Source organism: Cohnella sp. GCM10012308, from assembly GCF_042649185.1.
GTDB lineage: Bacteria > Bacillota > Bacilli > Paenibacillales > Paenibacillaceae > Cohnella.
In genome coordinates, this window is the sequence record NZ_JBHRYU010000021.1 from 1 (window position 1) to 57,671 (window position 57,671).

General features: G+C 57.1%; 46 protein-coding genes and 1 riboswitch (1 of these 47 running past the window's edge). Of the genes, 9 read left to right on the top strand and 37 right to left on the bottom strand.

The features are described from left to right. Positions 1 to 182 precede the first annotated feature (182 nt). Positions 183 to 383, bottom strand: coding sequence for a CsbD family protein (locus tag ACFOTD_RS20960; RefSeq protein WP_378121884.1), 201 nt, complete (start codon positions 381 to 383; stop codon positions 183 to 185). A 336-nt stretch (positions 384 to 719) separates the two neighbouring features. On the opposite strand from ACFOTD_RS20960, the gene ACFOTD_RS20965 reads away from it, so the two are divergent. Continuing rightward, complete coding sequence (locus ACFOTD_RS20965) at positions 720 to 1,010, top strand: hypothetical protein (protein ID WP_378121885.1); 291 nt, start codon at positions 720 to 722, stop codon at positions 1,008 to 1,010. Positions 1,011 to 1,261: 251 nt separating this feature from the next. Here ACFOTD_RS20965 and ACFOTD_RS20970 read toward each other — a convergent pair whose 3' ends face one another. Beyond that, positions 1,262 to 1,438, bottom strand: coding sequence for an H-type small acid-soluble spore protein (locus tag ACFOTD_RS20970; RefSeq protein WP_378121886.1), 177 nt, complete (start codon positions 1,436 to 1,438; stop codon positions 1,262 to 1,264). Beyond that, entirely contained in the window at positions 1,435 to 1,620 is a 186-nt protein-coding gene (locus tag ACFOTD_RS20975; protein ID WP_378121887.1) for a hypothetical protein, read from the bottom strand. Before ACFOTD_RS20975 ends, ACFOTD_RS20970 begins: the two co-directional genes overlap by 4 nt. 137 nt (positions 1,621 to 1,757) lie before the next feature. Here ACFOTD_RS20975 and ku point away from each other — a divergent pair, with 137 nt between their 5' ends. Together ku and ACFOTD_RS20985 are read left to right on the top strand one after the other, a co-directional pair. Next, positions 1,758 to 2,762, top strand: coding sequence for a non-homologous end joining protein Ku (gene ku, locus ACFOTD_RS20980; protein ID WP_378121888.1), 1,005 nt, complete (start codon positions 1,758 to 1,760; stop codon positions 2,760 to 2,762). A 562-nt stretch (positions 2,763 to 3,324) separates the two neighbouring features. Next, a riboswitch (cyclic di-AMP (ydaO/yuaA leader) is annotated at positions 3,325 to 3,452 on the top strand. Positions 3,453 to 3,462: 10 nt separating this feature from the next. Then, positions 3,463 to 4,260, top strand: coding sequence for a CAP domain-containing protein (locus ACFOTD_RS20985; RefSeq protein ID WP_378121889.1), 798 nt, complete (start codon positions 3,463 to 3,465; stop codon positions 4,258 to 4,260). 106 nt (positions 4,261 to 4,366) lie between these two features. Here the strand turns inward: ACFOTD_RS20985 and ACFOTD_RS20990 are convergent, their stop codons facing one another. Next, entirely contained in the window at positions 4,367 to 4,594 is a 228-nt protein-coding gene (locus ACFOTD_RS20990) for a hypothetical protein (protein WP_378121890.1), read from the bottom strand. Positions 4,595 to 4,832: 238 nt separating this feature from the next. Between ACFOTD_RS20990 and ligD the strand changes: the two genes are divergently transcribed. Next, positions 4,833 to 5,729 (top strand): non-homologous end-joining DNA ligase, encoded by an 897-nt coding sequence (gene ligD, locus ACFOTD_RS20995; RefSeq protein WP_378121891.1) that lies wholly within the window; start codon positions 4,833 to 4,835, stop codon positions 5,727 to 5,729. 22 nt (positions 5,730 to 5,751) lie between these two features. Here the strand turns inward: ligD and cls are convergent, their stop codons facing one another. The 4 genes from cls to ACFOTD_RS21015 all read right to left on the bottom strand — a co-directional run bounded on the left by cls (position 5,752) and on the right by ACFOTD_RS21015 (position 15,348). Further along, positions 5,752 to 7,182: a cardiolipin synthase gene (cls, locus tag ACFOTD_RS21000; RefSeq protein ID WP_378121892.1), complete on the bottom strand. Its 1,431-nt coding sequence runs from the start codon at positions 7,180 to 7,182 to the stop codon at positions 5,752 to 5,754. 158 nt (positions 7,183 to 7,340) lie between these two features. Continuing rightward, entirely contained in the window at positions 7,341 to 13,433 is a 6,093-nt protein-coding gene (locus tag ACFOTD_RS21005) for a choice-of-anchor I family protein (protein WP_378121893.1), read from the bottom strand. Between the two features lie 192 nt (positions 13,434 to 13,625). Next, a complete protein-coding gene (locus tag ACFOTD_RS21010; RefSeq protein WP_378121894.1) occupies positions 13,626 to 14,432 on the bottom strand; it encodes an ABC transporter permease in 807 nt (268 codons plus the stop codon). Continuing rightward, entirely contained in the window at positions 14,425 to 15,348 is a 924-nt protein-coding gene (locus ACFOTD_RS21015; RefSeq protein WP_378121895.1) for an ABC transporter ATP-binding protein, read from the bottom strand. The genes ACFOTD_RS21010 and ACFOTD_RS21015 overlap by 8 nt, the downstream gene beginning before the upstream one ends. A 113-nt stretch (positions 15,349 to 15,461) precedes the next feature. On the opposite strand from ACFOTD_RS21015, the gene ACFOTD_RS21020 reads away from it, so the two are divergent. Continuing rightward, positions 15,462 to 15,701 carry a hypothetical protein gene (locus ACFOTD_RS21020; protein WP_378121896.1) on the top strand — a complete coding sequence of 80 codons (240 nt, stop codon included), beginning with the start codon at positions 15,462 to 15,464 and terminating at the stop codon, positions 15,699 to 15,701. Here the strand turns inward: ACFOTD_RS21020 and ACFOTD_RS21025 are convergent. From ACFOTD_RS21025 to ACFOTD_RS21160, 28 genes are all read right to left on the bottom strand, one after another. Further along, positions 15,698 to 16,297, bottom strand: a complete 600-nt coding sequence (locus ACFOTD_RS21025; protein WP_378121897.1) for a P-loop nucleotide/nucleoside kinase family protein — start codon at positions 16,295 to 16,297, stop codon at positions 15,698 to 15,700. The genes ACFOTD_RS21020 and ACFOTD_RS21025 overlap by 4 nt on opposite strands. 104 nt (positions 16,298 to 16,401) lie before the next feature. Then, entirely contained in the window at positions 16,402 to 16,629 is a 228-nt protein-coding gene (locus ACFOTD_RS21030) for a hypothetical protein (protein ID WP_378121898.1), read from the bottom strand. Between the two features lie 183 nt (positions 16,630 to 16,812). Further along, entirely contained in the window at positions 16,813 to 17,289 is a 477-nt protein-coding gene (locus ACFOTD_RS21035) for a PilZ domain-containing protein (RefSeq protein WP_378121899.1), read from the bottom strand. Positions 17,290 to 17,370: 81 nt separating this feature from the next. Continuing rightward, positions 17,371 to 17,901 carry a VanZ family protein gene (locus tag ACFOTD_RS21040; protein ID WP_378121900.1) on the bottom strand — a complete coding sequence of 177 codons (531 nt, stop codon included), beginning with the start codon at positions 17,899 to 17,901 and terminating at the stop codon, positions 17,371 to 17,373. Between the two features lie 203 nt (positions 17,902 to 18,104). Then, complete coding sequence (locus ACFOTD_RS21045) at positions 18,105 to 19,478, bottom strand: sugar phosphate nucleotidyltransferase (RefSeq protein ID WP_378121901.1); 1,374 nt, start codon at positions 19,476 to 19,478, stop codon at positions 18,105 to 18,107. Then, on the bottom strand, positions 19,475 to 21,838 hold the full coding sequence (locus ACFOTD_RS21050; RefSeq protein WP_378121902.1) for a glycosyltransferase family 4 protein: 2,364 nt from the start codon (positions 21,836 to 21,838) through the stop codon (positions 19,475 to 19,477). The genes ACFOTD_RS21045 and ACFOTD_RS21050 overlap by 4 nt, the downstream gene beginning before the upstream one ends. Beyond that, a complete protein-coding gene (locus tag ACFOTD_RS21055) occupies positions 21,835 to 23,019 on the bottom strand; it encodes a glycosyltransferase family 4 protein (RefSeq protein ID WP_378121903.1) in 1,185 nt (394 codons plus the stop codon). The genes ACFOTD_RS21050 and ACFOTD_RS21055 overlap by 4 nt, the downstream gene beginning before the upstream one ends. Continuing rightward, a complete protein-coding gene (locus ACFOTD_RS21060) occupies positions 23,016 to 23,747 on the bottom strand; it encodes a CatB-related O-acetyltransferase (protein ID WP_378121904.1) in 732 nt (243 codons plus the stop codon). Before ACFOTD_RS21060 ends, ACFOTD_RS21055 begins: the two co-directional genes overlap by 4 nt. Next, positions 23,744 to 24,424, bottom strand: a complete 681-nt coding sequence (locus ACFOTD_RS21065) for a CatB-related O-acetyltransferase (protein ID WP_378121905.1) — start codon at positions 24,422 to 24,424, stop codon at positions 23,744 to 23,746. The genes ACFOTD_RS21060 and ACFOTD_RS21065 overlap by 4 nt, the downstream gene beginning before the upstream one ends. Before the next feature lie 6 nt (positions 24,425 to 24,430). Next, complete coding sequence (locus ACFOTD_RS21070) at positions 24,431 to 25,597, bottom strand: glycosyltransferase family 4 protein (protein ID WP_378121906.1); 1,167 nt, start codon at positions 25,595 to 25,597, stop codon at positions 24,431 to 24,433. Next, positions 25,594 to 26,778 carry a glycosyltransferase family 4 protein gene (locus ACFOTD_RS21075; protein WP_378121907.1) on the bottom strand — a complete coding sequence of 395 codons (1,185 nt, stop codon included), beginning with the start codon at positions 26,776 to 26,778 and terminating at the stop codon, positions 25,594 to 25,596. Before ACFOTD_RS21075 ends, ACFOTD_RS21070 begins: the two co-directional genes overlap by 4 nt. Next, positions 26,775 to 27,737, bottom strand: coding sequence for a glycosyltransferase family 2 protein (locus ACFOTD_RS21080; protein WP_378121908.1), 963 nt, complete (start codon positions 27,735 to 27,737; stop codon positions 26,775 to 26,777). Before ACFOTD_RS21080 ends, ACFOTD_RS21075 begins: the two co-directional genes overlap by 4 nt. 27 nt (positions 27,738 to 27,764) lie before the next feature. Continuing rightward, a complete protein-coding gene (locus ACFOTD_RS21085) occupies positions 27,765 to 29,075 on the bottom strand; it encodes a lipopolysaccharide biosynthesis protein (protein ID WP_378121909.1) in 1,311 nt (436 codons plus the stop codon). A gap of 23 nt (positions 29,076 to 29,098) precedes the next feature. Further along, the gene (locus tag ACFOTD_RS21090; RefSeq protein WP_378121910.1) at positions 29,099 to 30,214 is read right to left on the bottom strand and encodes a glycosyltransferase; all 1,116 of its coding nucleotides are present in this window, start codon (positions 30,212 to 30,214) and stop codon (positions 29,099 to 29,101) included. Then, on the bottom strand, positions 30,211 to 31,608 hold the full coding sequence (locus ACFOTD_RS21095; protein WP_378121911.1) for an O-antigen ligase family protein: 1,398 nt from the start codon (positions 31,606 to 31,608) through the stop codon (positions 30,211 to 30,213). Before ACFOTD_RS21095 ends, ACFOTD_RS21090 begins: the two co-directional genes overlap by 4 nt. Positions 31,609 to 31,703: 95 nt before the next feature. Continuing rightward, positions 31,704 to 32,774, bottom strand: coding sequence for a glycosyltransferase family 4 protein (locus ACFOTD_RS21100; protein WP_378121912.1), 1,071 nt, complete (start codon positions 32,772 to 32,774; stop codon positions 31,704 to 31,706). A gap of 40 nt (positions 32,775 to 32,814) precedes the next feature. Further along, complete coding sequence (locus tag ACFOTD_RS21105) at positions 32,815 to 34,182, bottom strand: UDP-glucose dehydrogenase family protein (RefSeq protein ID WP_378121913.1); 1,368 nt, start codon at positions 34,180 to 34,182, stop codon at positions 32,815 to 32,817. Between the two features lie 30 nt (positions 34,183 to 34,212). After that, a complete protein-coding gene (locus ACFOTD_RS21110) occupies positions 34,213 to 34,908 on the bottom strand; it encodes a sugar transferase (RefSeq protein ID WP_378121914.1) in 696 nt (231 codons plus the stop codon). 9 nt (positions 34,909 to 34,917) lie between these two features. Continuing rightward, positions 34,918 to 35,808 (bottom strand): UTP--glucose-1-phosphate uridylyltransferase GalU, encoded by an 891-nt coding sequence (gene galU / locus ACFOTD_RS21115; protein ID WP_378121915.1) that lies wholly within the window; start codon positions 35,806 to 35,808, stop codon positions 34,918 to 34,920. Positions 35,809 to 36,012: 204 nt separating this feature from the next. Beyond that, a complete protein-coding gene (locus ACFOTD_RS21120; RefSeq protein ID WP_378121916.1) occupies positions 36,013 to 36,663 on the bottom strand; it encodes a CpsD/CapB family tyrosine-protein kinase in 651 nt (216 codons plus the stop codon). Further along, a complete protein-coding gene (locus ACFOTD_RS21125) occupies positions 36,663 to 37,430 on the bottom strand; it encodes a YveK family protein (RefSeq protein WP_378121917.1) in 768 nt (255 codons plus the stop codon). Before ACFOTD_RS21125 ends, ACFOTD_RS21120 begins: the two co-directional genes overlap by 1 nt. Positions 37,431 to 37,796: 366 nt before the next feature. Next, positions 37,797 to 39,596, bottom strand: coding sequence for an ABC transporter ATP-binding protein (locus ACFOTD_RS21130; RefSeq protein ID WP_378121918.1), 1,800 nt, complete (start codon positions 39,594 to 39,596; stop codon positions 37,797 to 37,799). Further along, entirely contained in the window at positions 39,593 to 40,798 is a 1,206-nt protein-coding gene (locus tag ACFOTD_RS21135) for a nucleotidyltransferase domain-containing protein (protein WP_378121919.1), read from the bottom strand. Before ACFOTD_RS21135 ends, ACFOTD_RS21130 begins: the two co-directional genes overlap by 4 nt. After that, the gene (locus tag ACFOTD_RS21140) at positions 40,795 to 41,271 is read right to left on the bottom strand and encodes a lasso peptide biosynthesis B2 protein (RefSeq protein ID WP_378121920.1); all 477 of its coding nucleotides are present in this window, start codon (positions 41,269 to 41,271) and stop codon (positions 40,795 to 40,797) included. The genes ACFOTD_RS21135 and ACFOTD_RS21140 overlap by 4 nt, the downstream gene beginning before the upstream one ends. Continuing rightward, on the bottom strand, positions 41,258 to 41,575 hold the full coding sequence (locus ACFOTD_RS21145; RefSeq protein WP_378121921.1) for a lasso peptide biosynthesis PqqD family chaperone: 318 nt from the start codon (positions 41,573 to 41,575) through the stop codon (positions 41,258 to 41,260). The genes ACFOTD_RS21140 and ACFOTD_RS21145 overlap by 14 nt, the downstream gene beginning before the upstream one ends. After that, entirely contained in the window at positions 41,572 to 42,180 is a 609-nt protein-coding gene (locus ACFOTD_RS21150; RefSeq protein ID WP_378121922.1) for a hypothetical protein, read from the bottom strand. Before ACFOTD_RS21150 ends, ACFOTD_RS21145 begins: the two co-directional genes overlap by 4 nt. A 419-nt stretch (positions 42,181 to 42,599) precedes the next feature. Continuing rightward, positions 42,600 to 42,722 carry a paeninodin family lasso peptide gene (locus tag ACFOTD_RS21155; RefSeq protein WP_110468933.1) on the bottom strand — a complete coding sequence of 41 codons (123 nt, stop codon included), beginning with the start codon at positions 42,720 to 42,722 and terminating at the stop codon, positions 42,600 to 42,602. Continuing rightward, on the bottom strand, positions 42,682 to 44,667 hold the full coding sequence (locus ACFOTD_RS21160; protein ID WP_378121923.1) for an asparagine synthase-related protein: 1,986 nt from the start codon (positions 44,665 to 44,667) through the stop codon (positions 42,682 to 42,684). The genes ACFOTD_RS21155 and ACFOTD_RS21160 overlap by 41 nt, the downstream gene beginning before the upstream one ends. A gap of 207 nt (positions 44,668 to 44,874) precedes the next feature. On the opposite strand from ACFOTD_RS21160, the gene ACFOTD_RS21165 reads away from it, so the two are divergent. From ACFOTD_RS21165 to ACFOTD_RS21175, 3 genes are all read left to right on the top strand, one after another. After that, positions 44,875 to 47,766 carry a hypothetical protein gene (locus ACFOTD_RS21165; protein WP_378121924.1) on the top strand — a complete coding sequence of 964 codons (2,892 nt, stop codon included), beginning with the start codon at positions 44,875 to 44,877 and terminating at the stop codon, positions 47,764 to 47,766. 99 nt (positions 47,767 to 47,865) lie between these two features. Then, positions 47,866 to 50,532, top strand: a complete 2,667-nt coding sequence (locus ACFOTD_RS21170; protein ID WP_378121925.1) for a glycosyl hydrolase family 28-related protein — start codon at positions 47,866 to 47,868, stop codon at positions 50,530 to 50,532. 199 nt (positions 50,533 to 50,731) lie between these two features. Further along, positions 50,732 to 51,103 (top strand): helix-turn-helix domain-containing protein, encoded by a 372-nt coding sequence (locus tag ACFOTD_RS21175; RefSeq protein ID WP_090110849.1) that lies wholly within the window; start codon positions 50,732 to 50,734, stop codon positions 51,101 to 51,103. A gap of 702 nt (positions 51,104 to 51,805) precedes the next feature. Here ACFOTD_RS21175 and gltB read toward each other — a convergent pair. Beyond that, complete coding sequence (gene gltB, locus ACFOTD_RS21180) at positions 51,806 to 56,401, bottom strand: glutamate synthase large subunit (RefSeq protein WP_378121927.1); 4,596 nt, start codon at positions 56,399 to 56,401, stop codon at positions 51,806 to 51,808. Positions 56,402 to 56,756: 355 nt separating this feature from the next. Here gltB and ACFOTD_RS21185 point away from each other — a divergent pair, with 355 nt between their 5' ends. Continuing rightward, a protein-coding gene (locus ACFOTD_RS21185; protein ID WP_378121928.1) for an SGNH/GDSL hydrolase family protein crosses the window boundary here: on the top strand, positions 56,757 to 57,671 show its 5' portion. It continues 390 nt past the right edge of the window; 915 of the gene's 1,305 nt are visible here — the first part of the coding sequence; the start codon lies at positions 56,757 to 56,759; its stop codon lies off the right edge, out of view.

Consider the following 57,671-nt stretch of genomic DNA (forward strand, 5'->3'; position numbering starts at 1 on the left):
CAAAGAAACCGTTCCTTTCGTAAATGGTTGCTCGACACTTCCATTTTACCAAAGAACGGTTTCTTTTTGTTTTACAAAAACAGGACTGCCCCGCAGGTCATTTTCATGACCCTTTTGGGACAGCCCCCTTTGCGTCCCGCCGGCGCAAGCGCCCTGCAGAACCCTATATAAGGAGGAGCGCATCAGTGGTCGGTTCGCGACTTGGTGTTTTCCTTCCACTCGCCGATCTCCTCTTGGACCTTGCCCTTGGCTTTATCCCACTTGCCCCTTGCCTGGAGACCCGGATCGTCGGTGAGGTTGCCCCATTGGTCCTTGGCCTCGCCCTTCGCCTGGTTGACAGCACCTTTGATTTTGTCGCTCCAGCCTTCCGTATGCCGATCCATATGAATACTCTCCCTTCTCTTGCATGAGTTGGATATACGGAACTTTACCCGGGAGACAGCGTTTCCAAACATCGGACGGGTGCATAGCGGCGATTTTTTGATCGCCGCTAATCTCCTATCCGGCGTCTGCCCGCGCCCACTCCCGTCGCAAAGCGGCGTCGCCGATTCCGAGCTTGAGTCGTCGCGGCGAAGCGCATCCTCATACCTATTCCTTTCTTCCTTTACATATGCGGCCTATACGCGTTTTCAGCCGGGGATAAGCAACCTTTTGGAAACATGTCGCGTCTCACTTGCAAGCAATATCCAATTATGGATTTGTAAAAGGAGAAAAACGCGATGGTGCCTACTGAGCGAGTATTTCAGTGGTTTTCTCGGAGCTGCTTCATTGTCGCTGCACTGATACTTGCAATCATATCTACGGCATGCGCGAGAGCCGTCGACACCGATTGGTCGCGAGGCGCAGCACTGTCGCGGGGTGCCGTCGTCGAAGCGGACGGACGCATCCTCAACCCCGGGCCGCTTGCAGCGTTCGTGCAGTCGGTCGCGGAGCGGCGGTCCGCAGTCGTTCAAGTCGTGACCTATCCGGCGGAGTATGGCGCGGAGCTTCTAGTAGATCAGCTGACATAGGGGATTAGGAATTAGCGGCTTCTCGCCACCACACACGGCGAAGAGACGCTGTACAGCGTCTCTTGGAGGGACCTCGGCGCGACCGTGGCAAAGAGACGCCGTACAGCGTCAAATTGCGGGACTTCGCCGCCAATCGTGGCAAAGAGACGCCGCGCAGCGTCACATTGCGGGACTTTGCCGCTAACCATGGCGAAGAGACGCTGTACAGCGTCTCTTCGCGGGATCACGCCGCTATTTTAACCCAGCCCGCGCTACTCCGACAACCGGTCGACAGCGACCGTCTGGACGTCGGTAGGCTTTTGTCCGACTTGTACCGTCGCCATGCCGTTCGCTTCGTCCACCTCTTCGATCCAAACCGACTTTCCTTCCAGCTTGACGGCAATCGTGTCCTTCGAGTCGAAAATTTGCTTGGCCCGCTGCGTGTTCATGACGGATCGTCCCCCTCTTTTTCCCGCATCGTATCGGTCGTCGTCTCTTCGATAAGCCCGTTGTCAAAGGTTACCTGGCCGCCGCCGAGTCCCTCGTTGACCATCCGATCGATGTCCATGTCGTAGTTCAGGCGGCCTTCGTGGATGTGGTCCCGGCCGTCCGCTGCATTCTCTTCGCTCATGAACGCCGCTCCTTTCGCCCCAGGTTCTTCGTTTCGAAAATGAAAGATCGTCCGGTAAAGGATGCCCAGACGGTATGAACTCCATACAGCGATGGGAATCCTAAAGGTATAAGGGATTATGAGGAGGGCTAAACGTCATGCATACGGTATGGAAAGGCGCCATCAGCTTTGGGCTCGTGCACGTGCCGGTGAAGATGTTCACGGCAACGGAGGACAAGGACGTACATCTGCGGCAAATTCACAAAGCTTGCGGAACGCCGATCTCCTACGCCAAAAGCTGCCCGCATTGCGAACGAGCGGTGGAGTGGGAGGAAATCACCAAGGGCTACGAGTATGAAAAGGGACGGTTTGTCCTGTTCGACGAAGAGGAACTCGAAGCCATCAAGCCGGAAAATACGCGGACGATTCAAATTCTCGATTTTGTCGCGCTTGAAGAGATCGACCCGATGTTCTATCAAAAAACGTACTATTTATCGCCCGATCAGGCCGGCGCCGGCGCATACGGCCTGCTGCTCGAAGCGATGCGGCAATCCGGCCGAATCGGCATCGCGAAAATCGCGATCCGCAGCAAGAGCAGCCTCGCCGCCATTCGCTGCGTTGACAATTGCATCTGTATGGAGACGATGTTCTATCCGGACGAGATTCGCGCGATCTCCGGCGTGCCCGGCCTCCCGCAGATCCAGAACGTCAACGACCGCGAGCTGGACATGGCCAAGCTGCTGATCGAGCAGCTGTCCGCCCCGTTCGACGCGGCCAAATACACGGACGATTACCGGACGGCGATGCTGGACGCCATCAACCGCAAGGTCGCCGGGCAAGGCGTCGACGTGGTCACCGCGCCGGCGGCGGAGCGGACCAACGTCATCGACCTGATGTCCGCGCTGCAGGCCAGCCTTGCCGCCGTCAAGACCGGCGACGCGCCCGCCGCCGGCGCTGCGGTCAGCCGAAGCGCCAGTCGCAAGTCGGCGATTCGAGGCGATACGGGCGAAGCGGATGCGGCGCCTGCGGCCGACAAGCCGAAGCGCACGCGCGCAAAGCCGGCGGTGCCGGGGGCGGCCGCAGCCGGCGGCGAGGAAGCCGGCAGCGCAAGCCCCAAGGCTGCGCCCTCGCGCAGGCGCAAGGCCAGCGAGCCGCAGTCCTAATCCTCCGCTGCTTGCGCCTACGTTTAAGCAACGTATTAAAAGCGTTGACGGTGTTGCGACTACTGACAGTCGACACGCACCGCACCTAATGATGCACAAAAAGCAAACCGGACGAAGCAGAGTCAATTCCTGCTTCATCCCGGTTTGCTTTTTTTGTCGATGACTGTTTGCATGAGCAGATGTAGGCAAGGCAGAGCTAGAGACACATAGTCGAACTACAACCATCGATCGAGACAAAGAAGCTCCATGTAGAACTACATTGCCGATTCGCACCTTCTACCGTGACAAAGAAGCTCCATGTAGCGTTACATGCCCGAACCACGCCTCCTACCGAGCAAAAGAAGCTCCATGAAGAGCTTCTCCGTCTTGATAACACCATTGCGATGCTATCTTTATAGACCGCTCTAACTCGTTCGTTAAAACGATGAGAATATTCTAAGAAGCAACGGCCGGCCCTAACGAACTCCGCGCGGGACAAGGAGCGGCCGCATTCATAATTCCCAGCATATGGACCGTGGTAATATTTATGCCGTGAACTAGCGAGATTCCGCTGATAGAATGTGAGACATCCGAGCCGAAGCCCACCAGGGCACGGGGGAACCAAGTATACGGGGTGAAGCCGCAGCCGCGGCAGGGCGATCTCCGACCTAACCCGTCAGCTAACCTCGCAGGCTTACATTCTAAGGAGGAATTTTCATATATGAAGAACAATCGTATCGGTCAACTGGCTGTATCCGGCGCACTTCTGTTGTCGCTCGCCGTTCCGTTCGGCGCTTCCGCGAATGCCGCGACGACTGCGGGCTCCCAGACGACCAAGACTTACACATATAAGTTCGACGCATCGCAGCTTCAGCAATATCTCGGTTCGTTCGACTGGCAATCGTTGCTGTCGCAGCTGAACGGCGGCTCGCTTGGCGGTCTGACGCCATCGACGCCGGTGACGACGACCACGCCTGCCGCACCGGCCAAGCCGACGACGGCCCCTGCGGCTACGCCTGAGCCGACGACAACGCCGGCACCTACCGCAACACCCGCTCCTACCGCTACGCCGGCGCCGACGACAACGCCTTCCGTACCGGCAGGTTCCAACAACGGCAGCGGCTCCACGGGCTCCGGCACGAGCACTCAGAAATCCGGGTTCGCCGCTCAAGTCGTCGATCTGGTCAACCAGGAACGCGCCAAAGCCGGCCTGTCCGCGCTGAAAACCGACGCCAAGCTGACTACGGTCGCAGACGCGAAAGCGAAGGATATGTACAACAACAATTACTTCGACCATACGTCCCCGACGTACGGCTCGCCGTTCGATATGATGAAGCAATTCGGCGTGACTTACAGCTATGCCGGCGAAAATATCGCGATGGGCCAACAGTCGCCGACCGAGGTCATGAACGCGTGGATGAACAGCGCGGGCCACAAGGCGAACATCTTGAACGCGAACTTCAAGTCGATCGGCGTCGCCTACTATAACGGAGAATGGGTGCAAGAGTTCACGGGCTGATCCGTCTCCTATCCGTCTATAAAAAAAAGATGCCTGCCGCAGTCATGCAGTTGACTGCGGCAGGCATCCTTTTTTTTTGCTTGCGCAGCCAACTTCGGCAGCCAAGCTACATCAGCATCGGCAGCACCAGCAAGAGCAGGCCAGCCAAGCTCATCAAGCCGCCCTGCAGCCGTATTCGCCTTTCGGATGCCGGCCCCGGCTCCCCGGTCCGATGGTCGCGACCGCCGCGGGCCAGCGCGATTACGGTTCCGGGATGGAGTACGGCGAACAGCGAGGACCCCGTCCAAAACACCAAAACGAGCGATAGCAGCGCGCCGGCGTGCTGCAGCGGCATCTCCGTAGCGATCCCTCCCCAAGCGCTTTCTTTATTGTTGTATGAGGGTCCGGAGGCAAAAGTGCGGAAATCGCCCGAGTTGCCGCAACTTGGGCGCCGACGACCGCTGCCCCGGGAAATCGCGGCGCCAAGGCGCCTGTCGGAAGTTCGTCAAGGGAATGGGGCAACCGATTAGCGGCTACACTAGAAAGACAACGCCTCTCGTCGAAGAGGCGGCTTCAGAACGGAGGAACGCGCTATGGCACCGGCCACGATGTCCCCGGTCACGCTGCGGCTCGGCGACCGCGAGCTGCTCGTCTCTCATCCCGACAAACTGCTATGGCCCGACATGGGCATCGATAAGCTTCGCTATGTCCAAACGCTGGCCGAATTGGCTCCCTATCTGCTGCCGCACAGCGAAGGCCGCTATTTAACGACGATTCGTTTTCCCGAGGGCTATGCGGGCAAATCTTTTTATCAAAAAAACGCCCCGACGCCGATTCCCGAGTTTGTCAGAACCGAGACGGAAGGCGGCATCCGTTACGTCGTACTCGATTCCTTGCCGACATTGCTCTGGATGGGCAGCCTGTACGCGCTGGAGTATCACGTGTCCTGCGAGCGGATCGCCCAGCCGCTGCCGGACCGCTGGATGCTCGATATCGATCCGAGCCTCGAGGTCGAACCGAGGATTATGGAAGCCGCGGACAAGGTCGGCGATCTGCTGCATTCGCTCGGACTCGATGCGGTCCCCAAAACGTCGGGCGCGACGGGCATCCAGGTCGTCATGCGCATCGAGCCCGGTCCAACCTACGACGATCTCCGCCGGTTCGGCAAGTTTGTCTCCGAGTATTTGACCGCAAAAAATCCGCGGCTCTTTACCGTCGAACGGCTGAAGAAAAACCGCGGATCGCTCATCTACCTCGATTACCTGCAATTTTACCCCGGCCGCACGCTGGTCTCCGCCTACTCGCCGCGCGCCCGCGCAGGAGCGCCGGTATCGACGCCGCTCGATTGGAGCGAGGTGCGCGCCAACCCGAGCCCGACCGACTTCAACCTGTTGAACATCGCGTCGCGGCTGCAGAAGCGGGGCGATCTCATCGGCTCGATGAAGCCGCAGCGGCTCGGAGACGTACTGAAGCAGCTCAAGCCGAACTGAGTATCCATTTTTGCGAGAAGATCTAGAGCAGCGGGGAGAGCATGCGGCAGAGCGCCTCCGCGGCCTTGCGTCCGCCGGAGCGCTTGCGGAAAGACGACAGCTCCAGCTCCCTGCTATCCTTCAGATCCTGCCGGAAGTCGCGCTCCAGCGCGGAGATGGCATCCTGGTGGAACAGGAAAGCGTTCGTCTCGAAGTTGCTGAAGAAGCTGCGCAGATCCATGTTCGCCGTGCCGACCGATGCGATCAGGTCGTCGACGATGACGACTTTTGCATGAATGAAGCCGCGCTCGTACTGCCAAAAACGGATGCCGCAGCTCATCATTTCGTCCACATAGGACATCGTCGCCGCATGCACGAGCTTCGTATCGGGAATCAGCGGCACGATCATCCGCACGTCTACGCCGCTCATCGCTGCGGTCTTAAGCGCCATAACAACGCCTGCGCTCGGGATGAAGTAAGGCGTCGTAATCCAGATCCGCCGCTTCGCCATCGCGAGCACCGCGAACAACGTCTCGTGTATCGCATCCGCCCGTCTGTTGGGGCCGCCCGCAACGATTTGCACGACCTCGTTTCCCGTGCAAGCATGCTCCGGTAAAAAGCGGGGATCGCTCGGCCGCTGCTTGGTCGCGAGCTCCCAGTCCTTCAGGAACACCTCCTGCAGCCCGTATACCGCGTCCCCCTCCAGTTCCAGGTGCGTATCGCGCCAAAAGCCGAGCTTCTTGTGCCTGCCCAAATATTCCGCGCCGACGTTGATTCCGCCGACGAAGCCCTTCGTGCCGTCCACGACAAGGATCTTGCGGTGATTGCGGTAATTCATGCGTTTCTTCATAAAGGCCGGCCGGAGCGGGAAAAAGCAGGCGTATTCGGCACCGGCTTCCTCGAACGCGGCGAAAAAGGACTTGCTCAGCTTGACGCTGCCGATCCCGTCGTAGATGAGCCTGACTTGCACGCCCTCCTTCGCCTTCTCGATCATGACATCGCGGAACATACGGCCGATCTCGTCGTCGCGGTATATGTATGTAGCGAAATGAATGTGATGCCGGGCGCCGCGGATCGCTTCCATCATCGCGTCGTAGGTCATTTGTCCGTTAGTCAGCACCCTCGATTTGTTGCAGCCCGTAATCGGAGACGCGCCCGCCTTGCGCAGCGTCCGGAACAACCGCTCCTCGTCCGCGAACCGGCCGCCCGGTATTTCTTCCGGTTCGTTGATCAGATGGCTTTTCTTTAAAATCTCGCCTCGGCGCTGCTCGTCCAAGCCGCCTCTGCGACGGACCTTGCGGCGCCTGCCGTACTCTCTGGCAAGGAAGTAATAAAGAATGAAGCCGACGATCGGAAATAAAAACAAGATGAACAGCCACGCCATGGCGTTGGCCGGGCGGCGATACTCCAGCACGAGGATCGTGCCGGACTGGAATATGAAGATGAGCAGTGCCAGCAGGAGCCACGTCGTCACCCGTCAACCCTCCTTTTGATCGTTCGTATAATCTATTTTATTTTTACCCACAGTCGGGCCGGGCAATCCAAGGCGCATTAACCGGCATAACAAAAGGGATGAAGCGAGCATTCCCGCTTCATCCCTCGATTGTACGCGATCTTCGATTCTGCGTCGATTTACGCGTTACCTTCCATGCGCTGCATCAAGCCTGCCAGCATCTTGGCGATCTCCTCGCGGGTCGCCTTTTCCTTCGGCGCATAGTAAACGGTGCCGTCGCCGCGCGTCTTGCCGCTCACGATGCCAGCGCGCTGCACCGCCGATACCGCGGTCGCCGCATAGGCCGGGATGGCGTTCGCATCCGTGAACGCGACTGCATCCTGCTGCGAAGGCAGCGCGTAGTTCATCGCCGCCGCGTACTTGACGAGCATCACTGCGAGCTGATCGCGCGTCAGTTCGGCCCGCGGCTCGAATTTGCCGGCGGACGTGCCGGCGACGATGTTCTCGGAAGCGGCCCAAGCGACAGCGCTGCCGAAGTAATCGGCGCTGCGCACATCCCCGAAGCCTGCGTCGGCGGCGTTATACTTGCCCAGATCGACGCCAGCCATGCGGGCCAGCATCAGCGCGAGATCGCCGCGGGTGACGCTGCGCTTCGGCCCGAAGCTATCCGCGCCGATGCCGGCAATGATGCCGCGGGCCGCGAGATAGTTGATCGCGGTCTTGGCGAAGCTGTTCTGCGCATCGCCGAAGCTTTTCAGGCTGTAGCCGATGCCGTACATGGACAAGTGCGGCGTGCTGAAGCTCAGCGTGCCCGTAGCCGCATCGTAAACGCCGCCTGGCAGCGTCTCGATATGTCCGTCTTCCGCGATATAGTGTACGATCAGCGCTTCGGAGGTCTCGCCGGCCTTGATCGTATACGGAACCTCGATCTTAAGCTTGCCGCCGCCGAAGGCGGACAGCTTGCCGGCAGCGGTCGTCACGGTCAGGTCGAATACCGGGCGATCTCCGATCGCGTCCTTCACCGCCTGCTGCTGGCCAACCGGCAGCTTCGCTGCGGCCGAAGCGCCGTCAAGCCGCTCGATGCCAAGCTTCACTTCTCCGCCGCCCGCCGCCGCGGAGAGCGCCTTGATGGCTGCCGCGTCAAGCGTGAGCGAGCCTGTGCCGGTGTCGACCGTGAGCGAACGGAGCGAGCCGTCCGCGATCTTCGCGAGAGCCGCCGACGGAATCGAGAGCTCCGCCTTGGCGGAACCGTCCGTATGGCTGACCGTCGCCTTGAGCACGGCCTGGCTGCCGGTCGTCTCGAGCGTTACGTCGCCGAATTGTTCGACCTTCGTGCCAGGCGCCGCTGTCGGCGTCGGCGTGGCGCTTGGCGTCGGAGAAGGCGTCGCGCTCGGCGCCGGCGTGGACGTGGACGAGCCGCCGGACGCTACAACCGTCACCGCCGCTTCGGCGATCGCATAGCCGTCCGCCGCGATTGCCGTTACGGTCGCGGATCCCGCATTCAGCGGGGTAACCGTGCCATCGGCGCTTACAGTCGCGATGCCAGGGCTGGAGCTTTTCCATGTGACGGCGACCGTTTGGCCGTCAGGACCGACAGCCGTCGCCGCCAGCTTGCCGGCGGAACCGCCTGCGGTCAACGACAATGAGGAACGATCCAGCGACACCTTCGATACTTTCAGCTGCAGCACCGACACAGTGCCGCCCACTTCGTTGGCGACCAGCAGCAACGGATACCCCGTCGGGCTGTCGGACGCCTTGATGAACTCCAGTCCTTCCGGCCCGCTGTCGGTGTTCTCGCCTTTGCCCGCGCTGAAGTCGCGCGTATTCACATAATTCAGGAACTGCGGGCTTTCCGGATTCGTTACGTCATAGGTGATTACGCCGCCGATACGTTCGAACCCTGCAAACGCCAGGGTGTGCGTGCCGACGACGCCTGTCTTGACGTCCTCGGGCTCCGGTCCCTTCTTCGTGCTCCGCTCGTCGACGCCTGCCTTGCTGCTGGCGTGGCTTGCGTTGAAGTGCTCCGGCAGCCGCTGCGCCGTCACGCGCTCGAAGTCGCTGCCGCTGTCCCATACGAGAGCCAGCGTATCCGCATCGCGAATGGAGATCGAACGGCCGCCGTACATATAGAGGCTGTCCGTGCCCATATCGCTCATGACCTCGACGCTGTCATAGCGCGTCGTATTCTTGAGGAATTCGGCCGCGGCCGAGCCCTGGGTCAGGCTGCCTTTCATTTTCTTGACCGTGCTCGAATTGATCCGACCGTCCCACTCGGTCGCATCGCCTTCGTTGCCGGTGACGAGATACGTCTTGTCTCCGACGCGGAACGATGCAATGCCGTCCGGCATGTATACGCCGTAGAAAGGTACGTTTTCAAGCTGAATCAAGCCGTCCTTAACCAGATCGAGCTTGTTGTTCGGATCGTTCAGATCCTTCAGGCCAAGCCCCTTTACCGAAAGCACCTTGCCGGACGCGACATCGATCGCCGCTACCGCATTGTTTTCCTGAAGCGATACATAAGCCGTCTTCTCGTCGATCGAGAGCGCGATGTATTCAGGCTCCAGATCGCGCACCGCGTCCGCTTTAGTTCCGCTGCCCGTAATCTGCCCGGTCGCCACGTCGCTGGCGCCGCGGATGTGCACGTCGTCGCCGATCACCGTCGGATCGTCAAACTTCACATGCTTCACCGCATTCGTCGACGTATCGACGATCGTGATGCTGCCTTCCGGATCGAGGCCCTTCGTGCGCGGCTCGCCTTCGTCGGCCGTCAGAATGTATCTGCCGTCAGCCGTCGATTTGATCATATCCGGCTGTACGCCCGCCTCATATTCGCGGATCAGCTTGCCGTCGTAGTCCAGCGTCACAATTTTGCCGGCCTTCATCGCGTCCTTCTCCTGTACAGAGATCGCCACCCGCTTCGCCGCCGTATTGATATCGACGCTCGTCAGGTCGCCGTAAACGAAGCCGTCCTTTTCCACGAGATCCTTTACACGGACCGTTGCTACCAGTTCGGGAGAAGTTCCGTTGCCCAGCGCGACGATCTTGAGCGTCGGCGGATTTCCTGCGCCGTCTACCAGATAGAAGCGGCCGTTGTCTTTATTGTACTTCACGATCTCCGCGACGCCGCCGTCTTCATTCGGACTGTCGGCGATAAACGAGCCCAGCTTCTCAACGGCGATTTTGTCCGTCATCGTCGGCCCTGTCGTGGAGTCTGCCACGTTCACGACCTGCGTCACGGCGAACGTCACCGGCGTCATGTTGTCCGCAGTCACGGTTACCGTCGCCGTATACGTTCCGCCGATCAGCCCGTCCTTTGCTGTCACGTTAAATGAGGTCGTGGTTGCCGTATCATTAAGCGTCGTTAAAGTCGGCTGCGTAAGCGTGAAGCTGCCGGCGTTCGCGCCGCTCAACTGCGCTGCCAGGTTGGACAAATCACCCGTACCCGTCCGAGTCACGGTTACCGTCTTGGTCTCCTGCGAAGCTGTCACATAGCCCACCGTCAACGGCTTCAAGGTCAGATTGGACAATTCGCCGATCGTGTACGTCGGAATTTCTGGTTCTGCCGGCAGTTTGACTGCCAGCGAATACGTCATGGTCGAACCGTCTCTCGCCGTTACCTTCACTTCAACCGGGGACATGCCCGAGACGACATCTATCGTTTTCGATGCCGTGCCCGTTCCGCTAGTACCTGCTACATCCACGACGGCCTGGCTGTCCGCCGCCGCAGCTTGAACGGTAATTAAAGCGGCGCCTTCCGCAACGGATACGGAATAGCTGCGCACCGGAGCCGTATCGCCGTATGCGCCGCGGGCATCGAATGCGCTGAATGCCGGGGACAACGTTCCGCCGTTGACCGTTAGAGCTTGCAGATGCTTGACGTCTACCAGCGCCCCGCCGCTCATGTCGGTTTTTACCGAGCCGTAATCCGCAACGACTTGACGATAGTAGGTCTCTGCAGCATTCATCAGCGCTTGCATAAAGGCGCTCCAGGCCGCGTCATCCGCGAGCGTCGCCGCAAAGCTGCCGGCAAACCCCGTCGTGGCACGGGCATGTCCCAGAGCCAGCGCTTGTGCCGAATACTTCAGATAGTTATCCAGGTCGCCGCCCGAAGCGAATGCACCGCTCATGTCCGTATAGTCGCCCTTGCTGACCGCGATCGGACGTACGACGAACGAATTGCCGCCAAGCTGCATCCAGCCCGCAAACGGATCGGGATTTTGCGTCAGTTTCTTATAGGCTTCCGTCGCGCGTTTGCCGTGATCGTCGCCGAATGCCGATTGATAATCCGCAAGACCCAGACCTGTCGATTGCAGATAGGCCGGTATGGCTTCTTGTTTGACATCCATCAGAATGTCGTCGTCCGGACCGCTGCCCGGTCCTTCGATCACCGCATTGTAGCGGATCGAACCGATGCTCGCGTTCCCTTGATTAATACGGAATACAACGTCCTTTACCTTGAAATAATCCGGATTCTCTGCCAGCTTGTCAGCCGCAAAGCTTTGAATGCTGTACAAGTATTCCTGCCAGGAAGCCAGGAAAGCATTCTTCTCCGCTTCGGTCATCACCACATACTTGGCGTCGGATTTAAATGCGCGTTCTCCGTTACCGCCGGCCGGAGCGGCTTTGTCGAGCTGCTGTTTCCTGGTCGTGGCCGCCATTTTATCAAGCATCGTTTTCGTAAATCCGTCCAGATGCTCTGAAGTTAGCGTATACGTCGTATCGATGACGCCATTATTGATATCAAGCATCGTGTCGCGATACTCATTCAAGAAATCCGCCGCGATTTTGGCGATGTCATCGTCGGACAAGTTCCGTTCCGCCGCGCTTGCCCCTTGGTCGCGTTCCAGGTAAATGCTCGGAACCATCCGCAGCAGATCCAGGTAAAAAGGTCCGACATAGGAAGCATCGAAATCGTTCAGAGAAAATTGGGCAGCTCCGCCCACGTTTTCGAAGGTCCCGACGTTTTGCAGGTGGGTGTCGCCTTGAATCCACGTGTTCAGATTCCATTGCTTCCACGCATCCGGAACGGTAATCAAAGCATCCAGATCGTTGAAGAACAAGTTCGGATTGCCGCGATAAAAGTTAAAGCCGCTTCCCGCTTGCAGGACGTATTTGCCGGCTTTCATGGTCGGATCGTTGAAGTTTGTGTTGTTTGCTTGAATGGATTGCTTCAACAATGCCGCTCGTTCTGCGCCTGTCACTGCTGCAGGTGCAATCACGAGCGGCAGCGTCGCCGAGACCGAAGCCGCAGGCTGCGCGTTGTCCTGGACCGTCAGCGTTACCGATACCGTCCCTTCGCTTCCCGCTGCCGGCGTACCCGAGATGACCCCTGTAGAAGAATTCACCGTCAAACCGGACGGCAGTCCGTCCGCCGCGAACGTATAGGGCTTAACCCCGCCATAAGCCGCCAAGGATACCGAGTAAGGCGTACCTACCGCCGCAGTCGATAAAGAGGCGGTCGCGAGCCCGAGAGGCTCTACGCCCCAGACGCCGTCGCTGCCAGCGCGTGGACCTTTGGCCGCGCGTTCTTGCGCAGTGGCACTTTCGTAATCGATAATGCCAAAATCCTTGCTGGTGTCGTCAGTGTCGCTCAGACTGAGGCGAATAGCCGCCTTTTTCTTCGAAGTTCCCGTTGTATAGGTCAGGGACGTCGTCTCGTATCCGTCGATTTTCGAGCCGGAATCGTTGCCGACCGTGCCTACCATATCTACGTAGCCTTCCGGCTTCGTGACGAACGGATTTTTGTTGCTCTCCTCAAGCAGCGTCCGATTGCTCATCAGAACGACTTTTACGCCCTTGCTGTGAATGCTGCGGCTCCATACCTGGTCGCCCTTGTTGGTCAGATCGAGGTTGTAGGTCGTATCTCCGGTCGGGTTGGCCTTGACCAGGAAAGAAGAATGCGCCTTGATCGTTCCCTGGAGATCGAGCTTGTCCCACGCGCCGCTTGCCCCGGTCGTTTTGCAGACGTCCGTCGGCTTCGCGCAATCCGCGTACTGCAGCGACCAGCTGTCGAGGTTCACGTCGCTGCTCGTCGGATTGTAGAGCTCGATAAACCCATTCGAAACGAACGTGCCCGAAGCGCTCGCCAATCCGCTGCCGAATACCTGATTAATGATAACGTGAGGCACGGTTACGTCGTAGCTTCCGTCCGCCTTGTACGGCGTTCCCGCCGTTGCGGCCGCGAAGGCCGGCACGCCCGCAAACATTAAGCCAAACACCATTTCCACGACGATCAGCGCGGAAACGATTTTACTGAACGTTCTTTTGATCATATGTACACCTCAATTGGAGATAGTCGTATGCCCTTTCACATTATAGTTATTCTATTAACTAGATATTTTGGCCGCGTTATCATAGGGTTAATTATACGAATGCAACACAAAAAAGCGCGGCCTCTGCAGTAATCGCAGAGACCGCGCCTTCGCGCATCGAGATACCGTTGACGTCTTGCCGGACCGTTCTCGTCAGGCCGATACGTCGCGCTTGGTGAACACCGTCCAGGAGATGACGTTAAAAATAATAAAGTAAACCGCCAACACGCCCAGCGAGAACGCGTAGGTCGTCGGATGATTGGGTACCGGCGTGCCGCCGTTCAGATAGGTCGATAATCCCAGATGCGGGAAAAGCACGTATTTGACCCACACTTTGTCCGTCAGCGCCAGCAGTCCCGAGATCATGCTGCCGGAGAACAGCAGGAAAAGCGATAGTCCGATCGCCAGACCGCTGCTTCGGAATGCCGAGGATAGCATGAAGCCGAAGGTGACGACCACGATCAGGGTAATGAATTCATCCAGATAATAACGAAGCGCATATGCCCAGGGCGAGCTGCCCGCAAGCGGCGAATCGTCGGAGATCAGGTTGGCCGAATCCGCCGAATAACCGAATGCGATGACATTGGCCAGCCAGGTCACCGCAAAACTGACGACGGTGAACAGCAGCGCAAACAAGATGATCGAGATGAATTTGGACAGCAGAATCGACGAGCGGCTCCAAGGACGAATCAGCAGCAGCTTGATCGTGCCTCGGGAGAATTCGCCCGCGACGGTCTCCGAAGACTTGACGACTGCAAAGATCGTGATCAGAAGGAACAGGATCTGGGACTCCAGCATCATTACGCCCCAGTTGTTCGCATTTTCCTCATCCGCGAGCAGTGCGAATGCGACCGTGAACAAGAGCGGAATGATGACTGTGATGCCCAGCATGATCCAAGTGCTGACCCGGCGGTAAATTTTCATGTTTTCGTTTTGCACGAGATTCCAGAAGTTAGCCAACGGTCTCACCCCCGGTCATCTCAAGGAATTGATCCTCGAGCGACTTGATCTTGACGCGGATGCCATAGACCCGGATCCCCGCTTCGACCAGCCGGGCGTTCATGTCGGCGATCGTCTCGCGGTCGGCCGTCACGCTGAAGCCGCCTTCGGCGAAGCGCGCGGAGCCGCGGCCTTCCAATACGGTCACTGCCTCGTTCGGACGGTCGACCTCGAACAGCACTTCTTCCAGTCCTGCGACAGCTCCCGCCGATTCGGCGCGCAGCGACCGGATGTCGATAAGCTCGCCCTTCTGGATGATGGCGACTCGGTCGCACATGAGCTCCATCTCCGAGAGGAGGTGGCTCGATACGAACACGGCCGTACCTTCTTCTCTGGACAGCTTGCGCAAATAGTCGCGCAGCTCGCGGATACCGGCAGGGTCGAGGCCGTTGGTCGGCTCGTCCAGAATCAGCAGCGCAGGACGGTGGAGAATCGCTTGCGCGACGCCGAGCCGCTGACGCATGCCGAGCGAATACTTTTTGACTTTGTCATGAATGCGGTCCTGAAGGCCGACCAATGCGACCACCTCGTCGATGCGCGCCTTGGTAATGCCGGGATTCATGCGTCCGAAGTGAATCAGATTCTGATAACCCGTCAGGTATTTGTACATCTCCGGGTTCTCGACGATTGCGCCGACGCGGGCGATCGCTTGGGGAAAAGATGTCTTGACGCTATGGCCGGCGATCGAGATATCGCCGCCCGACATCGTGATCAAACCGACCATCATGCGGATGGTCGTCGTCTTGCCTGAACCGTTGGGGCCGAGGAATCCGAACACTTCGCCGGGATTCACTTCGAGCGTGAGACGATCGATGATCGTCCGGCCGCCAATGCGCTTCGATACGTTCTGCAGGCTGACGACGGGCGCTTGGGACATGATTTCTCCTCCGTATGTAGATTTGTAAATCTTCACCATTATAGCAAATGTCGACTGGTACGACCATGAAGGATATCGGAGCGCAGACAGGCGGGAGCTTGGCGCGGCGGAGAATGAGTCTTAAGGCGGGGATGCGAGGCTGGCCTGCGTATGGTTTAAAGCGATCGGCCGTCGGCCTGTCGAGAGAAGACGCATTGCCGCGAACGATCGCCGAGGATGGCGCAGTATCGAGAAATAAAGAGGATTTTGTAGAATCGGGCAAAAATGAGGATCGCGCACTATTGCGGAGAATGAAGAAAAATCGCAAATTCGGCGAAAGGGTTGCCACCCATTCAGCCAACGCCGCCTTTTAATCCAATGTCTCATTGCCGTAAATGAACCGTTCGATCTCGTCCGCGGCACGATCGGGAGATGCCGTCGAATTGTCGACGTACAAGACGGCATTCGACGGGAGCCGCCAGGCGACCGTCTTGCGACCCAGGCTTAAGCTGAATCGCTCCCAGTGCTCGAGCTTCCATCGGTCCAGCATGCCGCCTCTGCCCGCGATACGTTCTTTGTACCGCGACTCGTCCGACAGAAACACCGATACGACTTTGACCTGGACGGCATCCGGATTCAGGCCGGCACGGCCGAGCTCGCAGCGCAGCCAGTCCGGATCGTTCAATTCCCGGGAAAATGGACCGATCACGATCGCATCCGTGCCGAGCGCCACGTTCTCGAGCGCGGCATCCATCGTGATCCGATAGCCGAGATCCCGACATAACGACTTGTACGCTTCCGAATCCCTATCCGTCGGATCAAGTCCGGCTTGGGTCATAAGGGCCTCGGCCGCAGGGCGAAGCATCGTATCCATGTCGAAAAAGGGGACATGGCGACGAACCGCCACCCGCTTGGCCAATGTCGTCTTGCCGGCCCCAGCGCCGCCTACCACGAATACCAAGTTTGCCATCGCCTTCGATCCCCCGCCCGTTTCCGTTTCATTTCATTATCGGGCCGCGGCTGCGGAGGGTCAAGCGGAAGGACCGAAGGCCGAGGCTTCGCCGGTTACTGCGGCTAGATGGCGATCATGATGGAGGACGGCGAGCGCCACTCCTCGCTTTTCTGCAGCCTGAGCAGCTCCGCGGAATTTCCGGTCTCGCTTAGTCCGTGCTTGGCGCAACAGCTTCGGCAGCAGCCCAGCGGGTAAATAACCGTGTAATAGCCCGACTTAAAAAGCAATCTCGCTTCTTTCAATCCTATCAGCTCATTGCATGCCACGCAGTAGAATTGACCTTGATTCATCGCGAGCCGCCTCCTGTCCTATACTCAGGATCGTCTTCCATTACACACTCTGTAACATTTTGATACACATTGTATCTTATTACTTGATCTTACTTACCCACTTCTTGCTTGTCAAGCACAATTCGTTTTATTTCCATTTAATCTCTTTAATTGGTAACGCTTTCATATATCTAGAAAAGAAAACTACCGCCGCAACAGTTTATCCAGTTGCGAGCGGTAGAGACGGTGAATGCGGCTTTGGTGCGGGCAAGTTTTTAGAATCAGGGCATTGAGAAGGCGAACGAGCAGGATAGTCTCCACCGCGCCGGACGCAAACCTGACGCCGTACCGGAACCCGTATTCATCCTCGCGGCACCAGACAATCTGGCCTTTTATCTTCATGGTCATGCCTTCGAGCTGCCAATCCATCAGGTAAAACGCATCGTCTCTTAACGGAAACCGAAGCCCCGTTCGGAAGGAGCAGCCTCCCGGGCTCAAGTCGAGCATTTCGACCAGCGCGGGGGGCAGCGCCGGACGAACGTCGCCGATCCGGACGATATGAATGCGTGCCGAAGCCCGGCCGTTCAATCGCAAGCGAATCTGCCGGCGCTGCTCCCACTTGTTGTTCGGCAGCGTCGCTACGCGGCTCATTTTCTCCTGCTCGAATGAATCGAGTTGCATGATACGCCCTCCATCAATAGAAAATTGCGGCCATCGCCGCTCGCGCTCGATACGCCATCCCGTTGCGCCTTCCAAGCGGCCTCAACGGGGCGAAGATCTGTTCCGCAGGCGGGCCGCTTTGATCGAAACTGCGGCCGCCAGGCCTATCGCGGTCGCCAGCAGCCCGCCGGCAACGTCCAGCAGCACGTCGATCGGTTGACCGGTTCTGCCGGCGACGCGCGCCTGATTCCACTCGTCGACGCATGCGGCCGCCGCCAGAAATGCCGACGCCATCCCTAGCCGAAGAAAGACGCGCGGCGCGAGACGCGGAAGCGACTTCAGCGCAAAATACAGGCTGGCGCAAAGCATCGCGTACCAAAAGACGTGCGCGCCCTTGCGAAAAATAAACTCGATGAATTGATACGGAGCCTGCTTGGCCGAAACCAGCGAATGACCGTACCGGAACGAAACGTCGGGCAGCAGGCCCGACAAGCGGTACTCCGAGATATGGCGCCGCAGCAGCGGGATAATCGTCTGCTCGCCGTAACTTTGGGAAGAGAAAAAAAAGATCAGCGCCAGACAGGCGACAGCCGGCAGCGCCTGAGCGAACCGCGCGACTGTGGCGCGGCTCACGCTTCCCGCCCTCCTTCGCCGTTTTCCCGGTAAGAGGAAGATGCCCTCCGGCGGGTCCCCATCGGAACGACCGACAAGCCGTTGACGCAATAGCTTAGCCGATACAGCATGTCATGCGCTTTTTTCTTGCCGTAAATCGGGCAGTACGTACCGCCGTTATATTGCAAGCCCCATTTGACGAACTTGTTCTTGCCAATCGGATATCACTCCCCTCCGCCGATAGATGCCCGGTCCTTCCCGTCCCAGGCCGTCTCCCTGACATCGTCGGCGGACAGGTCCGCCCCGATCTGCACCTCGACCAGCGACATATCCGTCAACGCGAGTATGCCGTGCTTGACAGCCGCGGGGATATGTACGACATCGCCCGCCCGCATTTTACGCCAGATGCCGTCCATCAGCAGCTCGCCTTCGCCCGAGGCGACCGTCCATGTCTCGCTGCGAAGCCGATGCGCATGGTACGGCAGCTGCTTGCCGGCATGCATCTGGATCAAGCCGACCTTCGTGAGCTTGTCCGCCCCGGATACGCTGCAATCGAGCACCCGGTAGGAGCCCCACAAGCGTTCCTCGAACATCGGCTCGTCGTCCCTGCTCCCGACCATTTCTTTCACCTTGGGGCTTTTTTGCTTGTCGGCCACCAATATGCCGTCCGGACTGGCGGATACGATTACGTTCTGCAGCCCGAGCAGCACGATAGGCAGCCCCAGTTCGTTGACGATATGCGAGCCCGCCGATTCCTCGCACTTCGTCCCGTTGCCGATGACGCCCGTCTTGATCTCTTCTGTGAGCGTGTTCCATGTCCCGAGATCCTTCCAGTAGCCGTCGTACTCCGAGACCGCGATCGTGTCGGCTTGCTCGACGACCTCGTAATCGAAGCTGATCTTCGGCATCTTTTCGTAGCTGCGGACCAGCTCTTCGTAGTTGATGGGCAGCTGCTTTTCGATCAGCAGATCGATCAGCATGCCGAGGCGGAAGGCGAATACGCCGCAGTTCCACAGCGCCCCCTCCGCGATCAGCCGCTTGGCTTCTACCTCGGACGGCTTTTCCGTGAACCTCCCGACGAGCTGCCAGTCAGACGAAGCTCCGGCGTTCGCGGGCTTTGGAACGATGTAGCCGTATTTCTCGGACGGATGCAGCGGCTTCACGCCCATTAACGCGAGAGGCGCTCCGGACGCTTGGAGCACGCCGTCCAGCTCCGCGACGCGGTCAAAAAAGCGATCCTCGACGTACGGATCGACCGGAAGCACGGCGACCGTCTCCTGCAGCGAGACGCCTTCGATCGCGTACAGGTAAACGGCGGCCAGCGCGATCGCCGGAAACGTATCCCGGCGATTCGGCTCGAGCACCATCGGCACTTCTCCGAGCTGCGAGCGGATCATCTCGGCCTGGTTGCTGCCGGTCGCGATATAGGCGTCCCCAGCTAGACCCGAAGCGCCGAGCTGGCGCCATACGCGCTGAACCATCGATTCCATCGTGCCGTCCTCGCGCTCGAGCACCTTCAAAAACTGCTTGGACCGGGTCTCGTTGGAGAGCGGCCACAACCGCTTGCCCGATCCTCCAGACAGTAAAACCAGCTTCATACGACCGCTTCCTTTCTTTGTCCTGCCGGACTTGCCGCCGGCTGCTCTCTGGCGGACAACGCCGCGGAGACGGCAGCCCGGATCTCGCGCTCGAACCGTTCCTCGCCGAAGCCCGCCGCATAAGCGCGGATGCGCGCCGAGTCCCATGTCCAAGACTGGAATCCAAGCAGCGTCCTCGCGAGCGATTCGCGCGTCTGCTTATCGAAAAACAAGCCGTTCAGGCCCTGACGGATCGTGTCCTGCGCGCCGCCTTCCCTGTAGGCGATAACCGGCCTTCCGCATGCGTTAACCTCAAGCGGCGTAATGCCGAAATCCTCTACGCCCGGAAAAAGAAGCGCGCGGCAGCCCCGCATGAGGCGCTCGACTTCGCGGTCCGGCAGCCGTCCGCGGAAAGAGACGTTCGGTCCCGCCAGCCGCGCCAGCCGCTCGCGGTCCGGGCCGTCGCCGACGACGATCAGCCGCTCTCCGAGCAAGGAACAGGCCTCGACGGCCACGTCGATCCGCTTGTAGGAGACGAGCCGGGAGACGACGAGATAATAGTCGCCGGCCGCGCGCTCCTCCGCGCCTCCATGACCGAACCGCCCCGTGTCGACCGGCGGATGAATAATCGTCGCCGGCCTGCCGTAGTGCTCGCGAATCCGCTCCTGCACGATGCTCGAGTTGGCGATCAGTTCATCCACCCCGGCGGTGTTGGCCGCATCCCAGCGGCGCAGCGGGGCAATCATAAGACCCGACAGCTTCTTCACCGGCGCGGACAGCTCCATGTCCTTCACGTAATTCTCGAAGTCCCAGGCGAATCGCATCGGCGTATGGCAATAGCACAAGTGCACGGCGCCTTCGGGCACGCGCACCCCTTTGGCATAGGCGCTGCTCGAGCTGACGATCAGATCGTAGCCGCTCAGGTCCATCGACCGCACCGCGAGCGGATACAGCCAGAAAAACAGCTTGAAGCGCTTGTTGATGCCCGGTATGCGCTGCATCCACGTCGTCCGGATATCCGCCGCTCGCAGATCCGCGGGCAGCCTCGATCTGTCCGCGATCGTCGTAAAAACGGGGGCGTCCGGATACATGCGCAGCAGCGAGGAGACGACGCGTTCCGCGCCGCCCATCTGGTTCAGGTAGTCGTGAACGATCGCTACCCGCGGTCCGGGGCTCCGGACGGGCCGAAGCTCGCGATAGAGCGCCTCCACCTTGGCGACTGTGGAGGCGATGCCGAAGTTCTCCCGAATTCGGGCGAAGGCAGCACGTCCCATCCGGTGCCTGCGCGCCGTGTCGGTCGCGAGGGCGCCGATACCGTCGGCCAGCGCCGGAACGTCGCCGATATCGTAGAGCATCCCGGTCTCGCCTTCCGTCACGATCTCGAGAACGCCGCCCGCCCGCGTGCCCACGACCGGTATTCCTTCTCCCATCGCTTCGATCAGCACGCGGCCGAAGGGCTCGTTGTCCGAACATAAGACAAGGAGATCCGCCGCCCGGCAGATCTCCTTGATATCGCTTCTGAATCCGGTGAATACGACACGGCCCGCCAGGTCCGATGCGGCGGCCATCGTCTTCAGCCGTTCCGCGTACGCCAAGTTTTCCTCGCGGAACTTCGGCTCGCCGACGATCCATAGCTGGACGTTCAGGCCTCGCGCCAATAACAGCTTGATCGCTTCGATCGCGTCCTCCTGCCGTTTCCAAGGCGCGATCTGGCCGACGATCGTGACGACGACCGTCCCTGGCGATGCGCCGAGCTCGTGCCGGATCCGGACGCGGTCCGCGGCGCGTTCGGCGTCGTCCTCGCTATCAAGGGGGACGCCGTTGTGGATGACGGTTGTCAGTTCTCCCACTCTGGCCTCCACTCTGGCCTCCAATCCGTCCAGAATCACCGGCGTAAGATTGTCCGCCAGCTTGGCCGTCCCCTTCTTCACGGCTTCGGAGATACACACGAGCGAGCTCGCCTTGCGTGCCGCGACCGTCTTGACGAGCCTCCCGATCAGACCGCCCGGCATGTGATCCCGGATATGCCAAATGACCGGGACGCCCCGCAGGCGCGCGAACAGGGACACTGTCAGACCTCCGCGTATCGAATTCGCATGCACGATATCGATTCCTTGTTCCCGCACGATCCGGGCGATCTGCCGGCCTTCCGCTGCCATGCCCAGCAAGTGGCGGGCCAGTCTGAGCGGATTGCGGGTCATTCGAGCGCGGTACCCCGGCACTGCGACGTGTTGAAGCCCGGCGGCCCGCGCTCGGTCTGCCAGCTCGCCGGACGGGCAGAGCAGGAGTGGCTCCGCTTCGCGAAGGTGAGTTGCCATGGATAACAAACTGATCTCAGCGCCGCTCACATCGGCCGTGTGGTTATAGTATCCGACCTTCACCGAGCAGACCTCCCCCTGCGCGATTCTGATACAGCTTCAAAAACTTCGGTTACCCGTCCTGCAACTTCGGACCATGTATAGCGCTCCAGGACATGCTTCCGGCAAGACTCGCGGCTCGGCAAGCAGGCTTCGCCGGCAAGCCAGCTTTTGATCGTCTTGCTCATCGCCTCAGCCGACTCGTCTTCAAAAAGCAGAGAAGGATCGAAGGGCTCCAGAATTTCCCGCGTGCCTCCGTTCGGCGTACCCAGCACGGGCGTGCCGCAAGCGAGAGACTCTACAGTCACCAGACCGAAGCCTTCCAGCGTAACGGTCGGCACGACGCTGCAATCGGCGGCTTGAAACCACTTCACTAACAATTCGTTGGACAAGCGCCCCGTAAATATGACTTTTCCCGCTAACCCAAGCTTGGCGGACAACGCCTCCAGCTCGCTCCGCATCGAACCGTCTCCCGCGATAACGAGGACGGCTTCAGGATGCTCCTCGGATAGCGTCGCCATCGCCTGAATGAGCCTATCGATCCCCATCCGTCTGACTAGCCTGCGCACGCAGAAGAGCACGCGCCGGCCCTCTCCGATTCCGAGTTCCTCGCGAACCCGGCTGACGCTTTCGGCCGGCCGGAAACGTGACGTGTCCACAGCTCCGGGAATCCGTACGATTCGTTCTTCAGGAATGCCGTAATCTCGCGTTAAAATCTCGGCAAAGTGCCGGCTTAGCACGATAAATTGATCCGAACGCCGATAAGCCAAGCTTTCAACTGATTTTTTCATGCGATAACGGAGCAATCGAGCCGTCGATGCCCCCTTGTCCTCCACCATCGATTCCTCGGCCCAGGGGCCGTGAAAATGCGTAACAATCGGAATGTCCCGAGGCAGCCTGCCTCTATTAACGAGCGATGCATACAACGCAAAATGAGGGTTGTAAACCTCCGGGATCCAGGATCCGGCGCCTCCGCCGACCGCCCTTCGGAACGCCCGCATACGATCCCACGTTCCCGTTCCGTCGCCGCTGCCGGGGACGGCCTCGACGTATGCCGGTGCCGTTCGCCGATCTCCGTCCGCGGTGACGAGCGCCCGCAGCTCGTGCCCCGCTTCCGTCATCGCTTTCGAATAATCCGCAAAATACCGGTTTAACCCGCCGGGCTTGTGATCGATCCAGCCCATGCCCGTCGTTAAAATATTCATACCGCTTCCCCCTTTTCGGCAGCCTCCGCTTGATCCGGACACCTTGAATCATTTTCGCAGCGCTTTTCCCCATCGGTTAGCCACCCCAGGAACGCTTGAGGATCCGCGAACAAATGCCGGATACGCGCAATCTCATCCGCTTCTTTTTCCCACCAGCGGCTCCGCAGCAGTCCTTCTCTTTGCTCGGTGCCAAAGCGATATCGCACGACTTTGGCAGGTACGCCGACCACGATTGCATACGCAGGTACACGACCGGTGACAATAGCGCCTGCCCCGATGACGGCGCCGTCTTCGACGACCGCTCCCCGCAGCACCTGCGCGCCGGCGCCAATCCAGACATCGTTCCCGATAACGGGCGCCGGCTTGGGTTGTATCCAACCAGGCTCGGCTGCCGCTTCGCGAGACAGGGTCAAGCCATCCTCGCAATACCAAAAAGGATGCGTGGACACCGCATCCAACGGATGATCGTCGCCGCCGATCAGCACGTTCGGCCCAATCGAGCAAAAAGCGCCGATGCTGCCTGCGTCGATCAAAGCTCCGCCGCGGACGTAACTGTAACGCCCGATAGATACACTCGGACTTATCTTCGCTGGCGGCAAAATATAAGCCGTCTCGTGAATGAGCGGCTGATTCTGAACGGACTGCGCGTTCCAATATTGAAGAAAAGCGTTTAAAGTTAACGCCAAACGTTTTTTCAGTCTATGGAGTCCGCCGGGATTATCGTTCATATGGCCTGATCCCCCAGCTTTTCCACCGTGTCGCCCAATGCTTGCCTGCATTGGTGAAGGAGAACAGCCGGATCGCCGAAGTAAGGAGCCATCCGCTGCAGCTTGGCCGTATCCCATTCCCACCATCGCAGTTCACGAAGCGCTTTCGCGGTCGTGTCGTCGAATAAGGCTCGGATAACTCTGGCCGGCACCCCGCCTACGACGGAATAAGCAGGTACGTGACCGGTCACAAGCGCGCCTGCGGCCACGACTGCACCGTCTTCAATGACTGCGCCGCGCAATATCGTCGCCCCTGCGCCGATCCATACATCGTTGCCGATGACAGGCGCCGGTTTGGACTGAGACCATCTGCGCTCGCTTGCGGCAAGGCCGCGATGATCCGGCGCGTACCAAAAAGGATGTCTGGAGACGCCTGAAAGCGGATGTTCATCCGCTCCGATGGTCACGTTCCAAGAAATCGAGCAGAATGCGCCGATCGTGCCGGAATCGGCATGAACGTGATGCCCAATATACGTGTGGCGTCCGATCTTCACGTCCGGATGAATTCTGCTGCCGCTCTCGATGGTAACCGTAAGATCGGCGTCGGGACCGCTACGCTGTACGGACCAATATTGAATAAAACGAAGCAGTCGTTGCATGTTCGCGGCAAGCAAGATTTTAAACGAGCGCGTCAGCATGGCCGTTCACCCCCACGCCGGACGCAGCGCGCTTGCGTAACGCCTGGCCGCGGCGCCTGCATCGTAATTTCGCGCTTTGCGGGCCGCAGCCTCGCCCATTGCGAGCCGTCTTGCCTCGTCGTTCTTTAGCAGCGCGATCGCGTCGGCAAGACGCCGAGGGTCTTTGCTCGGCACGACGAGACCGTCTCTGCCGTCTTCGATAAGATCTTGCATACCCGTCTGGTTCGTCACGACGGCAGGCAATCCGGAAGACATCGCTTCAAGCGGCGCCAGGCCGAAGCCGTCCTCTACGGATGCGTGTACGTATAGATGCGCTTCCCGAAGCGCCGGCAGCGGATCGCCGCTCGCATGGCGAATCGCTACGCCGGTTCGTTTGTAATGCTCGATCGTTTCCCGTATGGCCCGCCAACCGATCCCCCCGATCAGCACGACTTCGATCTCGGGGTCGTTCAGGAGACGAACGGCTTCGAGCAGGTAAATAAATCCTTTTCGCAGCGTGATCTGTCCCACTTGTACGATACGGAACTTCGAACCGTTCGCCCTGCGCCGGACTTCGGGCGAGGGCCCCGTAAATCTGGCGGTATCGATGCCAAGAGGCGCATAGAGCAGCCTTTCGGCAGACACGCCGCGGCTGATAAAGCTATCCCGTTGAAGAGCCGATGCAATCGTAATGAAATCCGCAAGCTCGTATTCTCGCCGAACCCGGCGAAGCCACTGACGGGAGAAAGGCGATCCGCCCATACGATATTTCCTATGCTCGGCTTCGGTCACCTCGTAGACATGGTCCGCATGCGTCGTAGCAGCCTCCAGTACGGTGACGCCTCCCCAGCGCTTCACCTTTTCGAAAGATTCTTCAGCGAATCCGGGAAAGCAATGGTAGACGATCGGCCGTTCCGGCAGACGCTCCGCGGCTCTGGCGTCGAATTGACGTCCGATCAGGCTCGACTGTATCGCCGGAGACCACCGGATCGGCGAATATTTCATCGCCCGCGTCCAGGAAGGCGCAGGAATCGCATGACAGCGTTCCGGGGGAAGCTTCTCCGTTTGCTCCCGGCATAAGATTTGGATGGGGCGCCCGGCAGCATGAGCCGCTTTTTGTATAAAACTGAGATGCCCGCCCAATCCGCCTTCGCCGAATCCGGACGAGCTTCCGGCATAGATCGGTAGTATCATTTTACGGCTGCCTCCTTTCCTAGGGCGAGGCTCATCGCCACCAAGTCCTCGATCAGATTCGTGCGCTTGTCCGCGTCCGTATGAATCGGAATCGCGTTTTCCTTGGAAAAGTCATCCGCTGAAGCTTCTAAGATCGTTTCGGCCAAGTCCTCTACATCTGCGTGCTTTGCCGTAAATACGCCGTCCATGTATGCTTGCCATTCCGGTAAGCCGCCCGCGTCAAATACGACGACCGGCTTGCCTCTGCGCCTGGCCTCAGGGACGACAAGTCCCGCCGGTTCAGGCCAGACGGACGGCACGACCAGCATATCCGCCTTGTCGTAATAAGCGTCGATGGCCGAGCCGCTCACATGCCCCGTGAAAACGATCTCTCTGCGCAAGCCCAGTTCAAGGGCGAGAGCTCTCATCTTGTCGGTAAACCAGCCGTCCCCTACGATCGTCGCCCGCACGCGATGGCCGTTATCCAATAGCCGCCGAACTGCACGCAAAAGGTACTGCACGCCCTTGGTATAGTTAATCCTCCCGACATACAACAATTCCAGTTCTTCCTTGACTTGCCGTCTCTGCAACGGAGGATAAACCGTCATGTCGTTGTCTCCGAAGGAATTGTCGATCACTCTCAGCCGCTCGGGATCGATCCCTTCCAGCGCTAAAAAATCGCTGGTCGAGCGACTGACTGCATACACGCGGTCGCAGCCGCGCAATGCCCCGATCAATCCTCCGCTCCGTTTCAATGCCCGCAGCGCCTCAAGCGGCGAAATGTCGGTACCGCATTTGCGCGCATACCACCTGAACAAGCAGCCCGCGCCTGTCGGACGAAGGCAAATCTCGTCGGCATCGCGGAAAAGCCGGGCCCCCGAAGGACAAAGCGGGCGATGAACAGTCGCGGCGACAGGCGCATACGCCGACAACAGCTCGACGATTCCGGCCGTTTCCGGTCCTGCGTGCCAGACGATCATATCGGGCCGAAAGCGGGTAGCCAATGCCCCCCATGCCTCCCGGTCGTCCGAGAGCTCGCTGACATCGATGCGCTCTTCTCCCCAGTCGTGCCGCGAATCCAATTCCATCACGACGAGTTTTGTCGTAATCTTGCGTTCGTTCAGGCGTTTCGTGAATTCGTAAATGAATCGTTCCAGCCCGCCGGCGGGGCCGAAGTGATCCGCGATCTGCAAAATGTTCATTCCCGCTCACCCATCCCCGCATTCGCTGATCCGATCCGAGCTCCATTGGCACCGGACACCCATCGCTTCAATCCTTGCCAATGCCCTCGCTGACCCGGTACGAAAGACGAAACGACGATGCGTTCTCCGCGAACCCACGCGATCGCAAGCCGACCTAAACCCGGCGACGCTCTGTCTCCTATTAACGCCGCATAAACGAGACGAGAAGCCGCACGAAACGAACCGCCCCATCTCAAAATACCGAGCTGAAGATTGTAGGCGGCATTGGCGGCAGCCTCCGGAACGGCCTTGCCACGCTGATCCTCATCGAACCGGGGTGCAGGATAGTGGTCTACGACGGCCGACGCGTCATAAATAAGCTTGAAGCCAAGCCGCCTCGCTCTGAGGCACATATGGACCTCGAAATGCGCTTGTGCGCCTGTACCGTGCAGGTCATGAGGAAAAACGGCTAGTTCCTTGCGAAAGGACATATTCACGCCCTTGAGAACGTCCGCTTCGCGAGCGGGACCATCGCCGATATGGTGATTGCCGATCAGCTTCCCGTACCAGGTGACGATGCCGACGCCGCATCCCGGCTTTGCCGGAATGCCAGGCTGAACGTCTCTGCCGCCCGCCCCGCCGACTCGCGGATCCGCATAGTGCCGAACCAGATTTGCCAGCCAGTCCGGACGCGGTACAGCATCGTCGTCCGTAAAAGCGACAATGCTTCCGCAGGCTTTCCTCGTCCCCGCCTTCATCGCCGCAAGCACGCCCGTTTCCGAAACCTCGATTACCGACTTCCCGTAACCGGAAGGGGCAGCATGCCAGTGCCGGGCCAGTTCCTTCGTCTTCTCGTCGCTGTCCCTAACGACAATCGCAACATCATAATTTGAATACAGCTGACGATTAAGCCCCTCCAGGCAACGGGCCAGATCGTCCGGACGCCTATACGAGGGAACAATGACGGTTACATGCGACATCCCGAACCCTCCAACTTTTTATAAAAATCAACCTTCGGAACCGGAATTCACGGCGGGCCTCCGCATGGCTTTGATCCTTCTCCAGTCCAGCATGCGTATGTCCGACTTGAACAAATCCGTCAAAGACAAACCGGATCTGCAAGCGACTATCGCCGCGTAAATCCATTTGATTGCAGATGCAGCAAGCATGGCAATAGCCGCCGACATCCCGCCCGAGACGGACAGCAGCGCCAGCATGATCGCAAATCCCGAGGATAAACTGACGATCTCGGACAGCGTCACGGCATGAAACTTGCCGATCGTGTTCAAATAGTTGATTAATACCGCGCTGCATATTCGCAGCGGAGATCCTGCGAGCAATAAAAGTCCCATCCAAACGGCAGGCTCGTACTCTCGTCCGTAGAGCAGCGGCAGCGCAAAGGGAAGAAGAGCGGCGCCGGCGGCGGTAACCGCCAAACTGCCGTAAAACAAAAGAGCGTGGATACTCTCCACCTTGCGCTGGCGCTGTTCCTCGTTCAGATCCATCAGCTTGGGCCACAAAAATACGCCAAGCGCGCCGAATACAATCGAAGGCAACAAGCCGCCTATGCTCGAAGCTACTGCATACAAACCAAGCGAGTAAGGGGACAATGCAAGCGAAAGTACGAGCTGATCAAAGTTTCCCCCGAAAATGGCAACGATGGAACCTCCGAATATCTTGACGCCGTTCGTCGTAAGATCCTTGGCCTGCGTACGGAAGTTGTGCAGCGTGGGGCGGATCGCGCGGACGACCCAGATCATGGTCAATACAAAGGTAAGCCCTCCCCACAGCACCGTATTGAACCAGATCAGCCCGCCTACCGTTAAGCGACCGGACGCCTCCAGCCCTCCGATGACCGCGATTTGTCCAAGCGGACTGAGAACGCGAAGGATCAGCACTTTTTTAAATTGATTGCGGCTCTGCAGCGCTCCGATCAATCCGTCGGTCAAAACGGCGAATGGCAGGCATAACATGGCTATGCGGGCGTATGTCAGCACTTCGCCCGATTCGTCGCCCAGCAATAATGGCAGCGCAAGCTCGCCGACGATCAATCCGAACGCGCCAAATCCGAGGCCGAGCACCAAGTAGGCGCCGAGCAGCTCCCGTTGGCGTCCTTGATACTGCTTGCCTAAGTAGATCATGGCACCGGGCAAACCTACCGCGAACAATCCGATGAGCAGCATCGCCCAGCGGGTAGCTGCGGCGAATTCTCCCCTGGAATACGGGCCCAGCCACCTTGCCATCATGATGCCTGTAACGATGTTGAGCGCCATAACCGCGATATTAAGCATGAAACTGGATATGAACAGGCGCTTCATGATATTCCCCTCTCTACCTGCCTTTACGATGTCAGCGACTGCGCGAGAAAGTCGCCGAACCGTTCGCTCATCACCTGTGATGCATATTTTTCCCTCGCTCGGCTCGCTGCCTCTGTGCCGATCTTCTCGTATGAATCGCGGCTGGCGACGATCCGGGCCATCCAACGGCTCAAGTCGTCCGCGCTGCCGTCGTACAGGATGCCGTTAACGCCGCTCCGGACGATCTCGGCCGGCCCGCCGCTGTCAACGGCCAATACGATCCGGCCTGCAGCCATTGCCTCGACGACAACCATGCCGAAAGGTTCGGAAATGGAGCTGCTGACCACTACGTCGCTCGCCCACAAATAGGGCTCGATCCTGCTCTGATGTCCGACAAAACTGACCTGATCGGACAGCCCGGCTGCCGTTACCATCCGTTTCAACTCATCCTCAAAGTCGGTGTCGACGCCAAATAACGCACCGCCTACGATCAGAAGCCGCGCGTCCTTTCCCTTCAGTGCGTCATGAAAAGATCGAATCACCATATCGGTCCGTTTCCATCTTTGAAGTCGGCCGATAAACGAAAACACCGTGGTCGTGTCGGCCCATCCAAACGATGCGCGAACCGAACGCCTTACTTCGTTGTCCAGCTCGTAGTTTGCGATCGGAATTCCCGGAGGCTGCACGATGGTTTGCCTTGCCGCCCACACCTTGCGCTGGGCTTCGGAGATGACTGACGATGGGCATACGACGGCTTTGGCCGGCAGCCAGCTCACCGACTTATCGAACAGCCCGCCGGCAGGCACGCCATGCTGCCACCAAATGGCCGGAACTCTCTCGAACCAGGCGGCCGTCCCCCCGTAAAAGTGCGGCTTGGGCGACCAGCTCACGACTAAGCGCGCCTGCGAATGCCGTATTATTCGACGAATCGCGCCTACCGCTCTCGCAAATCTCAAAGGCTGTCTGATACGTCCGGAGGGAACGACGTGTACGTCGAAACCTAATTCGCTTACCTGCGCGGCCATTGGCCCCTCGTCCAGCAGCACGATCTCCGGCCGGAACCGCTCTTTGTCCACGCGTTCAAGCCAATTCATCAGCACGCGTTCAGCGCCGCCAAGCGCTGCGACATGATTGACGACGACAATTGGAATCGCGCTCATACAGTCATCCTTTCCTGCTTCAAATGCAAAGCTTCCGTCGTTGGAACGGCACTCCGATCCTGGGTTCTGCCAAGTGCCAGTCCCGTGAACAACCAAAAGATTACGGCCTGCAAGGTCGCAAGCTCTCCTCCAAAAAAGAAGCTGGCGAGCAGCCCGAAAAGCGTAATTAATCCCAATGTTCGAAGAGGTCCCGTGCCGCTGCCATGGATAAGCCTTCCTTGAAGGTACATCGCTCTGAACACAAGCAATCCGCCTAATAAGCCGAAAGTAGCAAAAATGCCCAGATATCCGTTATCGACGGAAGCAAGGCTGGCAAAATCGGTCGAACCTCCGTTAAGCAGCGTGCTTCTGCCGATGCCTCCAAGTCCGCTCCCGAGCGGATGAGAGAGCAGATCGGGTATCGTATTCAATACGATGAGCAGTCGGGCATTCGCGGAAGCATCCTCTTTTAAATTGCCCATCGTCGATAGCCGGTCGGACAGCGCTTCTCCGCCCGGAAGGTGCGGAAACACGAGAAACCCCGCAACGACGAGCACGCCCACGATGCTGATCATCCGAAGTCTGCTGGCGCCGGAAGCAAGGAGCACATAAAGAACGATCTCGATGACCAGAACGATCCAAGACGCCCTCACGAGCGTGATAGAAAGCGCGGAGATCATTAACAAGATACCGGCCCAGCCGAACGGACCGCGCCATTTGCGATTGATGATCGCGGGCATGATCGCGGAAACGAGGAAAATGGAGAGGGCTCCATTGGCGTTCAGCGTGGAGAACGCTTTGAACTTTAACGGCTCGGCAGGGCCCAGTGATACCATCTTGGCCCCTTCGATCCACATTTTGTCCCAAGCCGGCAATGAAATATATTGAAACCAGGCATAAATGGAGAGCAGCGAGCCCATCGTGACATAAAACCGAATCCAGGCTGCGCGCTCTCTGTCGTCCGACTTGCGCAGCATCATGTAGAAAAAGAGAAAAAGGGGCGCGAAATAATTAAGCACGCCGTAAAAACCGGCCAGCTTGTTAAGAAGCACGCCGATTGCGCCCGCATAGATAAAGGGAAGCATGTAAGCCTTGAGCGCACGGAGCTCTACTTTGGACGGCTTCCGATCTCTACGGAGCAGCGGCAATGCCAGCAGCGAAGTCGCTAGTACGGGGGACAGGCTCAGCAATGTCAGCGTGGAATAAGACCCCAGAATCGCCCAATCCATCAATCTGCGTATTTCCGGCCCGACTAACCAGACCAAGATTACGTACGATATCAATTTGGACGAGTTCGTCGCCGCGAGAATAAAACCAGGGATAAGGATCATGATCAGGATCGAAGCCTGCAGCAACCACTCTGGCCGCAAAATGACCGTCTTGCCGATCCAAGCGGAGACGCCTAAACCCATCATTAGCATCGCAGCTTTTTGAACAATCGGCAGCCACGCATTTTTTTGCTTCGTTCGTATGCTTGCAACGTCCGTCGCTCTCAACCGTTATCCCTCATTTATCGCGTATTAGCCCCGATCGGCCCCGCGCCCTCATGTAAAAACTCGTCAACCAGCACGGACCAGTCGTGATTTCTTGCCCACCTGAGAGCCGGGGCCGTCCAACGCCCATGACCGACGGACGTATGCAGCGATTCGATTAACGCATCCGCCAAAGCGCCGTCTTCTACGATGCGCCCGTACTCCCCGCCGGCCAAAAGCTCGAGAGCCCCCGGATTCGGGGTCGTCACGACCAGCGTGCCGCTTGCCATCGCTTCCAGATAAGGGATGCCGAAACCCTCGTAAGTCGACGGCATGCAAAAAACATGCGCCTGTCTATACAACTCTGCCAGTTGCTCCTGCGATACCATTCGAAAATAAGTGACGCCTGGAATCTCCTCGGCCGGCTCGCAAACCATCCACAGCTGCGCCGTCGGAATCGAGGGCCGGATGCGCTCTTTGAACAGCTCGAGCAGCCATCTCCCTCGCTTGCGGCTATCGAGTCCTCCGACGAACATGAGCGTTGGCGCACCGTTTTTAGGACCGGGTGAAAAGCGCTTCGTATCGATGGGAAGATGCACGACCCGATCGGCTTCTCTTTTCGGATATAACCTGCGGGTGTCCCCCGAATTAAACAACGTGACGGTTGAACGGGCGGCCGAGACTTGTTCGAGCGCGAATTGCAGCAGCAAATTGGCTTTTCGAATCGCGCGTTTGTTGTGCGTCATCTCTCGCCAGGCGCTGCCGTGCATGATCCTTATCCATGGCGCCCCGGACCTTCTCATGGCCCAATCGTCGCCGCTAGAAAGCACGAGGTCGTAATCGTCGAACGACAACTTCCTTCCTAATAACGGAGCCGTATAATAACGTCGCATTCTCCCCCGGGTAGCGTTCTCCGCTACGGTCACGATCCGGTACGCGGCATTCTCCACCTCTTCGGCCGTTCTCACCGAGTAGGCGGTAACGCGATGCCCCATCTCGCTTAAACGGTTGCACAAGCGATGGTTAAAATGGCTTACGCCTCCCGTTCGCTCCCGGTCGGACGGAAGCTCATAGGCAATCACCGCGATCGCCTTACTTGTCGTGCCCACAATCCTCATCCTTTCCGGCAGCCTTCTTCTTCCTTGCCGTTCATATCGAGAGTGCCGCTGACGGCAACGCACGCATCCCCACCCCGTAATAGTCAAGCCAGCTTCTGTCGGAGACCGGCAAAGCGTTGCGGCCGTCCACGAATATCGGCTGCTTCATCCGTTCGCGATATGTACGTCCTCCATAATTCAGATAGATCGGCCATTCGGTAACGAGCACCGCCGCATCTGCGTTCTGAAGAGCTTCGTCCAGGTTCGTCGTTGTCGTAACCACAGCCGGCAGCAAGTTCTTTGCCGCATTCAGGCCGACCGGATCGTGCGCCGTAACGCATGCGCCCTCGGCAAGCAGCGCTTCGATAATGGGCAGGCTGGGCGCTTCGCGCATATCGTCCGTCTCAGGCTTGAAGGTTAACCCCAAAATCGTCACCTTCCGTCCGCCAAGCGCGCCTAACGCGCTGCGAAGCTTTCCGACGAGCACGTATTTTTGGAACCGATTCACCTCGATCACGGAGGATAACAGCTTAAAATCGTATCCGCTCGTGCCAGCAATATGATGCAGTGCCTTGGTATCCTTCGGAAAACAACTTCCGCCGTAACCGATTCCCGCTTGCAAAAACGCCTTGCCGATGCGAGAGTCCGATCCCAGTATATCGGCGATCTCCGAAACGTCCGCTCCAACGCGGTCGCAGAGGTTGGCCATCTCGTTAATAAAGCTGATCTTCATGGCCAGAAAGGCGTTAGCCGCATACTTGCCGAGCTCGGCGCTTTTCAGATCCACGGCGTAAAAGGGAACAGTCTCGAGGCCTGGCGGCCTGGGAGCTAGAGCGGGAGGAGAAAAATCTTGCCTGAGGAGCGGGCCGTACAGCTCTTTTAATATGGCTTGAGCCTGCGGAGAGCCGCCGGCGACGATTCGTTCCGGATAGAGCGTATCCGACATTGCGCTGCCCTGGCGGAGAAATTCCGGATTCGAGGCGACGTCAACGAATTGCGAGATTCCCCGGGACGCTGCCATCGCCGCCAGCTTGTCGCCGGTGCCGACTGGAACCGTGCTTTTATTGACGATAAGCGTCGGGGTCGACTTCTCGGCGATGCCGTCCAGCACCGTTTCCATTGCCGCATAAAGGTAAGCAAGCTCCGGAGCGCCTTCCGCCTTGGCCGGCGTACCGACGGCCAGGATGACGATATCGGCGGTTCGGGCAGCTTCCCGGCATTCCGTAGTAAAGCGAATTCTCTCCCCGCAAGCTTCAAGCATCTCCGGCAATCCGAATTCATAGATCGGAATATTACCGTTCCGCAATTGTTGAGTCTTGCTTTCGTTCGTATCCGCACATGCGACCTCATGCCCGATATAGGCCAAGCAAATACCCGTCGTAAGTCCAACGTAACCCGTGCCGATAACCGTGACCCTCATCGTTAACCTCCGGAGTCTCCATGCGTTCTCTCAATACGCATCGCTTTTCAGAATCATGACCTTGAACGTACGGAATATCAATCCGATATCCATGCGCAGGTTCCGGTGACGGATGTAATATAAGTCCAGTGCTACCATCTGCTCGAAGCTCAGGCGGCTTCTCCCACTGACCTGCCATAATCCCGTGCAGCCCGGAATGACATGGAGCCTTTCCCGCTCCGCGATCGTATACTGCTCGACTTCTCTCGGCAGCGAAGGCCTTGGACCGACGAGGCTCATCTCTCCCGTCAGCACGTTCCAGAGCTGGGGCAGTTCGTCAAGACTCGTCTTTCGCAGCAATCGGCCGATTCTCGTAATTCTCGGATCGTTTTTCATTTTGAACATTTTGCCCTGGATCTCGTTAAGCTGCAGCAGTTGTTCCAGCCTTTGTTCCGCATCCACTGCCATCGACCGGAACTTGTACATCGTGAACTCTTGCCCCCACTTTCCGACGCGCACCTGCCGAAAAAAGACGCCTCCTCGGGGATCGTCCATTTTGATCATGACGGCCACGATGACCATCAGAGGACTTAGCAGGAGCAATCCCATAGACGCCATCAGGATATCAAGCATTCTTTTGGAGCGATCATAAAACCGGTGCGATCTCGGGGCGCTCCTCGCGAGCCCGGTTGAATGATAAGGCACGCCGGCGTATGCCATCTCCATCTCCTTCGAAGATTTTGCCATGGATCCCCCTTAACTGATCGCGCCAGTCGTATATGCGGACTGCATGAGATTCTCCATGACTTCCAGCAACGGTTTACGAAGCTCCTCGTTCTGCAGGGCGAAGTCAATCGTCGTCAAGATAAAACCCAGCTTTTCGCCGACATCGTATCGCCTTCCCGAGAAATGGTAGGCATACGCTTGCCTGACCGCATTGAGTTTGGAGATCGCATCGGTCAGTTGAATCTCTCCGCCCACGCCTTCTTCCTGCAGCTCGAGAAATTTGAAGATCTCGGGCGTAAGAACGTATCGCCCCATGATCGCCAGATTGGAAGGGGCCTTGCCGAGAGCCGGCTTTTCTACGAAATCGGCTACTTTGTACATAGGGCCGTCCTTACTTGCGGGATCGATAATCCCGTAGCGTTGCGTCTCATGGTCAGGTACCGGCTGCACGCCGATTATCGGCGATTCCGTATGCTCGTATTGTTGAATGAGCTGTTTCAAGCAAGGCACCTCGGATCGGACGATATCGTCGCCGAGCAGAACGGCAAAAGGTTCGTCTCCGATAAACCGGCGCGCGCACCAAACCGCGTGGCCCAGACCTTTCGGTTCCTTTTGCCGGATATAGTGAATCTCGACCTTGGAAGAGCGCCGAACTTCTTCCAGCAGCTTGAGCTTGCCCTTTTCAGCCAGGTTGCTCTCCAGTTCAAAGGCGTGATCAAAATGATCTTCGATCGACCGTTTGCCCTTGCCCGTCACGATAATGATATCTTCGATGCCCGATTCCACCGCTTCTTCTACGATATATTGAATCGTAGGCTTATCGATGATCGGAAGCATCTCCTTCGGCATAGCTTTAGTAGCGGGCAGGAATCTGGTTCCGAGCCCTGCCGCCGGAATAATCGCTTTGCGGACTTTGCTCATAAAACTGCGTCACCTCCGGTCAGTCTTTCGGAATTCAATAGAAAAAGAAATCAGGGCATCTAACCCCTCCTCACGCCACACCCTTGACGATGCACGCCTAAGGTGACAATTCACCCACAGCATGGCCGAGTGCCTACGGTGATAAAGGTCCGGTAGACATTACCTTGCGCCCGTCGATACGGCGCATCGATTTTTATTTGTTTCTTATCCGTTGCGTGCAGCCTTATTTAGCACGATCCCGAGCAATGGCGTTCCGTTCTGGGAAAGCGTCTTCGCGGTCTTCTGGAGCTCGGCCCGCTTCGTGCTCGCGTATGCGACGACAAGCACGACGCCGTCTGTAGATGCAGCCACGATCTGTGCGTCGGCTGCGGCCGTCAAAGGCGAAGCATCCACGATGACGCGGTCGTAGCGGCCTTTTAGTTCATCGAACAGCTCTGCGAGCCTGCCCGAGGACAGCAGCTCGGTCGGCCCCGGCAATTGGTCGCCTGCCGTAATCACATGAAGATTCGAATAGCCGGATTCTTTTACGATATCTTGAAGCGTCTGTTGATTGGCCAGGTAATTGCTTAGCCCGTCTCTGCGAAGCTGCCCGAGAATCGCATGCAGCGTAGGCCTTCTCAAATCCGCATCGATCAAAAGCACCTTTTTGCCGGATCTCGAGTAAGCCAGCGCCAGATTGACCGCCGTTGTCGTCCGGCCTTCGCCCCATTCGGTCGAGGTGACCGTGATCGCTTCGATCGGATTTTTGTTTGACAGAAATTCAATGTTGGCCCTTAAGGTGTGGTAAGTTTCCGAAACTGGAGAAAAGGGGTTGCTATCCATAATGGTCGCGGATTTTAATGCGGGGGTGGTCATTAGGCTTTGCCCTCCGTTCTAATCGTTGCCGTGGCATGAACCGGCCGCTCGGTACCCTCTGCTTTTTTGACTTTCCGGCGAAAATCTCTCGTTCTCATGCGGGGAACGACCGCAAAAGTTTGCACGCCGAAAAGCTGCCAGATTTCCTCTTCCGACTTGATTGTCGTATCCAGATATTCCAGAAGAACGATAACGCCGGTCGCTAGCGTGAACGCGACAAGAAAAGCAATCGTGATATTTTTAGTAAGGTTTTGGCCGGTGGGGGCGGTGGGCTCGTTTTCTTTCGCCTTAGTCAGCACCGTAACATTGTCTACCTTCATGATCTTGGGAATTTCCGCCTGGAACACGTCCGTCACGGCGTTTACGGCCTCGGCAGCCCGGGCGTAGCTCGTATCGCGGGCAGCGATGACCATGACCTGCGTCTCGCCGAGAGGCCGGACGGATACCATGCCCATGAGCCTGTTCGAGGTCAGACCCAGGTCGGGATATTGCTCGACGACTTTATCCATGATGGCCGGAGATAAAATGATTTGCGCGTAGGTTCCCATGAGCTGCATGCTCACGCCGATTGCATTGAGATCCATTTGTTCGCCGCCAAGCACCTGAGAGGTTTTGTTCACGATCAGCTTGGTGCTGGCCGCATAATAATCGGACTCCATGCTTCTCGAATAAAAGAAAGCGGAGGCGCAGGCTACCAACACCGCAAGAACAATGACCCAGAAGCGCTTCTTGATTGCCGTCATGTACTTCTTGAATTCCAGATCCATGTTTATCCGCCCCTAAGCATTAATGTGGTGATACAGAAAATTCGATCGGACGATGTGATTTAAACAAAGGATACATTTCGTATCCTAGGACAGCATTAGTTTATGATACAATTTGTATCCTGTCAAATGATTTTTGGAGTTTTGTCGGCTTCGTCCAAACGGTTTTACGGCAAAAAAACAGTGCTATAACTGCAATTGTCGATTAAGCGCTTCCACCGATACAGTTTGGTTAGCGCTAGCGTTTGTCGAAAAGCGGTGCCTGTCTCGGCTTCAAAAACGAGAAAAACGGAACAAGCGAATAGCCTCGCATTGTTCCGTCGATCCGTTTTTTTTCATTTAAGAGCAGCTCTGCATATACGCGCGGGGTTAACCTGAAGCAGCCAAGGCTTGGTTTTCTAAAAGACTGCCGAATAGTCCCCTTTTCTCGGCCGCCAGCTCGGAAAACGAACCGGACTGAACGACTTCGCCTTGATCCAAAACGATAACTTGATTCGCTCCTCTTATCGTGGATAAGCGGTGGGCAATGACGACAAGCGTCATACGGCCTCTCAGCTTTTCCAGCGCCTCCTGGATTTTCAACTCGTTTTCCGAATCCAGCGCGCTTGTCGCTTCATCCAAAATAAGAATGGAAGGCTTCCGAAGTATCGCTCTGGCTAGTACCAGTCTCTGTCTCTCGCCCCCGGACAAGCGCACGCCACGGTCTCCTATAAACGTATCCAGCCCTTGCGGAAGCTTGCGTACAAAATCTGCGGAAGCGGAAAATGCCAGGGACTCCCAAAGCTCGTCTTCCGAAGCGTCGTGCTTTACGAGCAAGAGATTGTTGCGGATCGTATCATTAAAAAGAAACGGATCCTGGGGAACGTATCCGACCGACTGCCGGAACGCATGCAATCGCTCCGAGGTTAACGGAATACCGTCGATGTCGATACTTCCCTGTTCCGGCGCGGTCAATCCCATGAGCAGATCGATGAGCGTGCTCTTGCCTGCGCCCGACCGGCCTACGACGGCCGTCATTCCCAAAGCGGGAATCGACAGGTCTATATTGCGCAGGGCGTAGTTCGGCCGCGTGACATCGTACCGATAATAAACGGACCGACACGCCAGCGCATGACGGATCGCAATGCCCTCCTGCTTCTCTCCGTCAACGAAAGTCAACTCGGCAGCTGCCCTGCAATCGGATTGAATCCCCAAGACGGACCGTAAAGACGGCAAATAGGAAGCGATCTGTTCGAGATTGGACTGAATGCCCGTAAATCGCGGCCATAGACGAGAGAAGATAAGCACGATTAGAATCAATTGTTCGAGCCGGGTATGGAGCATATGAACGAATACGAAAAGAAAAAGCGCGATTAAAATGGCGGAGACAGCTTGGTAGGCGGATTGGGATTGGCTTCTAAGCTTTAAAAATTCATATTGCTCGTCGTGAATTTCGGCGCTGATCGACTCTAGCCAGGAAAGTCGCGATCGTTCCAGCGCATTGGTCTTGATCTCCCTGATTCCGTTAAGCTGATCGGAAATGCCGGCCAAGTACTGTCTTGCCAGATCCGATGAACGGTTGCCGAGTTTTTTCGCTTTACGGAGCGTACGTCGCATAAAGAAAGCCAAAACGGTACCGCAAATCAACACGATCAACGTAATTAGCGGCGACAGCCAAAACGCCAGTCCGACTTGGATAACGGTAAAAATGACGGAGGCAAGCAACTGAAGCGATAGCGTGATTCCTCCGTTTACGCGAGCCAGCTCTCCGGTAAGGGCATTGATGAGATCGGATTTGCGCGTGCGGATGAAATACTCCCAGTTTGCCTGCAAAATGCCGCGATAAGTATCGCTGCGAAGCCGAAATTCAAATTTCTGGTTCATTCTGGCATTTTGCAGGGAGACCCTTTGCTTGAGCAGCGCTTGCGTAAGCACGATAAAAACGAACAAGCCGAGCACGACCGGAAGCTGCCATGCGGAGGGAAGGCCGCTGATCGGAGCGAGCCAGGCCGATATCGGCGACGAAGCTGCGTCAATGCCAGAGATGCCGCCCATGCCAAGCATCGGTATGAGTAATATTAACCCGATTCCCTCCAACATGCTGACCGCGATCATGCCCAACACGTTCCCATACAGCCCTCGCCCCGCAAATGAACGCAGCTGCGCCAAAAAAAACAGAGCGGATCTCATAGGAGTTTGGATTCACCGCCTTTGACGAGAGAAGGTTTGCCTGCTCTGTCCAGCTTTCTCCATATCCATAGCAAAGGGCGCAACGGAAAATATAAAAAGTGGAAGGTTGTAGGCAGCGGGAGCGTTTTAGCGTCCATCGGATAGGGATAGAGCAGGCTGAGTAAGTAAAGAAGCTTCTGCCTCCGCGGTTTAATGGCAAACAAATACCGCTCGTATGCCCGAACGCGCTCCGGCGGCGCGTCCTCCAGCGAATCCCGGATAAACGTGAGTACTTGCGGAATTCTCGCGCTTGCTTGCTTTAAGCTTGTAAAACCCTCCAGTTCCCTGGGAACAGGCGTATGAAACCATTGGGATGCAAGTATAAGCGCCTGCCCGACCAAGTGTTCCGTCCGGTATCTGACAGCAAGCTGCGCGCAAGAGGACCAGTCGAGCTCGCGTCGGGCCAGGACGTCTATGTCGCAGAGCCAGCGAAGCCGGAACCAGCCGTGACGCGCGCCATGATGAACCAGATACAAAAATTGGTCCTCCCGACCGAGATAGGCGACAATTCCGTTACCGAACGAATGCTCGCGCCTGCGCGACCACAAATCGTCAAAATCGGGTTCTCTTCCCGGACCCGGCGCGAGACGCCAATGCACCTCGATTTGCAGCGAATGCGAGGGATGAGTAAAGGAAATGTGGTGATGTCTCCATTTCCAGCCGTTCAGTACGTTCGGCAGCTGCTCTTTCTCGCATTCGTATCCCAACTCCGCCAATAGAGATCTTGCTTCGTCAAGCTTTGCCGCTGGAATGAGGATGTCGATATCCTTGGACGTTCTTTTCGAGAGATCTCCATACAGATCCTGCGCCAGCAACGGACCTTTAAGCACAAGAGAGCGAATATTGCCCGATGCCAGATGCGCCGAGACTCTGCTCATCTCTGCAGCCAGCGAAAGCATTTTTAATCGGTTGTACCGGCTTTCCGCATTTAACTCAGCCTTCACATAATCGGGAATTTCAGTCGTTTTTTTGTTGAGGTATGCCGACAGTACGGGATATACCCGATGGTTTTTGGCGAGCTTCAAAAAGCAGGACCAATCCACTGCCGAGAATGGATCGGTATCCATCGACGCTTCCTCCGCGTTCCGGCGCAACAGGTCTTGCAATAGCGCCATCTCGTCGCAAAAGAATCCGGAATGTTCTTCTCTAACGATTGCTGTCATTGCGATCCCTCATGTTCCGCTGGATTGATATGTCGCGCAAATTTGCCGACGACTGTGAACCCCCGCATCTCTTTGGCTCCAGTCACGTATAGGTTTCCGCTCCGCAGCCAGGCATGAGCAATCATGCGCCCGTCTTTATCCTTTGCCGTACCTAAATACAACGTACTCTCGATTCCTCTTCGTTTAAGCATCTTCATCGCCGCGATCGCGCGCACCAAACATCTCGTATCAAGCGGAGTCAGCCTTCCGGCTCTGCGAATGGCTGATGATACGCGGGAGGCCGATTCTCGTTTGCCATGATCCGTATCAAGCGAGGTTTCCGACATGGATTGTCCTAGAACGTGCATGTATTTATGGAAGGGGACGAGGATGAGAAACCGCGCCCATGTGAGGTAGAAAAGTGCCTCGAGAAACATGCTGCGGTCTTGACTATCCGTGGAAGCGATGCGCGTCACCCATCTAAGCGCGCTCATCCGGCCCTCCCTCGGCCGATACCGTAATTAATTGCTGCTCCGAGAGTTGTGCCAGGAATAAACGGATATGATCCTCGCATGTCTCCCGATCGACAGCATACTCAGCCGTCAAGCGATCTACTAAGACGTCGACGGTCGTTGCAGTCCCGATCAATTCCCAGACTCTTCCCCCGATTTCTCCGAGATTAAAATATTTTCCAAGCTGCACGTTCAACATGACCTTCTCGCCATCCATATCGCTCACGATATTGCCCGGGACCTGGCGAACAAAAGCGCTTTGAGGAATCGTCGTTTCAATTGTCACGGCGACCAACCTTCCTTCGATAAAATATGAAGCATGCGTTTGACCAACTCGGGAGCCGTAAAGCCGGCGGTCGGACGTTCAAGCCTATAAACGTCGATACGCGCGGCCATTCCGGCTGTCATGCGAAAATGCCAATCCGTCAATTCCAGCCGATCCAGCCAAAACTGTCGGTACGTATGACGTCTCAGGAGAGACAGCCTATCCAGTTTAGCCACCGGTACAAGAGACGGCTCGCTTCGATCCGATTTTTCGAGTTCGAAGATGCCTGCGAGCGGGAGCGGTTGGGCATGATAACCTGCTTTCAACGGCACGGCGAACTTGGTCTCGCGCTTGAAAATAGGACGAAGCGTTTCATTTGAAATGCCGAAGCCGTCCAGACTCTGCTGCCATAATTTCTGCTGCGGATAAGAAGGGATAACCAGCGGTCTTGCATATGCATTGGAAAAATCGAGCGCGATGACGTCATCGCTTACGAGAGGAAATCCGGCTTGAAGGAACGCTGCGGCCAACGTCGACTTCCCTGCGCCCGAATCGCCAACGATGCCGTACGCCTGCCCGTCGATCGCAACTGCGCTGCCGTGAAGCGGCAGCAGCCCTCGCTGCATTAATGCCGCGCCCATGCATGAGCCTAGAATGAATAAGCGCAACTCGTCCTGATCTGCATTCTCCTCGGGGCATACCGCAATATGCCGGCCATCTCTTATGTCATAGATGGCCGTACCGGGCACTCGAAACATTACCCGTCCCGGCGCTGCGTACGAGCTGCGGCCTGGCTGTGACAGCGCGGACCACGCTTCCGATAAATCGGCCAGTCCGACGCTTATCCTTTCAGCTTCGCCGTCTGCTTCCGGTCCTGCCCATTCAGGTAGTTCAGGAAAGGGGATATCGCTCAGCATCTGACACCCGAAAGCCTTGTAAGCCTGCTTTTTTAAAGTGCTTGTCGTCATTCGCTTCACTCCAACGGGGGATTTTCATTGCAAAGGCCCTCATACGTTTGCGTATAAGGGCCCTTGCAGAACAATCATTAGCTGTGGTGCTGGGTCGCTTCGTCCGGATCGAGGGAGTCCGGAATCGTTACGCCAGGACCGGCGAACGTCAGTTTTACCTCAAGCACTTCCAGCGAAGGCTTCGTCCATTCTTTGTTCATTTAAATCACCTCCTTTCAAGCGTTTAACGAATCTGTAGAGAACCAGACTGCGCATAAGCAGCGTTAGATCGGGTTCATAGATGGCCGATGGCCCCGGTATCTCCTTGTATTTGGATACCGCCGCACGGACGACCGGCATGTGAAGCCATTCGGCCATGATGTCGTTGCGGCACATTTCCTCGATCTCCTTGACGAACTGCGGCCATGAAGGAGCAAGTCGAGCGATACCGTCCGCCCCTTGAATCCCTCTTGTCTTGCCGTTTAGCCTCACTTCGTCGGGAAGCAGACCTTCAGTAGCTCTCCGTATCAGAGCTCTGTCCATCCCGTCCTTCACATATTGATCGAGCGGCACGGACAGACAAAATCGAACGACTCTCAGATCGTTTGTGGGATCGCGATACCAAACGCCGTGCCGCAGAGACAACTTCGTACCGCTGGTACCGCTGTTCGTCCAATGATGAACCTGCTCGAATTGATCATGGCGTGCAGAGATCATGTCGGGCAGCCGTCTTCCCGACAGATCGATGCCTGCGTCGGTCAATCTCCCGAAAATTCCGGTCCGGTCTGCAAGTTCCGGAGAGATCAGGCCCGTCAGCGCACTTTTTTCGCCTGAAGGGATCTTTGCAGGAAACAACCTGTCCTTCATAAAAGTCAGCACTCTTCTACGACCAATGCCTTTAAACCTGCTGTACTGGTAAATTTCCCTGTATAGCTTCATAAGCCTTAATCTTTTGAGTAAAATGACGTAATATTCCAGCGCCGGTCCAAATGACACCGTGAAGTTTCCGCGGGCACCGTTAAGCAGGACGCCAACGCCATCCTTAGCCGCTTGCTCGAAAATGTTCCCGAACCAATACGAATTCTCAATGAATTTATAGGGCATTTCCAGCGTATCGAGCCACTCGTCCATCTCCGTAAGCGGACTTCGATTTTCAAACCGCAAATATTTTTCTCGGATATTGCCCACATGCGACACCGTCGCCGAGATCATGGGACGCTCGTCCGCGATTCGGCTCTTGGCCGTCCAATCCCCTCCGGCCTCAAGGGGAATCGCGCTGTATGTATAAAGTACCTTATTCCTCTGGCGCAACTCCCTGGCAGCCAACCCTACGACGGTACCCGAATCGAGACCTCCGCTCAAAAACGATCCCGCTTCCTTGTGCGTCCGTAATCTGCTCGAGACTGCCTTTCCAAAAACGTCCAGGAACGCTTCGTGATATTCTTTTTCGGATGAGAGCTTTAACGTACGCGAGTGTTCGATTGCGTTGTACCGCCTCACTCGCAAGCTCCCGCCTCGTATCGTAAAAGAATGAGACGGAGGAATTTGCTTAACCCTTCCGAATACGGTCGAGGAAGCGTCAATCGTCTCCAACCTGCTCGGGCTGGCCAGATACTCCGCGATCCAAGCTTCATTCAGCTTTTCGCCGACACCCTCGAGCGGCAACAATGGAGCGATGGTCGTACAGAAAGCAAAACGCGCGCCGCTGTCGTTATAATACAAGGTTCTATTTCCAGAAAAGTCTCTTGCCCCAAAGAGCTTCTCCTCGGTTTCGTCCCAAATCGCAAAAGCGAAATCCCCGACGATGTGGAGAGGCATTTCCTCTCCCCATTTGGCATACGCCAGCAATAACAAGCTTGAATCAGGCAGCTCGGCAAGCTCGGTTTGACGAACGCCAAGTTTGTTCCCCAATTCTTCACGGTTGTCGAGGATGGCATCGGCAGTGATGGCTAATCCTCTTACGCTGTCATACCAGGGTAGAATCTCTCCGATCGATTCCGGCGTCACCCACTGGGCATGGCAACCGAGAAACAATCTTCCGCTGCTCCACAATCGGACGTCATCGGCGGGATATCGGGAGAGGGAATCCATGAGCGATACCCCTTCATCGTATATGTTTCGAGACTCTGTCATTCCATAATTGAACACGCCGGCGATCGCGCTCATTGCTATCCCCCTTCCCGCTCCCATTCGTATCATCCATTTTGGTTTTTGATACTATCTGTATCGTTTGTGGTTTTAATTTAACTTACATGCCAGGATGTGTCAACCACTTTTTTAAAATGAGAATCCTATCCCTTTCTCGATTTTTTCGGCATTATATGATACATTATGTATCAAAGAACGACAAATCCGTTAGGCAGGTGTTGAGTTTTGCTTGTCATCTTGTTTAAAAAATACCGCAACTTGCGTTCGCTTTGGACTGGTGCCGCTGTATTAGGATTATTGTTACTGCTCGGAGCGATCGGCTATGAATGGTTAGGCTTTGCGGAGCCTCGAACTTCAGCGGCGGTCGAGCAAGGAAGTCCGACCGAAAAAACGATGACCAGGCCCTATGTAGACTGGAAGCAGCAAGAGATACCTTTCGGCGTTTCATCGATCGATCGTGCGCCCTGGCGCTCATACATGGACACCTGGGACGGAAGCCGATTCCTCGATACGCTTGGCGTAGTGCTTAACGGCGTTAGCCCCGAAGAAGCGGATGCTACTGCTCAGCTGCTCTCTAACGCTGGATTCCGTTCTGCTCGTATTGAAATCGGATGGGGCAACGTGTCTTTCGACAACGAAAACGTACTTAATGAACCGCAGGGCAGCCGATTCGTTTCTATTATCTCCGCTCTTAAGAAGCATGGCATCCGACCGATCGTCCTGTTGAATGCCAACTCCGGTAATCCCGTTCCTAGTAAAACGCTAAAGCTTCATTTAAAGAAAAACGCTTCCAAAGGGGAAAAAGCCATCTATGTAGACAATGTGACTGGCATCGTTCCCCAGTATACCGGTTTGAGCGGGCAAGCTTATCAGACCATGTATCCGGTCATCACGGCCGTCGACGCCAAGACAGGCAAATTGACGCTCTCGGCTCCGCTTTCAAAAGATTTAAAAGCCGGCACGCTAAACCTTACGCGTCTAAAATATCGCCCGCTATCCGGAACTAAATTCGCCGACGGAAAGGACAACCCGGCAGCCCAGCAAACCTTGAACGGCTGGAACGTTTATTTGAACGCGGTAACGAACACGCTTATGGGCGCTTTAGGCACGAAAAACAATTCGGCTGACAAGGGATTCGATCTTGAAGTGTGGAATGAAATGACGTTCGGAAGCCAATTTCTAGATATCGGAAATTACTATGACCCTAAGCTGCAGTTTTCTCAATATCCCGTATATACGCTGGGCAGCCGCAAAGCCACCGGAGGCGAAGTCCTGCTGCCGATGACCATCTCTTTTGCCAAACAAAAAAAGCTGGCCGGCGTGCGCGTCATCAGCGGCTTCTCGAATCAGCGTCCTTGGGAGAACGGCGCGGAGATCTTTGCCGGAGAGGCCGGCTTCAGCAGACACTACTATACGGGCTTCAACGGCGCGCAGTCGTTATTCGGGCACAATGCGCAGACGGACAACAAAAATTACATCTCCGCAACCGGAAAAACCAATCCCGGCAGCAAGGATTACCTCCCCGCCCATACCTTTGCGATGCCTGAATATTGGTTCTACGCCTACCATACCGAGTATATCGTCAGGGATCTTCAGCCCTTCCCCGGGCCTTTCAGCCTACACGGACGTTATTCGAACGCCGGAGACGGCCGCCAAGCCGAAGTATGGATGACGGAGACCAACTGGTGGCGAAATCCATTATCGGATAAGATCGCTTTGCAAGCGGGCGTCAACAAAAGCGATAACCGCCTTCGGTTGCTCATGCAGCAGATCGGCGCAAAGTCTACCCTTCGACTCTTCACGTTCTACAGCCATAAAGGCGTGGAAACCGTAGAGCTTTATTCGGCAAAGGGCGGAGATACCAACTACGGACTCATTAACGATGCTTTCTTCGAAGAATTGAATAAAAACGGCTTCAAGCTGACCGAAAAAGCGCGAAGTCTTGCGGGTCCTCAAATAAACGCGCTTGCCAGGGTAAGCAAAATCATGAGCTCGGGGCAACGCATTGAGAATCCTAGGCCTGTCGGCGTGTCCGGCGTAGTCGAAGTGAATCCGCAGATCGCGCTGTCCGGCAACGGCACGGCCGATCATCCGGACACGAACAACATGGATGATCTCGCTATTTTGCCTTATCAGCTGAACGCCAATCAGTATGCGGTCGGGTACTATGTCGTAACGAGGGATCTGACGAAGGAATGGCAGAAGGACAAGTCCGTTCTTGATCCGGCCCGGTATGCCATGCCCAATCAGAAATTCAAAATTACGTTAAACAACGTAAATGGCCAGGGGGCAACGGTATACGCATACGATCCGATCACCGACCAGCGACTCCCGGCGCTCGTCCTGGAGAGCACGAACCTTTCAATAACGGTCGAGGTAAGCAGCACGGACTATCCCCGCTTCTTAATGATCGACGAAAACAAATTAAATCCAAGTCCGCTTATCAGCGATGTCCGCCTGGAGAAAAAGGACTTAGGCGCGAATTTGATCTTTAGTTCCAATCGGACGGGCACCGCTAAAATTCAATGGGGTCCCTATCCGGTACGCAGCGGAGGTAAGTTCACGCTCAGCCGTTACGAGAATGTAGCTGCGCAAACTCCCTCATCGACCGTCTCGGTTCCTATGATAACAAACGCAAAAGCACAATTGGGCAAAGGGGTATGGGTGTTTAAAGGTACGATTCAACCCGACTACTCTGAAGAGTATACGTTTCTGATCGATATGAATCCTTGCAAGTTCTCGCTCATGATAGACAGCAAGTACGTAATCAACGGATGTGGCACCACCAGCAATAAGTCCGGCTCGATTAGACTTGCTGCCGGTCAATCTTACGATTTTGTGTTTACCATTGAGAACAATCAGAACACTCCATTCAACTATACTTTATATTGGGCAAGCGCCAGCCAGGTCAAAGAACCCGTAACCGCCGTCGACGGAGACGATAATGTCGCGGAAGTTATCGTGAATGAGGGTGCCCCGGCAAATATTTTTCTACCCGGTTTCCAAGTCGGTGACGGCGTCCGTATTGAATTGCAGGATGGCACAGAATCCGTTCAAACGCGATTTCCCGCTTGGAACTACGATGTAAGAGGCGTACTCTGGCCACAAGGCGGCTAAGAAATGCGTACAAGCGCCGTGGCTTGAACCCCCGACCCGAATAACATAGAGTAGCCGCTTTTATGGCCAATCTAATTATCGGGAGAGGTGAAGACCGCTATGGAAGGCTATCTTAACGTAAAAGATTACGGCGCCGCGGGCAATGGCACGAACGATGACACAAAAGCGATTGCGAACGCGATCTCTGCAGCCATTGCCTCAAATACGGGTTCGACGCCAAAAACGGCAGGAATTCTGTTCCCCCCAGGCCGTTACCGACTGGGCACGGGATTGGAATTTCCCATAAGCTTAACAGTCGCGCTCACCGATCAGGCTATGCTAGAACCCGATCCTGGCGTGACCGTATCCATGCTCAGTCAAATCTCCGCGGGGCTTTATCCGATATTCGGCGGAGAAGGTCAAGTCGTCGGTCCGATGGACGTCCCGGAGATCTATCCGCAGTGGTTTGGCGCATCCGGCAGCAGGAACAGCGTCATGGGCGCAATCGGCAAAAACGCCAATCAATTAAAGCTCCAAAGCAAACTCGATTTCCGCAACGGAGAATATGTGTCGATTCCGGATGCGGCTCCCTGCCGCGCGGCAGCTCCAGCGAAGTTACAAGCAGCCATCAAAGGCCAGGCGGGAAAAACCGTCTATAATTATATCGTTGTAGCGTTGGACGACACGGGCGGCATTTCGGCGCCTGCCACGATTGCCGTAAATAATGCGCCAGCCGTCATTACCCCTCTGAACGCCGTCGTATTGAGTTGGGCAGCTGCGGCGAACGCCGCAGCGTACGCCATATACGGAAGAACCGCCGGCTCCGCCAAGCTGCTCGCGCGCGTCCAGAATACGACCTGGACCGACAGCGGAGCGGGGATTCGCAGCGATGCGCCCGCTATTCCTGCACAGCTGCCAGCCCTTGGCTCGTTGGTAGCCCGTATCGTCGGCGGCGGCGGTACGACGGAACTGACTTTGTCCGCTTCCTCTTCGGTTGCGGTGAACAAGTTTATCGAGCATGACGATACATGGCCTATCAAACGCGCTTTGGCAGCTGCGGGAGCCGCTGGCAAGCTTGCGTTTTCTCCCGGCAATTATCCGATCTGGGACACGCTCGTTGTCCAGGCTGCCGCGCTTTCGGGCGCCGGTGCCGTCAACCTATTGTTTAAACCGTATGCTCCCTACGATTTAAAGCCTTGCCTGGAGATATCAAGCGCGAATACCGTCTTATCCGGCATCAACGTCGGCAGCGGCCGGGAGATCTATTCCTTGAATACGCCGACATGGGCGGATCCTTCATTGTTCGGCGGGCAGTATTACGATATGTTCGTTACCGGCAGCAGCGGCATTCGTATCGCCGGCTCCGCACGGCCGTCGTTCCATGAGGTCCGCACAAGCTCGCTCAAAGTCGGCGTACTGCTAGATAACGATGTCGGGCACGTATACTTTTACAATTGTATGCTAAGCGGCCTCGTCGGCGTCTATTGCTCGCGCAATACGGGCGACTATTATTTTGAGAGCTGCGACATCACGGGCGTGTTCAGCGGATTGATGCTTGGCGTCAAATCCGTCTCGAATCATAGCGGCGGCTTCGGCGCCCAGCTTCATCGCGTTCATATGGGCTTTTCTCCTTATTCGATTTATCAGGTAATAGACGATGCCGACCTGTATGCTTCAGTCAACTCGGTTTTAGGTCTGAGCTGTATCTTCAATACGGTGCAGCATGAACAGGTTGGCGAAGCAGCGATCAAGCTGCTGCCCAAATCCGAGTCGAATATAATCGTGACGGGCGGGTTCGGGCTCAGCTGGAGCGCTTATCTGTACTCGAATCCAAGGCAGGGATGGCAATTCGCGCTGCCTGACACCTTGCTTCCCGCAGCCCAACGTCAACAATATGCAGTATGGCTTGGAACGCTCGGCACGAGCGATATCTCGCGCGGCTCCGTAACCGGCAACCTTTTTTCATCGTCGGCTCCAGGTGCCTTGGGGGCTGCCCGGATTGAAAAGCTCACGGCGACTTCCGACCTCGAAGGTCTCTCTCTGGACTACTCTACGATCGTCTCCAAGGAACCTTATGTGGAACGATCGCTTAACTCGGCCACGCTGCTCCAGGATCGGACGCTGCGTGCCTTTAATCCTGTCGGTCGCGGCAACTTGCTGCAAAATCCCGAGTCGCCCTCTTCTTATAAGGTCGTTGGCGGTACATTAACGGTTTCTGCAGCTTCGCCGGTTCCGTTGCCCGGCTTATTTCGTGAAGAACTTGGCCCCGTTCCAGTAATTCTGCAATTCGTCCCGGCCGCGAATGCAGCATTGTGTCAACTTCAAATCAATCTGGCAACCGCGTCTTATCCGTCGACATCCATTCCGCTATCGCTTAGTTTATGGGCCTATTCGGCTTCGCAGAGCGGGATCAATGTCCGTTTGAACGCAACGGGCACTACCAGCACCGCTGCCGCTGTCGAAAAACGCGCCTACTATAACCAAACTGTCTATGTTCGTGGTTCCTGGTCCAAAATAACGGGCATAGATAACACGCCAACGGATCAATCCGTTAGCTATTCGCAGGTATCGCTCGAGCTTCCTCGCGACCGCCCAACCTATTTCGCCGGCCTGATGCTGTCAGAAGGACCGTTAGCCGCCTATTCGCCGCGTTATCATATCGCCGCCGATAGCGACGTCGAGCTCGTGCGGCCCGGGAATGGCGTCATATTGACGTCTCCCGGAGGCAAGCGCTTCCGGCTCACGATCAACGATCAAGGCCAGATAAGCATTTCGCCGCTGACCTAAGCGCTAAACGATTGAACCGGCCCTTACCCGCAAACGGTGTAAGGGCCCTTCTCTGGGCGAACGTATATCAAACAGATACACTACGTATACTGAACATAAAAGCGCTTAACATATCTTTATGTGACGTTTTGTATCAACTAATGCAAATGTATCGCCAAACGTTTATCATTAAGTGACGGGATAAAAGGAGGGAATTCGTATGAATATTGGCAGCCGCATCGCCTATCTTCGTGATCAATCCGGCTGGACACAAGAAGAATTGTCCTCTTCCCTTGGCATTACCCGGGCCGCCCTCTCGCATTACGAGAAAAACAGGCGTGAACCTGATACGGAAATGCTGACAAAGTTGGCCGATCTATTCCAAGTATCGATCGACTATCTTGTGGGAAGAACACACCAGCCCCAGATGACGTTGGATGCTGAGGTGCGCCAGTTCACCGATCAATTAGAGCTTTCCGATGCAGACCAGCTGCTGGAGAGCTTTGCGCTAACGATCGACGGCCGGCGGCTGTCCAAGGAAGAAGCCAAGCGCTTTATCGCCTTTATCAGAGCCGAGAGATCGCTTGGTTGAACGCATGTTGTGCGCCATATATGCAAGATACCCCGATGCCGCTTGGGGCGGTCGGGGTATTTTCTTTTAATATACGATATTCTGTTGTTGTTGTTTCCTCTTTTCTTCCTCTTCAAACGCTTCCCATTTGCTGACGTCGATGCCAAGCTGGGTAAGAATGGTATGAATGCTAATCTCGACGGGGCTATTCCCGGACGAATCTAAGCCTGGATCCCTCTCCCTCTCCATCTCCGCACCTAAATCCCCTCTCTGGAAAATGAAACCTAATTCAACTAATCCTTATTATAAGGGACAAGGAATGCGGAGGGTGTCGAGTGATGTATGTCGCCGAATTTTTTTTATCGACTTGTCGAGTCGAGGGATGAAATACGCTGCCTGATCCTACCGGAGTCATGCATGCTGACGAACGTCAGATCCGTTCCGAACGCCGAGGAAGCTTCTGTGACATCGAGTCGAAAAGTCCGCAAACCCGCTTATCACGCGGGATTCAAGGCTTGGACAGGCTCCATGTGCCGAATTTGAAAAGCCCATTCAAGAAATCGGTTTTCCTGCATTTCCGGTATAAAAAAAATACGGAGCGGAGCGATAAAAAACGCGCTCCATTCCGTATTTTTATGCGTTAAAAGTCTGTTTTATTCTCGTTCTTCCCTCTTTTTCCGCAGTCGAACGATTGAAACGATTGTCGTCATACCGCGAAAATCGTCAATTGCCGCCGACACGCGACAGATCGCGCATATTGGCTTCGAAGGCGGCCAGAAGAGCTTGCTCACCGCTGAGACCTTGCGCCTGCACCTTTTCGATCTGCTCCATCATCCGCTTGTAGTCCTTTGGAATGACCTTGACGATCTTCGGCAGGACGGCTTCCCAATCGCTCAGGACGCGTTCGCCCAGCTCGCTGTCGGTATAGCGGACATGGTTCTCGATCAGACCGCGGACGTCGGCGATCTCGCGCTCTTCCTCGAGAGACTCCAAGCTTACCATCTCGAAGTTGCAGCGCTTGACGAAGTCGCCGTTCCAATCGACGACGTATGCGATGCCCCCGGACATGCCGGCCGCGAAGTTCCGCCCCGTACGTCCCAGGATGACGACGCGTCCGCCGGTCATGTATTCGCAGCCGTGGTCGCCCACGCCTTCGACGACGACGTTCGCGCCGCTGTTGCGGACTGCGAAGCGCTCGCCCGCGACGCCGCGGATATACGCCTCGCCGCCGGTCGCGCCATAAAGCGCCGTGTTGCCGGCGATGATGTTATCCTCGGCCTTGAAGGTCGCGGATTGCGAAGGGAACACGGCGAGCTTGCCGCCCGACAGTCCCTTGCCGATGTAGTCGTTGGCATCGCCCTCGAGCGTCAGCGTCATGCCCTTCGGAATGAACGCGCCGAAGCTCTGTCCCGCCGTGCCGACGAAGTGGAACGCGATCGTATCTTCGGGCAATCCTGCTTTGCCGTGACGGCTCGTCACTTCGTGGCCGACGATCGTGCCTACAACACGGTTCGTGTTCTTGATCGGGAACGTGCCGCGCACGCGCTCGCCGCTCTCGATCGCCGGGAGCGCCGCTTGCAGCAGGTGCTGCATATCGAGCGACTCCTCGAGACCATGGTTCTGCGACTTGCGGTTGTAGCGGAACGAGCCTTCCGGCAGCTCCGGCATGTACAGCAGGTCGGTCAGATCCACGCCGTTTGCCTTGAAGTGCGAGATCGCCTTCTTCGTATCGAGGCGGTCCGTACGTCCGACCATTTCCTCGATCGTGCGGAAGCCCATCTGCGCCATGATCTCGCGAAGGTCTTCGGCGAGGAAGCGCATATAGTTGACGACGTACTCCGGGTCGCCCATGAACTTCTTGCGAAGCTCGGGGTTCTGCGTCGCGACGCCGACCGGACAAGTGTCGAGCTGGCAGACGCGCATCATAATGCAGCCCAGCACGACGAGCGGCGCGGTCGAGAAGCCGTACTCTTCGGCGCCGAGCAGCGCGGCGATCGCGATGTCGCGGCCGGTCATCATCTTGCCGTCCGTCTCCACGACGACGCGGTCGCGCAAGTTGTTCAAGATTAGCGTCTGATGGGTTTCGGCGAGGCCGAGCTCCCATGGCAGACCCGCATGGCGGATCGAGCCGATCGGCGATGCGCCGGTGCCGCCGTCATAGCCGCTGACAAGGATAACGTCCGCGCGTCCCTTGGCTACGCCTGCCGCGATCGTGCCTACGCCGACCTCGGAGACAAGCTTGACGTTGATCCGCGCCTTCGGGTTGGCGTTCTTCAGATCGTGGATCAGCTCTGCCAGATCCTCGATCGAATAGATGTCGTGGTGCGGCGGCGGCGAGATCAGGCCGACGCCCGGCGTCGTGCCGCGAACTTCGGCGACCCAAGGATACACCTTGCGGCCCATCAGCTGTCCGCCTTCGCCCGGCTTGGCGCCTTGCGCCATCTTGATCTGGATCTCGTCGGCGTTGGTCAGGTAATAGCTCGTGACGCCAAAGCGTCCGGAAGCGACCTGCTTGATCGCGCTGCGGCGGGAATCGCCGTTGGCATCCGGGATGAAGCGTGCCGGATCTTCGCCGCCCTCGCCCGAATTGGACTTGCCGCCGATGCGGTTCATCGCGATCGCGAGCGATTCGTGCGCTTCCTTCGAGATCGAGCCGAACGACATTGCGCCAGACTTGAAACGCTTGAAGATCGACTCGGCGGACTCGACTTCTTCGATCGGCACCGGCGGCTGGTCGAGCTTAAAATCCAGCAGCGAACGCAGCGTCCGGATCTCCTCGTATTCGCCCTGGACGAGCGAGGCGAATTTTTTGTAGAGCTTGTAGTCGTTGGACCGCGTCGCCATCTGAAGCGTGTGGATCGTCTTCGGATTGAAGAGGTGATCCTCGCCGTCCTTGCGCCATTGGTAATCGCCGCCGGAGTCCAGCTCGCGCTCCGCGCCCTCTTGCGTCGCGTACGCGCGGGCATGGGCCTTCAGCGTGTCGCTCGCGATCGTCTCGAGGCCGACGCCGCCGATCCGGGAAGGCGTCCACGTGAAGTGGCTGTCGATCAGGTCGCCGCGCAGGCCGATCGCTTCGAAGATCTGCGCGCCGCGGTACGATTGGATCGTGGAGATGCCCATCTTGGACAGCACCTTCACGACGCCTTTATTTGCGGCCTTCAGGTAGTTCTTGACGGCCTTTTCGTGCGAGATATTGCGCATCATGCCCTGACGGATCAGGTCGTCGAGCGTCTCGAACGCCAGGTACGGATTAACCGCGCTGACGCCGTAGCCGATCAGCAGCGCAAAGTGGTGTACCTCGCGCGGCTCGCCGGATTCGAGCAGGATGCTGACCTTGGTCCGCGTGCCTTGGCGGATCAGATGGTGATGAACCGTCGATACGGCGAGCAGCGAAGGGATGGCCGCATTGTCCGCGTCGATGCCGCGGTCCGACAAGATCAAAATGTTGTGACCGTGCTTCATGACGCGGTCGACCGCCGCGCACAATTCGTCGAGCGCCTGCTTGAGGCCCGCTTCGCCCTCGCCTGCCGGGAAGTAAATCGGCAGCGTGATCGACTTGAAGCCCGGACGATGGACATGACGCAGCTTGGCGAAGTCTTCGTTGGACAGGATCGGCGACACGAGACGGATATGGCGGCAGCTCTCCGGTTCCGGATTGAGCAGATTGCGCTCCGGTCCGACCGTCGTGTAGGTGGACGTAACGATCTCCTCGCGGATCGCATCGATCGGAGGGTTCGTTACCTGCGCGAACAGCTGCTTGAAGTAGTTGAACAGACGCTGCGGACGATCGGACAACACCGCGAGCGGCGCGTCGTAGCCCATCGATGCGAGCGGCTCGACGCCTGCGGTCGCCATCGGCTCGATGATCTTGCGCACGTCCTCGAACGAGTAGCCGAACGCCTGCTGGCGCTGTTGCACCGTAGCATGGTCGAGCTCAGGCAGCTCGAGCGCCTCCGGCAGCTCTGCAAGGTCGACGAGATGCTCGTTCAGCCATTCGCGGTAAGGGTGCTCGGATACGATCGCCTTCTTGAGTTCCTCGTCGGCGATGATCCGGCCTTCCCTGGTATCGACCATCAGCATGCGGCCCGGACGCAGACGGTCCTTAAGCACGATCTCTTCCTGCGGAATCTCGATGACGCCCGCTTCGGAAGCCATGATGATGATATCGTCCTTCGTTACGCAATAGCGCGCTGGACGCAGGCCGTTGCGGTCCAGTACGGCGCCGATCTGGACGCCGTCGGTGAAGCCCATCGCGGCCGGTCCGTCCCACGGCTCCATCAAGGTGCTGTGGTATTCGTAGAAGGCGCGTTTTTCGTCGTCCATTTGCTCGTCGTTCTGCCAAGGCTCGGGAACCATCATCATCGCGCAGTGCGCGAGCGGACGGCCCGCAAGGTACATGAACTCGAACGTGTTGTCGAACTTGCCCGTGTCGGAGCCGTCATGGTTGATAACCGGCTTGACCTTCTCCAGATCGTCCCCGAACAGCTCGGATTCGAACAGCGTCTGACGGGCGTGCATCCAGTTCTCGTTGCCGCGGAGCGTGTTGATCTCCCCGTTGTGAATCAGATAATGGAACGGATGCGCGCGCTCCCAGCTCGGGAACGTGTTCGTAGAGAAACGGGAGTGGACGAGCGCGATCGCCGACACGAGCGCGGGGTCGTGAAGCTCCGTATAAAAATGCCCGACCTGCTCGGTGGTGAGCATGCCTTTGTAAATGATTTTTTTGGAAGACAAGCTCGGCACGTAGAAAATCTCGCCGTCCGGAATGCCGGAATAGCGGATCGCCTTCTCGGCGCGTTTGCGCAGCACGTACAGCTTGCGCTCGTAAGCCAGATCGTCGGCGAGCGTCGCCGGACGTCCGATGAATACCTGACGCACGAACGGCTTGACGCGCTTCGCGGAGATGCCCAGCGTGCTGTCGTCGGTCGGAACCGTACGCCATCCGATGACGGACAAGCCTTCTTCCGCGGCGATGCCTTCGAGCAGCGCCTCGTGCTCGGCGCGGCGCGAGTCGTCCTGCGTCAGGAATACCATGCCGACCGCATACTGTCCGGGCTCCGGCAGGGAAAACGCGGTCTCGCGCACGAAGAAATCATGCGGGATCTGCAGCAGGATGCCTGCGCCGTCACCGGAGTTCGGCTCGGCGCCTTGGCCGCCGCGATGCTCCATGTTAATAAGAAGACTTAGCGCCTGCTCGACGATCTCATGCGACTTCCGGCCTTTGATATGGGCGACGAATCCCATTCCGCAAGCATCCCGCTCATATTGCGGATCGTACAACCCCTGCTTCGGGGGCAATCCGTTCACGAATTGTGTCATGATGAAGCGCAACCTTTCTATAGAAAAAATAGGGTGTCGAGAGCCAACGGTTCGACGGCGTCCGGCCGGTCAAATAAAGTTCGACGAACGGCAGGCGGGATGCGGCGCGGAATAATATGATCTGCTACAATATTATTGGCAACGCATAAACGCCCGAATAATCGAAGGAAAACGGCGAGGTAACGGGAAATCGTTCGGGATTTGCTTCGAAAATTCGTGCAAAACTAATAAATATTCATTTTTATTGTTATGCTATTTTAACATTACAGCGTCAGCAAAGGCAATTTAATATTTTTATGAAGGCGATAATCAATGTTTGGCTGATCCCGCAGCCCGCCTTCGGGAGGAGAACTCAATGTTGATCCAAACAAGGCGCCGCTCCGCGGCCCTGCTCGTCGCCCTTGCCGTAGGCGCAGTGCCTGCCGCCGCCTATGCCGCCGGCGAGCAGCCCGCGCCGGCCGCGGCCGCGCACGACGCATTCAAGATCGTGGCGCTCGGCGACTCTATTTCGCTTGGCTACGAGCCCGGCGTGACCCGCGCCACGGACATCTACGGTTATGCGGACAGGTTATATGTCAACGCGCTGCTTCACGGACGCGCAGAGCTTGCCAATTATGGCGCCCTTGGCTTGCAAAGCGCAGGCCTGACCCGCCTGCTCGCCGGCGCCGTCGAAGGACGGAAGCTGACGGCTAACGAGCTGCAGGACTACTCGGCTTACGATCCCGCCGCCAAGGCGCAAGCGGACGCGGTAGCCGCCGGGGCTCCGGCGCTTCGGGACAGTCTGGCCGATGCCGATCTGGTGACGCTTACGATCGGAGGCAACGATTTCGCCGCCCTCGTCCGCGACCTCGTCGGCAAGACCGACGCCGACGCCAGTTCTTCCTTCGAGCAAACGTTCGACGAAAAACTGAATAATTATGCAGAACAATTGCAAGCGAATCTTCGGACGCTTCGCAGCCTGGCGCCCCAGGCGCGCATCGAAGTCGCCGATCAGTATTCGCCCGTGTCCAAGATCGTCGGCGACACGCTGTATGCCGAGCTGAATGCTTCGATCGCCAAGCTGAGCGCCAAGCTCGACGAGCTCAAGACTTCGCTCGCGGCCGAAGGCGTCGCAGTCGACATCGTACATATCGGCGCCGCGTTCCAGGGCAAAGAAGTCCCGTACACGCACTTCAGCCCGATTTTCGGCGTTACCGACATTCATCCGACGCAGGCCGGCTACGAAACGATCGCCCGGGCATTCGCAGCGCCCGTCTGGCCGGAATATACC

Bases quoted from the DNA above. Each gene is read 5' to 3' on its own strand.
- ACFOTD_RS21175 (WP_090110849.1), top strand. From the start codon at position 50,732: ATGAATATTGGCAGCCGCATCGCCTATCTTCGTGATCAATCCGGCTGG.
- ACFOTD_RS21015 (WP_378121895.1), bottom strand. From the start codon at position 15,348: ATGTCCCAAGCGCCCGTCGTCAGCCTGCAGAACGTATCGAAGCGCATT.
- ACFOTD_RS21155 (WP_110468933.1), bottom strand. From the start codon at position 42,722: ATGAACAAAGAATGGACGAAGCCTTCGCTGGAAGTGCTTGAGGTAAAA.
- ACFOTD_RS21080 (WP_378121908.1), bottom strand. From the start codon at position 27,737: ATGTCGCATGTAACCGTCATTGTTCCCTCGTATAGGCGTCCGGACGAT.
- ACFOTD_RS21090 (WP_378121910.1), bottom strand. From the start codon at position 30,214: ATGAGCGCGATTCCAATTGTCGTCGTCAATCATGTCGCAGCGCTTGGC.
- ACFOTD_RS21105 (WP_378121913.1), bottom strand. From the start codon at position 34,182: ATGAGGGTCACGGTTATCGGCACGGGTTACGTTGGACTTACGACGGGT.
- ACFOTD_RS21065 (WP_378121905.1), bottom strand. From the start codon at position 24,424: ATGCTGACGCGCTCGTTTAAAATCTTGCTTGCCGCGAACATGCAACGA.
- ACFOTD_RS21085 (WP_378121909.1), bottom strand. From the start codon at position 29,075: ATGAAGCGCCTGTTCATATCCAGTTTCATGCTTAATATCGCGGTTATG.
- ACFOTD_RS21130 (WP_378121918.1), bottom strand. From the start codon at position 39,596: ATGAGATCCGCTCTGTTTTTTTTGGCGCAGCTGCGTTCATTTGCGGGG.
- ACFOTD_RS21005 (WP_378121893.1), bottom strand. From the start codon at position 13,433: ATGATCAAAAGAACGTTCAGTAAAATCGTTTCCGCGCTGATCGTCGTG.
- galU (WP_378121915.1), bottom strand. From the start codon at position 35,808: ATGAGCAAAGTCCGCAAAGCGATTATTCCGGCGGCAGGGCTCGGAACC.
- ACFOTD_RS20990 (WP_378121890.1), bottom strand. From the start codon at position 4,594: ATGCCGCTGCAGCACGCCGGCGCGCTGCTATCGCTCGTTTTGGTGTTT.
- gltB (WP_378121927.1), bottom strand. From the start codon at position 56,401: ATGACACAATTCGTGAACGGATTGCCCCCGAAGCAGGGGTTGTACGAT.
- ACFOTD_RS20985 (WP_378121889.1), top strand. From the start codon at position 3,463: ATGAAGAACAATCGTATCGGTCAACTGGCTGTATCCGGCGCACTTCTG.
- ACFOTD_RS21125 (WP_378121917.1), bottom strand. From the start codon at position 37,430: ATGGATCTGGAATTCAAGAAGTACATGACGGCAATCAAGAAGCGCTTC.
- ACFOTD_RS21020 (WP_378121896.1), top strand. From the start codon at position 15,462: ATGAGTCTTAAGGCGGGGATGCGAGGCTGGCCTGCGTATGGTTTAAAG.
- ACFOTD_RS21025 (WP_378121897.1), bottom strand. From the start codon at position 16,297: ATGGCAAACTTGGTATTCGTGGTAGGCGGCGCTGGGGCCGGCAAGACG.
- ACFOTD_RS21070 (WP_378121906.1), bottom strand. From the start codon at position 25,597: ATGATACTACCGATCTATGCCGGAAGCTCGTCCGGATTCGGCGAAGGC.
- ACFOTD_RS21060 (WP_378121904.1), bottom strand. From the start codon at position 23,747: ATGAACGATAATCCCGGCGGACTCCATAGACTGAAAAAACGTTTGGCG.
- ACFOTD_RS21120 (WP_378121916.1), bottom strand. From the start codon at position 36,663: ATGACCACCCCCGCATTAAAATCCGCGACCATTATGGATAGCAACCCC.
- ACFOTD_RS21170 (WP_378121925.1), top strand. From the start codon at position 47,866: ATGGAAGGCTATCTTAACGTAAAAGATTACGGCGCCGCGGGCAATGGC.
- ACFOTD_RS21030 (WP_378121898.1), bottom strand. From the start codon at position 16,629: ATGAATCAAGGTCAATTCTACTGCGTGGCATGCAATGAGCTGATAGGA.
- ACFOTD_RS21095 (WP_378121911.1), bottom strand. From the start codon at position 31,608: ATGATGGGTTTAGGCGTCTCCGCTTGGATCGGCAAGACGGTCATTTTG.
- ACFOTD_RS21150 (WP_378121922.1), bottom strand. From the start codon at position 42,180: ATGCAGCGAGGGCTGCTGCCGCTTCACGGCAGCGCAGTTGCGATCGAC.
- ACFOTD_RS21160 (WP_378121923.1), bottom strand. From the start codon at position 44,667: ATGAGCGCGATCGCCGGCGTGTTCAATTATGGAATGACAGAGTCTCGA.
- ACFOTD_RS20965 (WP_378121885.1), top strand. From the start codon at position 720: ATGGTGCCTACTGAGCGAGTATTTCAGTGGTTTTCTCGGAGCTGCTTC.
- ACFOTD_RS21075 (WP_378121907.1), bottom strand. From the start codon at position 26,778: ATGAACATTTTGCAGATCGCGGATCACTTCGGCCCCGCCGGCGGGCTG.
- ACFOTD_RS21110 (WP_378121914.1), bottom strand. From the start codon at position 34,908: ATGGCAAAATCTTCGAAGGAGATGGAGATGGCATACGCCGGCGTGCCT.
- ligD (WP_378121891.1), top strand. From the start codon at position 4,833: ATGGCACCGGCCACGATGTCCCCGGTCACGCTGCGGCTCGGCGACCGC.
- ACFOTD_RS21045 (WP_378121901.1), bottom strand. From the start codon at position 19,478: ATGAAGCTGGTTTTACTGTCTGGAGGATCGGGCAAGCGGTTGTGGCCG.
- ACFOTD_RS21135 (WP_378121919.1), bottom strand. From the start codon at position 40,798: ATGACAGCAATCGTTAGAGAAGAACATTCCGGATTCTTTTGCGACGAG.
- ACFOTD_RS21035 (WP_378121899.1), bottom strand. From the start codon at position 17,289: ATGCAACTCGATTCATTCGAGCAGGAGAAAATGAGCCGCGTAGCGACG.
- ACFOTD_RS20970 (WP_378121886.1), bottom strand. From the start codon at position 1,438: ATGAACACGCAGCGGGCCAAGCAAATTTTCGACTCGAAGGACACGATT.
- ACFOTD_RS20975 (WP_378121887.1), bottom strand. From the start codon at position 1,620: ATGAGCGAAGAGAATGCAGCGGACGGCCGGGACCACATCCACGAAGGC.
- ACFOTD_RS21055 (WP_378121903.1), bottom strand. From the start codon at position 23,019: ATGAATATTTTAACGACGGGCATGGGCTGGATCGATCACAAGCCCGGC.
- ACFOTD_RS20960 (WP_378121884.1), bottom strand. From the start codon at position 383: ATGGATCGGCATACGGAAGGCTGGAGCGACAAAATCAAAGGTGCTGTC.
- ACFOTD_RS21140 (WP_378121920.1), bottom strand. From the start codon at position 41,271: ATGAGCGCGCTTAGATGGGTGACGCGCATCGCTTCCACGGATAGTCAA.
- ku (WP_378121888.1), top strand. From the start codon at position 1,758: ATGCATACGGTATGGAAAGGCGCCATCAGCTTTGGGCTCGTGCACGTG.